The sequence below is a fragment of the Wenzhouxiangella sp. 15190 genome, from assembly GCF_003417465.1.
Classification (GTDB): domain Bacteria; phylum Pseudomonadota; class Gammaproteobacteria; order Xanthomonadales; family Wenzhouxiangellaceae; genus Wenzhouxiangella.
In genome coordinates this window covers 57,672-111,072 of the sequence record NZ_QVMV01000008.1, presented here as the reverse complement: position 1 = coordinate 111,072, position 53,401 = coordinate 57,672, and the positions used below count along the sequence as shown (strand labels likewise).

The window sequence follows — 53,401 nt, the reverse complement described above, 5'->3', positions numbered from 1 at the left end:
GTCTGCGTCTGCGTCAGCGTCTGCGTCGGCATCGGCATCGGCATCCGCGTCGGCGTCAGCGTCGGCGTCCGCGTCACCATCCCCGTCGTCGGGGATCGGCACGCCGCCTTCATCCTCGAAATCTGGCAGATCGAGGATCTCGAAATCGAGCGAGGGATCAAAGTTGAACGCGATCGGGTCTACTTCTTCCGCGATACGGCCAATAACAACGAAATCGTGGCCGCCACCACCACCGGCGCCACCAGGGCCGGCTGCGGCTGCTTCCAATTCTTCCAGCAAATCGCCGTCACCCTGCAACAGCGAAAGGACATCGGCAATACTTGATTCGTTGACCAAGGCTTCGGGAACAGGCTCAGGATCGTTATCCTCGATGCTTTCACTCAGCTCCAGTATCTGGTTAGCCAGCAGCTCCAGCACGCCGCCGTCGAATTCTTCGAATACGAGATCGACACTGCCATCCTCACCGGTGATAATCACTTCATCCGCCTGAAGCTGATCGCCATCCTGCAACTGCCGGAGAGATCCGTCTTCCGCTCGGGCCCAAACTTCACCAGTTACGTTCTGTACAACTGCTACCGTCATGTCCTTCTCGCTGATTGGTCGTGCGTCACCGCACTGAACTTGCTGACTTTCGAGAATAGTCCAGATCTTCAGCGCTTCCAATTGGACCCTGGTACGGTTTTTCTCTAATCCCCGGATCGGCATTTCGCCAGGTGGCCGAGGGGATCGCGGTTGTAACGGCGCCAGAGATCACTGTCCAGCCGCCGATCAAGCGCTTAAACGAAGGGGTTCTGGATCATCCGGGCATCGGCATGGAAGAAACCACCGTCCAGACGCTCGATGAACTGGACAGCCGGCGCGAGCTAAGAGTTAGACGCAAGAGATGGGACGGGAACGCGGGGACAGCGTCTGTTGGTCTTTCACTACGAAGTAAGTCGATTTGGCTATTTGCCACAGGATGGCTTGAAGGGTTCATCAGCCCGAACGACCCTAAGCACCGGAACTATCTGGAGGAACAGACCGCAGCATTCCTGTTCAGCGGAGAAATCGATAAAGGCCGAGGACTACGTGCCGTCGGAAGACTGAGCTTCGGTTTCGACGCTCACCTCGCCCTGCTTATCGGGCACGGACTCGCCCTCGGCTTCCAGCTCGGCCTGGACCGCCTCGTAGTCGAGCCGGCGAATCGAACGAATCTGGCAGGTCCGGCCGCTCACGACCACATTATCGAACTCGCTGAGCACGTTGCGCCGGCTGGTGTGCAGTCGCAGCGTTACGGCGCTGCCGAGATCGAGATCACAGGCGCCGATCAGTTCGACCAAATAATGCCGGGAACGATTGACCTCGAAGACCACCGAGTGATGTCCGACCGACCACCAATTGCGGATACTTGTGTAGTTCACCCAGCTTTCGGCGGCCCCGGCATGACGTTCATAGACCGCCATTTCCTCGAAACGATCGCGTCCGTGCTGTTCCCCGGAAGCCGCACACGCGCCGATGAGCGTGACCATCAGAATAATCATGAACTTACGCATGGGCTCAACTCACAATTCCTGTTCATCCATATAGACGCCGCAGCGCGGAAAAAGTGCCGACGAATCCAAGTCCGGTTGACTTCGGCAGTCGAAAACGGTTTAATGTGCGGCTTCCCGGCCACGAGTCGGGAGCGGCCAGAAACGGCGAGGCCAGGTAGCTCAGTCGGTAGAGCAGGGGATTGAAAATCCCCGTGTCGGCGGTTCGATTCCGTCCCTGGCCACCATTCAGCCTTTCTGCTGCTTCGGCTTCCTTTCAGGGGTTCCACCGAGTCAGCCGGCCAGCTTCGCAAGGCCGCTGGATTTCGGCTTCATCCCTGGCGAACAAATCCCGTAGTGCGCTGCGTCATTCGATGATAGACCTTGCATCCGAAGCAATCTATGTCCTGGCCATTCCCCTCTGGCTAGTGGTTTGGCATGCAGTGGACGGCTACCGGCTACTGAAGTCCACACGACTGCTCTGGATTCCTCTCGCCCTCTGCCTGGCCTACCTGATCGGCAACGCACTGATGGTTGGTCTGCTCGGCGCCAACATGGGGGATGCGCATTACGAGGAAAGCCGCTTTGTCTTCATCGGGGAGCGTGCCATGATCGCCGTCCAGGCCACGGCCTCAGTGCTGATCGTCGCCACGCTGGTGTACGGCTTGACCATTCGCAAGGTGCCGCTGGACTTCATTCGCTTCATGGTCTATTCCTTCGTCGCCCTGCTCGGGCTCATGGCGCCCATACTCTGGATTCCGGAAGGTTCCGCATCCGGGCTATTCCTGCTGCGCCATTTCCAGACCGTGGCTCTAACCTACGGACTCTTCCTCTGCGTTGGCGGCATTGTGGTGCTGCTGCGAGACTTGCTCGAGCACGGCGAAGCACATGTCAGTTTCGATGCGCCCGTCGGCTATGGCCCGAGAACGAGTGTAACCACGGCTCATCACACCGGGGACGAAACGGACGCACCAGAAGACCGGACGGGCAAGACTGATCCGCTACGGTGACGTGGCGACCACGGATAGCCTGCAAGAAGGGCGTATCATGCCGAGAGTGTGGCTTCCACAGATCCGCCTGAAAAGTGCCGCGATGGAGCAGCCAGATGCCTCCCGAATCCAGTAGCGGCAGCCCCATCGCACAAACCGTCAGCGAGGCGTTGCAGCATGCCAGAAATCGGCTATCGGACCGTCTGGAGACCGACCTGCTGGCGTGCAAGGCCCTCGGCTGCAATAGAAGCTGGCTCTACGCTCACGGCAAGGACCTGATCGATACCCGGGCGCTCGAGCGTTTCGAGAACCTTGTTGCCGCCCGAATCCAGGGAAAGCCCGTGGCCCAGTTGCTCGGCTCGCGCGAATTCTACGGCCGCGACTTTCGGGTCGACGAGTGTGTTCTCGTCCCGCGCCCGGAAACCGAACTGCTGATCGATATCACCCTGAATCTGCTCTTGCCGGAATCGGCTCGGGTCGTCGATGTCGGCGCCGGCTCCGGCTGCATCGCCCTGACGCTGGCGGCCGAACGCCCCGGCTGGCAGATTACGGCCACCGACATCTCGGCCGAGGCGCTGGCAGTTGCCACCGAAAACCGCGATCGGCTTGGTCTCGATCGCGTCGAAATGGTCTGCGGTGACCTCCTCGAGCCAGTCGGCGAATGCCGCTTCGACCTCATCGTGTCCAACCCGCCATACGTTGCCGACGAAGATCCGCATCTGGAGCTCGGGGACGTTCGATTCGAGCCGCGCCGGGCACTGGCCGCCGGACCGGACGGCCTGGAAGTCATCCGCCGGCTCGTGCCCGATTCATGGGATCGGCTGCAACGGGGCGGCTGGTTGCTGATCGAGCACGGTCACGACCAGGCCGCTAGCGTGCGCGCCTTGCTCGAACGGGCCGGCTTTGCGGATGTATTGTCACATCACGATCTCGCCGGTATCGAGCGTGTAACCAGCGGCATGAAACCTGAGTAGAACCCCTTATGGGGGTGACGACACTGCCACGGTTATGCTGGCCCAATGATTTTCCGAACGGATCATCCCGAATGAATTCCAGACTCGTCTTGCGCATTGCGGTCGCGGCGGCCTTTCTCGTCGCCCTAGTCGCCTTTTTCGCGCTCGATCTCCAGCAGCATCTCAATCTCGACACACTGCGTCAGCAGCGCGACTCTCTGCTCGCCTGGACACAGGACCATCTCCTGCTGGCGCTGGGCGTCTATATGGTGGTCTACATCGTCATGGCCGCCCTGTCCGTGCCCGGCGCCGCCGTGCTCACCCTTGCCGGCGGCGCCCTGTTCGGCGTGCTTGCAGGCACCATCGCGGTTTCTTTCGCAAGCACCATCGGCGCCACACTGGTCTTCCTGGCGGCGCGCTTCTTGTTCAAGGACGCCATCCAGAAACGATTCAGCAAGCGGCTGGCCAAGATCAACGAAGGTGTCAAGAAAGACGGTGCTTTCTACCTGCTGGCGCTCCGGCTGGTGCCCGTGTTTCCGTTCTGGGTCATCAACCTGGTCATGGCGCTCACGCCGATCCGCACCTGGACGTACTACTGGGTCAGCCAACTCGGCATGCTTCCGGCCACGGTCGTCTACGTGAACGCCGGCACCCAGCTCGCACAGGTCGACTCCGTCGGTGACGTGCTCTCGCCGGGCCTGATTGGCGCCTTCGTCCTGCTGGGCCTGTTGCCGCTGATCCTGCGCCTGCTTCTGCGATTCCTCCAGGCGCGCAAGGTCTACGCCGGATATCGCAAGCCGAAGCACTACGACTACAACCTCATCGTCATCGGTGCCGGCTCGGCCGGCCTGGTATCGGCCTACATCGGCGCCGCTGTGAAGGCCAGGGTGGCGCTGATCGAGAAAGACCGCATGGGCGGGGACTGCCTCAACACCGGTTGCGTACCCTCCAAGGCCCTGATCCGCACGGCACGGGGCATGGCCGAGGCGCGCGACAGCCAGCGCTACGGTATTCGGCGCATGCAGGCCGAGCTCGACTTCGGAGAGGTGATGGCGCGCATCCGTGAGGTAATCCGCAAGATCGAGCCGCACGACTCCCCGGAACGCTACCGGGCCATGGGCGTGGACGTCATCGAGGCGGAGGCGAAGCTGGTCTCACCCTGGGAAGTGGAGGCCGACGGCAGACGCATCAGCGCGAAGTCGATCGTGCTGGCCACCGGTGCCGAGCCGATGGTGCCGCCGATCGAGGGTCTCGACCAGGTTGGCTACCTGACCAGCGATACGTTGTGGGATCTCGAGCAGTTGCCCGAGCGCCTGGTGGTGCTCGGCGGCGGCCCGATCGGCTCGGAGCTGACCCAGGCCTTCGCCCGGCTGGGTTCGAAGGTCACGGTCGTGGAAATGGCCGACCGCCTGCTGCCGCGGGAAGACGCCGAGGCCGGTGAACTACTGGCCGAACACCTCGAATACGACGGCGTGACCGTCGCTACCGGCCACAAGGCGCTGCGCGTCGAGACCGATGACAATGGCGGCAGGCAGCTGGTCTGCGAACACGACGGCGATGAGGTCACCTTCGACTTCTCCCATCTGCTGGTCGCCCTCGGACGAAAGACACGCACGGCCGGCTACGGCCTAGAGGATATCGGCGTTCGCCTGGATGACGGCGGGCGCATCAATGTTGACGGCTTCCAGCGCACCAACTTCCCCAACATCTACGTCTGTGGCGATGCCGCTGGCCCCTACCAGTTCACGCACGTGGCATCCCACCAGGCCTGGTCGGCGGCGGTGAATGCATTGATCAGTCCGCTGTGGTCATTCAAAACCGATTACCGCGTGATTCCCTGGGTCACTTTCACCGACCCGGAAGTCGCCCGCGTGGGATTGAGCGAAGACGAGGCCCGCGAGCAGGACGTCGATTTCGAAGTCACCAGCTACGGCCTCGACGACCTCGACCGGGCCATCGCCGACAGCGCCGACTACGGCTACGTCAAGGTGCTGACCGAACCGGACAAGGATCGCATCCTCGGCGCGACCATCGTCGGCGCCCATGCCGGCGAGATGCTGCCGGAGTTCGTGCTCGCCATGAAACACGGCCTGGGCCTGAACAAGCTGCTCGGCACCATTCACGTCTACCCCACCTTCAGCGAGGCGAACAAGTTCGCCGCCGGCAATTGGAAAAAAGCCCACCAGCCGGAAGCCGCGTTGCGCTGGGCCGAGCGCTTCTTCACCTGGCGGCGCGGGCACTGATCCCTTTCGCATCTGGAAAGGGTTACACTTGGGTCAGTGATGGGCCGGTGGCCGTCGATTCGGCGGGTACTGGCCCTTTGTGCATACGAATGACCTTCAGGAACTGCCATGACAGCCAGACCGCCCATCGTCATATCCTCCATGGATCTGCACCGGTTGGAGAAATTGCTCGACGACCTGCCGCCGGGCGCCTTTCCCGGGCGCGACGAGCTGGAGGACGAACTGGCCCGCGGCAAGCTGGTCGAACCGGCCGACATGCCCGAGGACGTGGTCAGCATGAACTCGACCGTACGGTTTTCAGTGGACGATCACAGCTACACCAAGACCCTTGTCTATCCTCCGAGCCTGCAAGACTCGGACGAGCAAATCTCGGTGATGGCGCCGGTCGGCAGCGCACTGCTGGGCATGCGCGAGGGCAACAGTATCGACTGGCCGCGCCCCGGTGGCGGCAGGATGCAGGTCAAGGTCGAGGAGATCGTCTTCCAGCCCGAGCGCGAGGGCGAACTGCATCGCTGAAGTGGTGACCAGGCCAATCCTGAGCATTGTTGTACCACTGGCGCCGGGTGAATGGCCGGACCCCGAACTCCTGGCCTTCCTCAATGCTACCTCGACAGACACCGAGCTGATTCTCTCCCTGGCCGACGATGACACGGCGAAAGCATTGCCCGCTGGCTTGCAGATCGTCCAAGGTTCGCCCGGACGCGGCCGACAGCTTAACCGCGGGGCCGAGCAGGCCGAAGGCGAGTGGCTGTGGTTTGTTCATGCCGACTGCCGTCTTGAGCCGGGCTCCGTCGAGCGCGTGCTGGCTTTCGCCCACAGTCACGCTCGGGCGGTCGGCTATGCCCGGCTTCGCTTTCTTGACGACGGTCCTGCCCTGACGCGGCTCAACGCTCTCGGCGCCAACCTGCGCTCGCGCCTGCTTGGTCTCCCCTACGGCGACCAGGGTCTATGCGTTCCCGCCGGGTGGTTCGGTCAACTAGGTGGCTTCCGTGAAGACCTCATGCGCGGAGAAGACCTTGATTTTGTGGTACGCGCCCGGACTGCCGGCCTGAAAACACAGCCCATCGATATGACCATCGGGACAAGTGCCCGCCGCTATCGCAAGGACGGCTGGTTTTCCACCACTTTCGGGCACCAGGTCGCGGCCTGGCGCCTGATCCGCAATGCTCGCCGGAATTCGGGATCGAAAGGGAAATGAGCGCCATTGCCATTTTCGTCAAGACCCCGGGAATATCACCGGTCAAGACTCGACTGGCCAGCACCATCGGCCCGAAACGCGCCGAAGCGCTCTACCGACGCTGCGCGGCAACGGTGGGCGAGGTTGCCGGCAATGTCTCCGAGCACGTTTACTGGGCACTGGCCGAACGACCCGGGGATGTCGCTTCCGAATGGCCGGGTTTCGAACATCTTGGGCAGGGCGGGGGCAGCCTTGGCGAACGCATGCACCGCGTGCTTTCCGAACTGGTATCCAGGCACGGCAGCGGCCTTCTGCTCGGTGCCGACGCCCCGCAGATCGATCCGGCTGAACTGGTCCGTGCGTCCGCCTGGCTGGACACCGCTCGACCGCGCCATGTGATCGCCCCGGCTCATGATGGCGGCTTCTGGACCATCGGTGGCAATCACGTCACGGCCATGGAGAGATGGACACGTGTCCTTTACAGCCGTGCTGATACGCTATCCGAGTTCAGGCGATCATTGGGTAACGAATCCGAATGGCTGGAGTTGCCGGCCCTGACCGACCTGGATACGCAAGAAGACATGGTACGAGTCGCCGCGGAACTACGGAACCTGAACCAGCCCCTGCCCTCGCAAATGGCGCTGGCGGAAGCACTCGAGGCCCGGTAGTCATTGATCCGTTGTCGGTGGTCCGTTACCTGAACCCTGAATCCTTACCCTGTGCCCGATTCCGAACCCATCATCCGCCTCACCATCTTCCTGGCCCCTGCTAGAGCAATGCGACTTTCCGGCCATCGCCCGTGAAGGGTCCCGACCAGTTCGGTGCAGACGGCTCTGGACGAGCTGTGCAGTTTCAGCTGCATTCACTCCGTCGTTGACGCCGACCTAGGAAAGCAGCCGGCCACCCACCTCGACGACCCGGGAACACCCTATTAGCCCGGCGGGAATGTAGCTCGGGTTCCCGCCAAGTCAATCATTGAATGAAAGGGGGAAGGTAAGCTGCCAACTCATTCCACCAGCCTCATTGCGCTCGGAAACCAGTGCGCCGCCGTACTGGTTCACGACCATGTGGACAATCGCCAACCCCAACCCATGGCTTTCCGGGCTGCGGCACCCCGAATCGGAACTGTCCGGGACTCCACGGTCTCGAACGGTCACGCGCAACTGCGACCCGCCGGCTGTAACCTCGAAGGCCGAACAGTCCAACAGAAGATCACATGTGCCGATCGAGTATTTCAGGGCATTGTCCAGGAGGTTGCGCAACACCACGACCACCAGCGCCCGCGGCACTGCCACCCGGCCTTCCTTGCATCGATTCTCCACCCGTACACGCTCGCGTGCGGGCAGGTCCTCCAGGGCATCTTCGATGGCCTGAGCAACCAAGCATCCTTCACTCGCAACTTCGCTCTTGCGATTCATCCGAGACAGCAAGAGCAGTTGTTCCGTGACCGACTGCAGCTGTGCGACACCTTTCTCCGCATTGGCCAACGCCTGCTGCTGGCGTTCGCCCGATACCCGGCCGGCCACATGCAGATGAGTCTTGATGCCGGTCAGGGGCGTACGGAACTCATGAGCGGCGCTGTTCGCGAAACGCTGTTCCCAGGCCAGGGTACTGGCGACGCGATTGAATAACTTGTTGAGCGTTTCAACGACGGGAACAAGTTCCGACGGTGCCCGGTTGACCTTGACCGGGTCCAGGTTTTCCGGGGTACGGCGACGCAGTTGGTCACGCAGGACCTCTAGTGGCTTGAGACCGCTGCGAATCCCCCACCAGAGCACGACTAATCCGCCCACCAAGGCCAGCGCAAAAGGAACCACCATGACCAGAATGATGCCGTTAGCCAGCACTGCGCGCTCGGACATGCGGTCTGCAGTAGTTATCAAAGTGCCGCTCTGCTCCAGGGTATAAAGCCGCCACTGTTGATCACCGATCTCCCGAGTGCTGAATCCCGGACGGGCATCGTTGAGAACCGCACCCTCCACGCCACTCGTCTGCAGCAACACTTCCCCGCTGGCACCCCGGATCTGGCAGGCGACCCCTTCGGCTTCCGGCGAAACCAGCAACGGGCTGGTGCGCGAAGACACCAGCATTTCCGGCTGCCCCGCGATGAGACCAGCGACCATGGTGGCCGAAGCCGCCAGTCGCTTATCCAGGGTTCGTGATACCTGCCGATCAAGGTGGAAATACATCAGTGCCGCAACCGAGAGCCAGAGCAACAGAAAAGCACTGCCCAGCGACCACAAAAGGCGGCGTTGGAGACTCAAGACCCGTCCTCATCCGGATCAACCGGCGGCGGGCCGAGACGGTAGCCAAGGCCTCGTTCGGTAATCACGACGTTTCGGTAGAGTTTACGGCGCAGGTGGTAAATGTGCACATTCATGGCGTTGCTCTCGACGCTGGCATCCATGCCATAGAGACCATCCTTGAGCTGCTCTTCCGACAAGACCGCTCCACGGGCGTTCATCAGTTTCTCCAGCAAGGCGAGCTCCCGGCGCGACAGGTGCACCCGCTCACCATGGAGCGTCACCTTTCCCGAACGCGGCTGAACGCACAGTTCGCCATGCCTCATTTCCGATACCGTTCGCCCGGCGGCACGACGCACCAGGGCATGCAGCCGCGCCGTCAATTCGTCCAGGTCGAAGGGCTTGAGCATATAGTCATCCGCTCCCGCCTCGAGCCCCTTGACCCGGTCCTCGACCGCATCGCGGGCTGTCAGAATCAGGATAGGAGTGGCCACATTCCGTTGCCGCCACTCTGAAAGTAGCACCATGCCGTCACCATCCGGCAGACCGAGGTCGAGAACGACCACATCGCAACCGAACTGGTCCATGGCTGCCCTGGCCTCGCGCGCGGTACGCACGCGGTCGACGGTGCAGTGGTTCAGCGCCAACCCGGCCTCCAGCCCGGAGGCTACGAGATCATCGTCTTCAATCACCAGGACATGCATAACGCTCGAACTCCTGCGTTGCGCTCTACCACACCGCGTTAATGCTGACTTAATCCAGCCGCTCCAGACTACAACATCAGAAACAGACGAAACATCCCAGGAACCCTCAGGAGCAACACGTGCCGACTTTCCGACTCTGGATTTTGATCTTATCCGGTCTCATGGCATTCGCAAGCAGCGGAATGGCCAAGAGCCAGTCTGCATTAATCGGCAATGACGACTTCCTGCAGGCTCAACAGGCATTCCAGTACGAACTTCGGGACAACGGCGACGGAACGCTGACTCTGGCCTGGGACATTGCGCCCGACTATTACCTGTACCGCAAACGCATGAGCATCGAAGGCGCAGACGGAAAGTTGGGCGATGTCCAGTTTCCCGTCGGCACCGTCATTCACGACGAATTCTTCGGCGAGTCGGAAGTGTTTTACAACAACGCCGAGATCCTGATCGACAGTGGAACCGCAAGTAGCCTGAAACTCACCTGGCAGGGTTGCGCCGAAGCAGGTCTTTGCTATCCCCCCGAATCGGCTACTGAGGCATTCAACGCAAGCCCGGCCGGCACCGGCAATCCTGACTCAACCCCTCCGACCACCCATACGAGAACAGCCACCAGCTCGTCTTCGGATACGAAAGTCGCCGCGGATCAGTCACTCACCCGGCAACTGGATGAAGACGGTCTGTCCTGGAATCTGGCGATCTTCTTCGGCCTCGGGCTTTTGCTGGTCTTCACTCCTTGCGTACTGCCGATGATTCCGATCCTGTCGACAGTGATCGTCGGCAACGAGGCCAGTCCCGGCCGGGCCTTCGCATTGTCCAGCGTATACGTGATCAGCATGGCAGTGACCTACGCCCTGCTCGGCGTCGGTGCCGCGCTGGCTGGCTCCAACCTGCAGGCTGTGTTGCAGGCCCCGTTCTTCATTATCGCCATCGCGTCGATCTTCGTACTGCTGGCACTGTCAATGTTCGGGCTGCACCAATTGCAGTTGCCGGCCTTTGTGCGGGACCGGCTGAGCCGGGTCAGCCAGCGGCAGCAGGGCGGCAGCCTGGCCAGCGCCAGCGCCATGGGCGTTGTCGCGGCGCTGTTGGCCAGCCCCTGCATGACCGCTCCGCTGGCCGGTGCCCTGATCTACATCGCCGATACGGGGAATACCACGCTGGGCGGGCTTGCATTGCTGGCGCTGGGCCTGGGCATGGGAGCACCGCTGATCGCCCTGGCCACGTTCGGAGCCGGCTTCCTGCCAAGGCCCGGAGCCTGGATGAATGGCGTAAAGGCGGTTTTCGGATTCATCCTGCTCGGCACCACGATCTACTTCCTTGAACGCATTCTGGACGACACCCTGGTGCTGGCACTCTGGGGCGGATTGACCATTGCAGCCGGTCTTTCGCTGTGGCAGGTCGTACGCTCCGTCTCCCGAACCCCGGCACTTCGAACTTTGACGGCCGGCACAAGCGCGGTCATGACGTTCTGGGGTGGATTGATGCTGATCGGTGCGGCTGCCGGTGGCGACCGGCCCTTGCAGCCGCTGAAGGAACTCTCGACCACTGCACGCGCCGGCATCGCAAGTGAACAACCGCATGCGGTTTTCGAGGACTTCAAGTCGGTGATCAACCTGGACCGTGCAGTCGCCGAGGCCGGCGAACAAGGTCAGTGGACCCTGGTCGAGTTCTACGCCGACTGGTGTGTATCCTGCAAAGTCATTGAACAGGAAGTTTTTGCTGACGCCACCGTGGTTTCATCGTTATCGGACATGCAACTGTTGCGTGCCGATGTCACTGCCAATGATGCTCTCGACCAGGAGTTGATGCGCGAACTGAATGTGGTCGGTCCACCCACTATTCTGATCGTCGGCCCGGATGGGCAGGAACGACGATCTCAGCGCACTACAGGCGAAGTGTCGGCGGAAGTGTTTCTCGATCGTCTGATACAGGCACGAGAATCCTGAAGGAGATTTGAATGGCAACCCTTGATATCGGACCGCTCGCACTTCCGATGAGTCGGGCGCTGATTTTGGCGGCTGGCATCGTCGCACTGCTGGTCGGCGCGGTCCTGGGCCAAAACAAGCAGGAATCGGTGACGGACTCCGTGTTCTTCGTGCTCTTTGCGGGCATTCTGTCGGCACGCGCCGCGTTTGTGCTCAGCTATTGGGAACAGTACCGAAGCGACCTCATTGGCATCATCGATATCCGTGACGGTGGATTCGATCCAATTATCGGCCTCATCGGTGCATTGGTTCTGCTGGGGTGGCAACTCTGGCACCAGCCTGCCATTCGGCGCGCGCTGAGCGGCGCAGCGGCCGCGGGGCTCCTGACCTGGTTCGCAGGAGCGCTGCTCACCGGACTTATCCAGCCCCCGGCTCCGACAATTCCGGATACCGCACTGACCCGGCTGGACACCCGCATGACCACGCTACCGCAGCTTGCCGACGGCAAACCGACGGTCGTGAACCTCTGGGCAAGCTGGTGCCCACCCTGCGTTCGCGAGATGCCGGTGCTGGAGAAAGCCCAGCAAGAGAACCCGGACATCACCTTTGTCTTCGTCAATCAGGGTGAACAACCAGAGACGATTCAGAGATTTTTGGCCCGGCATGGCCTGTCGCTGGGCAACGTGGTGACCGACACCGGCGCCAGTATTGGGCGCAGTACCGGCAACCGAGCCTTGCCGACGACACTTTTCTACAACAGCCAGGGCAAGCAAGTGAATACCCACCTGGGCGAACTGTCCGCCGCCTCCCTGACCCATAACCTCGAACGATTCAACTAAGCTGGAGAAAATTGCATGAAAATCGCCAACATACTGATCATATCCCTGCTGCCTGGCGTGATCCTCGCGGGAGTCGGCCTCAGCGCCTCGGCGATAGCCCAGAACCACCCATCCGTCGTACAGAGCCTGATTGATCGCGGTGTCACCATAAACGCTACATTCGATGCCCCAGGTGACCTCACCGGCTACGTCGGCAACAAGGACGGTCAAGCCGTTGCCTTCTATCTGACACCCGACCGGGAGCATGTCGTGGTCGGATCCATGCTTGACGCTGAAGGGCAAAACCTGACCGAGCCGAAGCTCCAGGAGTTGGTCCGGGGACCGCAGAACGAGCAAGCCTGGCGCCAACTCGAAGAGGCCGACTGGGTCATTGACGGCGACCCCGAAGCCCCGGTTGTCGTTTACACCTTCACCGACCCGAACTGCCCGTATTGCCATCGCTTCCGGCAGGCAGGAAAGCCCTGGATCGAGTCTGGCCGGGTTCAGCTGCGCCATATCCTGGTGGGCATCCTGAAGGAGGACAGCCTGCCAAAGGCGGCGACGATCATGGGTGCGGAAAGCCCGAGTGCGGCCTTGAGCGAGAATCAGGATCGTTATCGTGATGGCGGCATCAATGTCAATCACCAGCTCGTTGGCGACAATACCTCCCGGGTGCGGGCCAACAATCAGTTGATGAGCAGTCTGGGTCTGGGCGCTACACCAAGCACCTATTACCTCGACGACAGTGGCAACGTACAGACGAAACAGGGCGCGCCCCGACCGGATGAATTGGAAGCAATCATGGGAAGCGAAAGGCCCGATTGATTCCGGTTGTCCTTAGCCCCTGCAGTGGCACACAGCCAGTCCTGTACCTGCGCATCCACCCATTAGAGACAACCGCTTTGATGGGCATCAAACCAGGACTCGTCTGGCAGCTTGCTTGATCGTGAGGATACTTCTACACCGATTCCCGGTGCCGGCACAGATCGCTCGCGCGGCGAAGATTGACCATCACGAAAATGAACATGCCGGCGGCAAGCGCCAGTTCGGCGGGCTCCTGGTCGCGAAACGTGATGAAATGACCTATGACCAGGTGATGGCCGAACAGGGTCGGCTGCACCCACTGCGCCAGCTCGATCAGGCCATAGACCAGGAACAGAAAGCCGAACCAGCTGCTCACGTACCATTCGGGAATGACGAATCGCCAGATACTGCAAGGGGTCTTGACCAGCAACATTCGCGGCAGCCAGGCAAACGCCCCGTAAGCGCCCACCAGCAAGTAGGCAACATGCAGGTAGATCATCACCGGCCGCAGGTTGTGAATGGTCAACTCATCCTGCAGATTGACCGCTTGCAAACTCTCCGGCGTCTTGATGCCCAACAGACGCTGCCCCCAGCTGATCTCATCCATGGCCACGACCACCAGCGCAATCGCCAGTAACCAGTAGAGCCATCGGTGGACGGCAAGACCGGCCCGCGCCAATCGTACGGCCGTTACACCGGCCAGTATTCCCGAGACGAAGAAAAGGAGAAACTGCAAATTCTCGACCGGGCCGTCCTCGGCCACGAGCACTTGATAGAGGCCTTGGGAGGCGACTTTCGTGCTGGCAAACAACACCAACAGCAAAAATGGCGTGAGGAATGACAACCAGCGCAACGTTTCGCTCCTGCTCGACATCAGCTCTCTACTTCGAACGGATGCCGGCCGGGGACCGGCATCCGTTCAATCCGACGCCATTACTCAGTCGCGCGGCTGTTTCGGGCCGCCGCCTTCGTAGGCACCCGGTTCGTCCTCACGCACCAGGTCGTCAGCCGGCTGATCGAGTGCCGCCATTTTCTTGAGGAAAGGCGTCGCGATCAGGAAGCCGACAGTCACCACACCGCAGAAGATGACGACATTGCGATAGAGCTCGGGGAACTCGGAGACGCGGTCACCACTGAACGAACCGGCCAGAATGCCGGCCAGCAGGTTGCCCAGTGCGGCACCAAAGAACCACATGCCCATCATCTGGCTGTAATACTGGCGCGGTGCCAGCTTGGAGGTGGCCGACAGGCCGATCGGGCTGACGCACAGCTCGCCGGTGGTATGGAACAGGTAAGTCAGCAACAGCCAGGTCGGCAATACCTGGTCGCCGTCCTGGATCAGCGAGGCGGCGATCCACATGAAGCCAAAGCCGAGACCCAGCTGCGCGAAACCAAGCGCGAACTTCATCGGAATCGATGGATCGAGATTGCGCCGGCCCAGGTTGATCCACAGCGCCGAGAAGAACGGCGCGAAGATCAGGATATAGACCGGGTTGAGCGACTGGAACGCTTCGGCCGGAATCAGGATGCCCAGCATCTCGCGTGCCGTATAGCGCTCGGCGAACAGGTTGAGCGAGGAGCCGGCCTGCTCGAAGCCGGCCCAGAACAGCGCCGCGCCGATAAACAGTGCCACCAGCACAACGGTACGACGTCGCTCCAGTCCAGTGAGATCCTTGTCGAGCAGTACACGGGCGAAGAACAGCACGGCGACGCCCACGATCACGTAGACGCTGTACTCGGCCAGCATCTGGGCATTTACCTCTACCGCACCGCCGAGCGCCAGGAAAGCGACCAGGAACAGCACGGCCGTGCCAGCATAGATCGCCCAGGACATGTATTTGGTCTGCGCCTGCTTGTGGGCCGGCGTGGGATGCGGCTCCTTACCGAACTCGCCCAGGTGCTTCTGAGTGATGCGGTAGACGATCAAGCCCGCGATCATGCCCACGGCGGCGGCGGCAAAACCCCAGTGCCAGCCCATGTTGATGCGAAGCAGGCCGCAGATGAACGGGCCGAGCGCGGCACCGACATTGATGCCCATGTAGTAGATCACGTAGCCGGCATCGCGGCGCGCGCCGCCTTCCGGATACAGCTCGCCCACGCAGGAGGAGATGTTGGGCTTGAGCAGACCGGTACCGACCACGATCAGGATCAGGCCTAAATAGAAGCCGTAGCTCTCCTCCATCAAGCCGAAACCCGGCAGTGACAACACGATGTGGCCGGCGGCGATGATAATGCCGCCGTACCAGATGGCGTTCTGCTGGCCGAAGATGCGGTCGGCCAGCCACCCGCCCGGCAGCGCTGCCAGGTAGACGCCGGCGGTATAGAGGCCATAGATGGCCGCAGCGGTCGGATCGTCCATACCCAGGCCGCCTTCGACGACGGCCGCGGTCATGAACAGCACCAGCAATGCGCGCATGCCGTAGTAGCTGAAGCGCTCCCACAGCTCGGTGAAGAACAGCGTGCCGAGACCGGCCGGATGGCCGAAGAACTGGCGCTGGCCCGGCACGGCCGGGCTCCCCTCGTTATTCTGGGACATCAATGAAATCCTCTTTTATGGGTCTGGTTGGGCTCTGATTGACCCGGGGAGTTGACCAGAAATCCCCGGGGGAATCAAGGCGCGGTCCCTTCTCGACCGCGCCGGACCCGTCTACATGTTCCTTCGGTATTCGCCGCCGACTGCGTACAGGGCATGTGAAATCTGGCCCAGCGAACAACACTTGACCGCCTCCATCAAGGCCTCGAACGTGTTGCCGCGCTCACGTGCAACGGCCTGGAGTTGACGCAACGCCTCTTGCGAGCGCGCTTCATTGCGCCGGTTGAAGGCCTGGACATTGCCCACCTGCTGCTGCTTCTCTTCGGTCGTCGAGCGTGCCAGCTCGATCTCGCCACCTTCCTGTTCACCGCCCTCGGCCGGCAGGAAAGTGTTGACACCGACCAGCGGCAATGAGCCGTCGTGTTTCTTGTGCTCGTAGTAGAGCGACTCTTCCTGGATCTTGCCGCGCTGGTACATGGTGTCCATCGCCCCGAGCACACCGCCGCGCTCTGAGAGGCGCTCGAACTCGGCGTAGACGGCATCCTCGACCAGGTCGGTGAGCTGATCGATGATGTAGCTGCCCTGGAAGGGGTTCTCGTTGTAATTGAGCCCCAGTTCCTTGTTAATGATCATCTGGATGGCCACCGCCCGCCGCACCGACTCCTCGGTCGGCGTGGTGATCGCCTCGTCGTAGGCGTTGGTGTGCAGGCTGTTGCAGTTGTCGAAGATGGCGTAGAGCGCCTGCAGGGTGGTCCGGATGTCATTGAACTGGATTTCCTGGGCGTGCAGCGAGCGGCCAGAAGTCTGGATGTGGTACTTGAGCATCTGCGAGCGCTTGTTGGCGCCGTAGCGCTCGCGCATGGCGCGCGCCCAGATGCGTCGTGCCACCCGGCCGATGACCGAATACTCGGGGTCCATGCCGTTGGAGAAGAAAAACGACAGGTTCGGAGCGAATTCGTTGATATCCATGCCGCGGGCCAGGTAATACTCGACGATCGTGAAGCCGTTCGAGAGCGTGAAGGCGAGCTGGCTGATCGGGTTCGCCCCGGCCTCGGCGATGTGGTAGCCCGAGATCGATACCGAGTAGAAGTTCCTGACGCCCTTGTCGATGAAGTACTGCTGGATGTCGCCCATCATGTGCAGGGCGAACTCGGTCGAGAAGATGCAGGTGTTCTGGGCCTGGTCTTCCTTGAGGATGTCGGCCTGGACGGTGCCACGCACGACCTTGAGCGTTTCGGCCTTGATCTTCTCGTAGGTCTCCGTATCGACGAGCTGGTCGCCGGTCACGCCGAGCGTACCCAGCCCCAGGCCGTCATTGCTCTTCGGCAACTCACCGGTATACTCCGGCGCGTCGTCGCCGAGCAGTTCGGCGCGCTTTTTCTGCGCGGCGTCCCACTCACCGGTCTCCTTCAGATGCTTTTCGACCTGCTGGTCGACGGCGGTATTCATGAACATCGCCATGATCATCGGTGCCGGGCCGTTGATGGTCATCGATACCGAGGTGGCCGGGTCGGCCAGGTCGAAGCCCGAATAGAGTTTCTTCATGTCATCGAGGGTAGCGATCGACACGCCCGAATTGCCCACCTTGCCGTAGATGTCGGGCCGCTCGGCCGGGTCCTCGCCGTAGAGCGTGACCGAGTCGAAGGCGGTCGACAGGCGTTTGGCCGGCTGCCCCTCCGAGACATAGTGAAATCGACGATTGGTTCGCTCCGGCGTGCCCTCGCCGGCGAACATCCGGATCGGATCCTCGTTGGCACGCCGGTAGGGATAGACGCCGCCCGTATAGGGATAATGCCCGGGCAGGTGTTCCTTCATCAGGAAAACGAGCTGTTCGCCCCAGTCGGAGGTCTGGGGCGGGGCAATCTTGGGAATCTGCAGCCTGGAGAGCGACTCGCGGTAGTTGGAACCGGTGATCTCCTTGCCGCGCACTTGGTAACTGAATTCCTCGGCCTCGACGGCGGCTTTCAGGTCCGGCCATTGCCGCAGTAGTTCACGTCCATCTTCCGGGATCGATTTCAGTGCCTCGTTGTAGCGACTCCGTAAATCGTGAATCGTGAATCGTGAATCCTCATCTACATCGGAGTCGCCAGCCGATTTACGATTTACCATTAACGATTCACGAATCTCGCCATCCGGATAAAGCAACACGGGCTCCGGGCGATGCGAATCTCCCAACTCTCCCAGCACCTCGTAATAGTGCTGGGCCCTGCGCGCTTCCTCGGCCCAGGACAGAATCTTTTCGTTGAGCGTCCTTCCCTGCTCGGCGATTTCGGCCAGGTAACGAACCCGCTTGCCCGGAATCAAGACGGAAGGCCTCGGCTCCTTCTCGGCCAGCTCCACCTCGGGCTCGAAGTCGCATCTTTCAGTACCGAATACCGCCTTCCCTTCTTCGCCCTCTGTTTCACCGCTCTGCCGCAAGAGACGGCAGAGGTTCACGAACATCCAGGTTACCCCGGGATCATTGAACTGGCTTGCAATCGTCGGGTACACCGGCACGTCCTCGTCGGCCAGGTCGAACGCCAGGCGATTGCGCTTCCACTGCTTGCGCACATCCCTGAGCGCGTCCTGCGAGCCCTGGCGGTCGAACTTGTTGAGCACCACCAGCTCGGCGAAGTCGAGCATGTCGATCTTCTCGAGCTGACTGGCCGCCCCGAAATCGGAGGTCATGACATAGGCCGGAAAATCCACCAGGTCGACGACCTCGGAGTCCGACTGACCGATCCCGGCCGTCTCCAGAATGACCAGGTCGAAATCGCTGGTACGCAGCAGCGCCAGCGAGTCGGCCACGACCTCGGACGTCGCCAGGTGCTGCCGGCGCGTGGCCATCGAACGCATGAACACCCGCTCGGAGCGAAGCGAATTCATGCGGATGCGGTCCCCCAGCAGCGCCCCGCCCGTTCGCCGACGAGTGGGGTCGACGGCCAGCACGGCGATGCGCATGTCGGGAAAATACTGCAGAAAGCGATTGAGCAGTTCGTCGGTAACCGAGGACTTGCCGGCCCCGCCGGTACCCGTCAGACCGACGATGGGCACGCCGTTGGGCGATTCGGCCGACTTGCGCAATTGCGCCAGTTCATGCTCGGAAACGGTCCCGTTCTCGATCGCCGACAGCTTCTCGGCAACGTCGGCGTCACGACTTTCCGACTTCTGCCTTCCGTCCTCCGACGTCCGCGACGCGCGAGCCTGCCGGGTCCGCTCCACCAGGTCGGCGATCATGTCCTTGAGCCCCATCTTCATCCCGTGCTCGGGGTGGTAGATGCGGGTGACCCCGTAGTCCTCCAGCTCGCGAATCTCATCGAGCGTGATGGTGCCGCCCCCACCGCCGAAAACCTTGATATGGCCGGCGCCGAGTTCGTCGAACATGTCGACCATGTACTTGAAGTATTCCATGTGGCCGCCCTGGTAGGAACTCACCGCGACGGCGTCGGCGTCTTCGCAGAGTGCCGCGCGCACGATATCGGCGACCGAGCGGTTATGCCCCAGGTGAACGACCTCGCAGCCCTCGGCCTGGATCAGGCGGCGCATCAGGTTGATGGCGGCATCGTGTCCGTCGAACAGGCTGGCTGCCGTGACCACTCGCAACGGCAGGTCGGAGTCGGTGCTGGGCGTGCTCGAAAGGGATTCGGCAGTCTGGCTCATGGCGTGAATTCACGGTTGAACGGGAACTACCCATTGTAGCCGGTCGCCGCGCGACGGACCAAAGGGTGGGCATGAGGGCGATCTCCGCGGGTGTCCGTGGCGCCCCCGGGCGCCGGGTCGGTTGGTGCCACAGGTCGCTGTGCGGGTGCGGACTACGCCCCATCCCTGCCGAAGACGCCACCCAATCCGACCGAGCAGAAACGAAGGCACAGGCAGCATTCCGTTAAGCCCCAAGAATATTTACTCCTGCGGACCTGCCGCGTCCTTTAAGCGCGCTTTTGGTTACTTTTTTCGCGCAAGAAAAAAGTGACTCGCCGAAAGAGCCTGCGAAGCAGGCCGGGCGAAACAGATTTTGACATGTCGAGACCCGCACCGCGTGCGGCGGCATCAAGCAGCCCACCAACCGGGCGCCAAAGCGCCCCGTGGCGCCAAGCCACCGAAGGCGCCCGCATCCTCAAATAGCCGCCAGTTCGCGGCAGAATCAAAATCCTTTTGCGAAAGGACCCATTTTTGGGCAATAATTACCCGCTATGGCTACCGCTACCACACTTCAGACCAGCCAGTCCTCGCGGTTCGAGATGCCCTCGCCGCAGGAGATGGCGCAGCATGCCGAGCACGCGGCAGGCTTTCTCAAACTGATGGCCAACCCGCACCGGCTGATGATTCTTTGCCATCTGCTCGATTCGGAGCTTTCGGTCAGTGAGCTGAACAGTCACCTGCCCCTGAGCCAGTCGGCCCTGTCGCAGCACCTGGCGGTACTGCGCAACGCCGGTCTGGTCCAGACCCGGCGGGATCAGCAGGTGATCTACTATTCCCTGGCAAGCGGCGAGGTCCGGGCCCTGATGGCCACGCTCTACGAGCAGTTCTGCCGACCAGCCTGATTACGCCGTAGCCACAGCGTGCTGACTACGATCGGGTAAATGCCGATAATCGGCAACAATATTCACGCGAACCACCAACTCACCGGGACCCCTCACCCGACCGGTCACCGCCGCGCTGCACGCCGGCCAGTGCGATGGCCAGGGCAATGAACAACGGCACCAGGCGCTCGATAGCATTGCCGGGCGCCTGCGGAAAGAAGCTGATTGTGACCGTCATGGCAAACCCGATCAGCATGGCCGCCAGGCGATAACCCGGCCGGACATAGCCGGCGAAAAGCATCACCACCAACAGCGGACCGAAGGCATTGCCCAGCGCCTGCCAGGCGAACAGCACCCGATCGAAGATCGAGTCCGGAAACCAGAGAGCCAGCGCCACGGCCGCCAAGCCCAGGATGACGATGACGACGCGATCCACGGCCAGCGAAACCGAACCACGCCGCAGGTCATGGCTGACCGCGGAGCCGGCCACCAGAAGCTGGCTGTCGGAGGTCGACATGATCGCGGCCAGAACCCCGCCGGCCACCAGGCCACCGAGGACCGCCGGCAACAAGTCCACCGCCAGCTCCAGCAGGACCGACTCACCGTCGGCCAACTCCGGCATCAACACACGGCCGGACCAGCCCAATACCACCATGCCGATGTAGATCACCGCCGCCCAGCCCAGGGCGATGTTACGGGCGAAACGAATCTCGGTGCCGGAGCGCAGGGCCATGAAACGATTGACCACGTGCGGCTGCCCCGGATAGCCGAGCCCGATTCCGAACAGCCCGGCGACGAATACCATCGACAGCAACAGCCCGGGCTGGTCGACCAGGCGCGTGAGTGACGGGTCGTCGAGCGCCTGCAGCCCCGCATGCAAACCAGCGGGACCACCGACGGCCACCAGCGCCACGACCGGCAGCACGAGCGCGACGAAGAACATCATCAGCCCCTGCAGGGCGTCGGTCACGCTCGCCGCCCAGAAGCCGCCCAGAAACACATAGGCGATCACGATGGCCGCGCCCGAGAGAATGGCCACGGCGGTATCGACGTTCAGGGCGGTGCTTATGGCCGCACCCGCCGCCTGGAACTGAGATGCGACGTAGAAGGTAAAGCAGAACAGGATGATGGCGGCGCCGAAAGCGCGAATGCGGCGCTCGCTGCCCGAGCCCGCGCCCTGACCGAGAAACTGGACCAGGGTCAGGGCACCGTTGTCGCGGCTGGCCGGTTGCAGCCTCGGCGCGATGAAAACCCAGTTGATGAAAAAACCCGACCAGATGGCCGGAATCAGCCACAGCGCCTGCACCCCCCAGGCATAGGCTGCGCCGCTGACGCCGAGGAGGGTCCAGGCCGACGATGAACTGGCCGAAGCGCTGAGCGATGCGATGATCGGGCCCATGCGGCGACCGGCCAGATGAAAATCGGCCGTATCCCCCACCCTGCGCTGGGCCCATACGCCAATGGTCAATAGCAGGACGAGATAGACGACGAGCGTGGCGGCGACCATTGATTTCTCACTTCGTGAATCAGGCGCCGCTCAATTTAGCAGATGGTTGCCCGGCGTATCGGCCGGGCAACTATGCGCAAGTTCGAAAACTCAGAGCTTATAGGTAAACCGGACGTAGAGGTCCCGGTCCTCCTGAAGCTGCGAGGCAGCGATACGTTGTTCGATTTCTTCGCGGATTCGGAAGCGGATATCGACGCGCAGCTGCTGGTTGAAATGGTGCTGATATCGAATCTCGTAGAGATCGTTGTTGTTGCGGAAATCATTGGAAATCAACCAGCCGGATTCCACGTGGCCGTAGACCACGCCCAGGTTGTGGCCGGGACGGATGTCGAACAGGTTGGCACTGAGTTGGTAGCCATCACCATCCACGTCGTCGCCAGGGGTACCGATCAGCATCACGCTCTCCTTCGGCGTATCAAAGGCGTGGCCATACTCGCCCGCCAGCACGAAACGTGTTCCCGCTTCGCCCACGGGCCATTCGGCCGCCGCCTTGGCCGTCATCGTCAGGTAATCGTCGCGCCGCGGATCGGCCACGCCGTGGGTGGCCAGGGCATCGGGAATCCAGTTCAGCGTGAGCATGCGCATCGAAACCGGCCCCCAGGATTCAGTCGAGCGCAACCCGAGATAAGCACCGAGGCGGCTTCCGCTGTCGGAGAAGTCGATCGGACCGCGGAAGGTGTTGCCCGTACCCCGACGATGATTCAGCTGGGCGATGACATGACTTTCCCAGCCGCCGCCGAGCTCACTGATCCAGTGCACGCCGTCGGTCCAGCCGATACCCACATTGGAGGCGTCGTTGCGATCGAGACTCTTGTCGGGCACGACCGGCAGCTTGAATCCGGTCTGGAAACGGCCGATGCGGACCGTGTTCCGGTCGGCATCATCGGCCCACTGGAAAAAGAACTCGTCGAGGTGGACTTCACCCGGTCGCGTCCCCGTGCCAGAGGCCCGGTAGCGATCGAATTCCAGCGAGTAGTCGTTGCCGTCCGTCGTGACCCAGGTCGCCACACGACCCCGGAAAAGCCAGTTGTCGGAAAGTTCGCGCTGGGCGAACAGCCTGAAGCGGCCACGCAGACTCTCGTCGCTGCTTTCAAAGCCGGAGCGTGAGTCACGTTCACTGGCGTAGAAGCCACCGCGAAGATCGCCGCCGAATTCCCATCCGGCTTCCTGGGCATGCGCCGCGCCGGTGGACACCATGGCCACCAACACCAAGCACCATCGAACAGCACCGCTCGCTTTGGCGGGTATGCAATAAAAAGAAGTCATCCGGGTCATTGTTAAGTTCCTGCCTTGAGTGTAGCGCTGATGACAAAGCACAGCATCGACAGCGCGATAGTGTGTGGCAGAAATATGACAGAACGATTAAAAGGTCACACCATTGCAGCGTGTCTGTCACATTTCGTTCAATCGCCGGACGAATCGAACTCGGCGAGCTTGCGCTCGACTTCGGCCAGCTCCGCCTCGGCGATCCGGGCGATCTCCATCAACGCTTCCTGGTTTTCGAGTTGCTGAGCCTGTTCTTCCAGGTCACGATCAAGCCCACCGCCGAGGTCCCGACGTATGGCATCCAGACGCTGAATCAGTTCGTCCCGGCGCTCGAGCAGTTGCTTGCGGTCCATGATGAAGCCTCCAGCCATACGATGTCAGTCAGTGTAGGCGAGAGCGCCCACAAACGGCTTGACGTGGATCAACCGGCTTACGGCTCGCGGGACCTCAATCGGATTCAGCCTGCCCTTCCCGGACGCCTCGCGCGGGAAGCTCACCGGCACTGACCAGCCGCTCGATGCGCGAGAACACCTCGTAGCGTCCGAACGGCTTCTTCATGAACCCGTCGGCACCAATCTTCTTGAGATAGAACTCTTCGACAGCTTGTGGATTGCCGCTGATCATGATGACTGGCACGGACTCGGTGGCGGGATGACGGCGCAGCTTACGCAAGGCGGTAAACCCGCTCATGCCCGGCAGCACGATATCGAGAAAGATCAGGTCGGGCGGATCTTCGGCAGCCAGCTTCAACGCCGTTTCGGCATCGCCGGCGTCCCGCGTTTCGTAACCGTTCTGATTCAACATGTGGCCCAACGCGGCCACGATGGTGCGGGAATCGTCGACGACAAGTACTCGCATACCGCGTCGTGCGTGCAGGCGCCGCCCCTGGCGGCGATCGTCGGGCTGACGCATTCCCAGCAGCCGTCGAAATCGGTCCAACTGACTCATCCAGGCTCCCTCTGAATTCGGATGGCGTGGTCGATGTGTCGATTATCTACCGGAAGAAACGATCAAGCCAAGTCCGGAGAGGAATCGAAAGCTCTCGACAGTTCGCGGATATTCACATCCTCGGTGCCATCGGGAAGGACTTCGGCAATGCGAACCGGCGCATCTCCGACCTCTGGCCGCTGGCTGGCCAAATCGAGCGTGTCTCCGAGCCTGTGGCCGGCATCAGTGATCTCGAGCAACCGGACCATCGGAAGAAGACCGCGTCCTTCACCGGTCTGCAGGACCAATGCGAGACGCCCGTTACTCAAGCGCACCAGTGTACCCGGTGTCACCCAACCGAGGTAGTGGGTAAACGCCTCGACCATCGGCCCGTCGAACTGCTGATTGCGCTGTTTCCAGAGCACACTGAAGGCGTCGTGATGCGAACGTGCCGGATCGTATACGCGCCGGGACGTGATCGCATCATAGGCATCGACGATGCCAACCAGCCGCGCCAGTTGAGGTATTGCACCGCCGGCAAGGCCTTGCGGATATCCCCGGCCGTCGGGGCGCTCATGGTGGTGTAAAACGGCCTGGACCACGGCATCCGGCAGTCCTCCTTCTTCCTGGAGAAGCTGGTATCCGATGGTCGTATGCGTCTTTATGATCTCGTACTCTTCAGCCGTGAGGGGACCCGGCTTGTTGAGGATTTCCGATTCGATTCGCAGCTTGCCCAGGTCGTGAAGCAACCCCGCCAGCCCGGCGTATTCGATCTTTTTCTCCTCCCAATCCAGTGCATGAGCGAGGCCCAATGACAGGATCGAGGCATTGATGCAGTGCTGGGCCGTGTAGTCATCACGAGTCTTGATTCGCGTCAGCCAGACCAATGCCGCAGCATGCTCTTCCAGCACACTCGCCAGTTCGGACACCACCGATTGGGCCGAATCCACGTCGACCTCACTACCTGCCCGGAACTGCTCCGCCAGGTCTCGAATACGACTGTCCAGGGAATTGTGGATCTCGAGCGCTCGATTCAGGGTTTCAGCATTGACCTCACCCTCGAGTATTTTTCCTTTCCCTGAGCGAGAGGCCCGTAGCCGCCGGGGGCTGCTCGAATCGGGCGCAGCCGGCAATCGACTCGTGGGCATCCACTGGTTGGGGCTGTGCTCGCGGGAAATGACCACCCACGCGCAGTTTTCCTGCATCCAGCGCTTCTTGTCCGCTGAGTCGATCAGAACGCCCTGCAGGGGAAATTGTGTCTCCGACCACGGGATGTCCAGACGCGTCACGAAGTGTCCGAACTGCAACTCGGACGGATCGACGCGGCTTTCGAAAGCCCACCCGCTTGGACGCTCGGGCATGCCTGTCCCCTCGGTTCGGTCATTGGCCCTACCGGAGAAAACTATAACGCCGCGAAGAAGACGCTGTCCAGCAGCTCACTCCAGCACGGAGACCAGCATGGCCTTGACGTTGACGCCGGGCAATCCGTCGGGCAGTACCTCCTCGATGTGGATCATCGGATTGCCGTCGTCGTCGCGCAACTCCGCCAGGTCGACACGCTCACCGGGCCGATAGCCCGTTCCGCCGTGAATGAGCTTGCGTACGACCGGATAGAAACCGTGGACGATATTGGTCTCCTCCACGATCGCCAGATCACCGTTCGACAGGCGCACCAAAGTGCCCGGCGCCACCCATCCGAGGAAGTGAATGAAGGTTTCAACCATCTTCCGGTCGAATTTGTGCGAACGGGCGCGCCAGAGCACACCGAGGGCATCGTGGTGGGAACGCGCCGGCCGATAGCTTCGCTGTGATGTCACGGCATCGTAGACGTCAACGATCGACACCAGACGCGAAACCTGCTTGATGTCGCCTGACTGCTTGCCGTGGGGATAACCCTTGCCGTCGCTTCGTTCGTGGTGCTCCAGGGCGGCCATGGCGATGGCCTCGTCGACGTCGTCGCGCCGTGCAAGCAGCTCGTACCCGTGCTCGGTATGCGTCTTGACGTGCCGGTACTCCTCTTCGTTGAGGAGATCGGGTTTGTTGAGAATCGAGGAGTCGATATCGACATTACCGACGTCGTGCAGCAAAGCGGCCATGCCCGCTCGCTCGACCTGGTCCGGCGACCAATCGAGCGCGTGCGCCAGTCCCAGCGCCAGGATGGCGGAATTGATGGAGTGCTGCGCCGTATAGTCGTCGCGCTCCTTGATTCGGGTCAGCCAGACCATGGCCGCGAGATTCTGCTGCAGATAGCCGGCCAGCTCGGCCACCACGCGTTCGGCCGTCTTGATTTCCACGGTCCCTTTCTGGGCGAACCCCCGAATGAGTTGCCTCGCCTGGCTGTCGAGAATGTTGTAGGCGCGAAGCGCCACGCCCACACTTTCCTTGTCGATGCGATCGCCCCGCAACGCATTGATGGGATCGCGAAGATCGGTGGAAGGTCTTATGGGTTCTTCTTTCTTGGGCTTTCCACCTAGCGGAATCGGTCGAGGAGACGGCGGAGGCGTATCGCTGCGCTCGAAGTCGATGACAACCCACTCGCAGTGATCCTCGAACCATTCTTTCCTTTCTTCCGAATCGATCAGGACGCCCTGTAGCGGAAAAGGCGTATCAATCCAGGGAATATCCAGACGCACGACAAAGTTGCCCACCTCCAGATCGGAGGGGTGGACGATCATCTCGCGTGTCCAGATCGAGTCGGGCTGTCCCTTTTCCTGCGCCATATCCAGAAACTCAGGAATCCATTGGAGCATTATGCCAGCAATGCACTGAGACGCCAGTCACACAATGCAAAATTGATCTCCAGGCAGGGCCATGATGATTGCTTCACGAAGCTGTTACAATTTCTTCCTTATATGAATTATCCTGTTATCCAGGGAAAATCCCAATGAATCCAACCGGTTACATTTCCCGCGTATTTGGCCAGTCGCCGGTGCGCCCGCTTCAGCAGCACTTCGAGAAAGCGGCCGGCTGCGCCTTCAAACTGCCCGATTTCGTGCGTGCCGCACAGTCCGGGGACTGGGAAAAGGCCGCCGAGGTTCGCAAGAGCATCGTCAACCTCGAACACGAAGCCGATGATCTCAAGCGCGAGCTGAGGCTGAATCTGCCGCGCAGCCTTTTCATGCCGGTGGCCCGAACGGACGTGCTCGAGATGCTCTCGGTGCAGGACCGCATTGCCAACAAGGCGCGCGATATTTCCGGCCTGATGCTCGGCCGTCGAATGGTCATCCCCGAACCTCTGCAGGAGCTGTATCTCAGCTTCGTCGACCGCTGCCTCGAAGCCGTGGGCCAGGCGCACAAGACGGTCAACGAACTCGACGAATTGTTCGAGACGGGGTTCAGCGGTAGCGAGATCGACCTGGTCATGGGGATGATCAAGAAGCTCGACGAAATCGAAAACGACAGCGACAGCCTGCAGGTCCGGATTCGCGCCGAGCTTCTGGAAGTCGAAAAGGATTTGCCGCCCATCGATGTCATGTTTCTCTACAAGATCATCGATCGGACCGGGGACCTGGGCGATCTGGCCCAGCGTGTCGGCAGCCGCCTCCACCTGATGATCGCTCGCTAGACCGAATCAGATAAGCTCGAGAGACCCGTTTCATGGAACAGGCGATTTTCTACATCCTCCTGGCGGCTTTGTTCGGCCTGTTCATGGCCTGGGGCATCGGCGCCAACGACGTAGCCAATGCCATGGCGCCGTCGGTCGGCTCGCGCGCGATCACGATCAAGCAGGCAATCCTGATCGCGGCCATCTTCGAATTTTCCGGCGCCGTGCTGGCCGGCGGCGGTGTCACCAGCACGATCCGCAAAGGCATCGTTGACGCTTCGCTGCTTCAGGGTCAGCCCGAACTGCTGATCTACGGCATGCTCGCCGCATTGCTTGCCGCCGGGACGTGGCTCATGGTTGCCTCTGCCCGGGGATGGCCGGTGTCCACCACCCATACGATCATTGGTGCGGTAGTCGGCTTCGCCGCCATCGGCATTGGAACTTCCGCCGTTCACTGGGACCAGGTCGGACAGATCGTGCTGAGCTGGATCGTCAGCCCGCTGCTGGCCGGTTTCATCGCCTGGTTGCTGTTCACCAGCGTCCAGCGCCTGGTACTGGAGCGGCCCGATCCACTCAAGGCTGCGCGGCGCTACGTGCCCGGCTATATCTTCCTGGCCGGCTTCTTCATGACGCTAGTCACCGTCTTCAAGGGCCTCAAGCACATCGGCATCGACCTCGATCCGGTTCATTCCTACGGGCTGGCGGTGGCCATCGGCGGAATCATTGCCGGTATCGGCATGATCTTCATCATGCGCATTCCTGATATCGACCTGCAGGATACCGATTTCCATTACTACACCGTCGAACGCATCTTCGGCGTATTGATGGTGGTAACCGCCTGCTCCATGGCTTTCGCACACGGCTCCAACGACGTTGCCAACGCCATCGGTCCGGTGGCCGCGGTGGTAAGCGTGGCCGGCAGCGGCAGCGTGAACCAGGAAGCGATCGTCCCGGTCTGGATCCTGATTCTCGGTGGGGCGGGCATCGTCATCGGACTGGCCACTTATGGCCATCGGGTCATCGCCACGGTGGGCAGCAACATCACCACGCTAACCCCCAGCCGCGGCTTTGCCGCCGGACTGGCCGCCGCGGCGACCATCGTCATGGCTTCGGGCACCGGGCTGCCGATTTCCACCACACACACGGTCGTGGGAGCCATCCTCGGTGTCGGGATGGCACGCGGAATCGCTGCCATCAACCTGCAGACGGTGGGCTCGATCTTCATGTCCTGGATCATCACGATTCCGGCCGGCGCCCTGCTTTCCGTTTTCTTCTACCTGATCATCCGCACCCTGGCAGGCTGACACCTCGTCGCTGCGTAGCTGCTTGACCCATTCCCGCTACCCTTTTATATTAGATATATCTTAATTAAGCCTTGAGGGCCGACATTGTAGGTCTCGCTCAGGCAGACGCCAGGTGATTGATCATGCGCGAAGAACTTCACGGTGGACTCCCGATGCTGGCCGATCTCGACCCGGAACAGGCCGGCAATGCCGCTTCTCTGCTACGTGCGCTCGCCAATCCGACCCGGTTGATGCTGCTGTGCTCATTGGTCGAGGGCGAACATTCCGTCAGCGAACTCAACCAGCGCATTCCCCTGAGCCAGTCGGCGCTGAGCCAGCATCTGGCACGGTTGAGAGAAGAACATCTCGTCGCTACGCGGCGCGAATCCCAGACCATCTACTACCGCATCGCCGATCCGGTGGTGCTGGAACTGATCGCACCACTTCACCGGCGTTTCTGTACACCCGGCGATGGCCCAAACCGATCTTGACTTTATATTAGTTTATTCTTATATTTAGACTGTACACGCTCGGAAGGAAACGCATCATGAACATCGATAGACTGGTTTTTGCGATCGCCGGCTGCATGATTCTTCTCAGCCTCGTCCTGTCACAGATTCACAGCGTCTGGTGGCTGCTCCTGACGGCCTTCGTCGGCCTCAACATGCTGCAGGCAGCCTTCACGGGCTTCTGTCCCCTGGCGAAAATTCTCCGGTCCATGGGCAAGCAACCCGGACGGGCATTCAACTGATGCGCCGCGGCGCCCTGGCACTGAGCGCCGTATTGTTGGTTTCCCCCGGCCTGGCCGATGACGGGCCTGCTCCGACCTGGGTCGAGCAGGCCCGCTCCGGAGCCGGCGCACTGGGCAGTCAGCTCAAGCAGGCGCTGCAGACGGCGATGGCCGACGGTGGGCCGGTGGCGGCAATCGACGTCTGCCGGATTCAGGCGCCGGAAATCGCCGCTGATGTCTCCAGCCGGCGTCTCCAGGTGGGTCGCACCGCACTGAAGGTGCGCAATCCCGACAATACGCCCGACCACTGGGAAACCCGCATGCTGGAAGCGTTCGAACAGCGCCTGGCCAATGGCGAGGATCCCGCGCAGATCGAAATCTTTGCCATCCGCAACGAGGCGGGACGCCGCTACGGGCACTGGATGAAAGCCATTCCCACCCAGGGGTTGTGCACGGCCTGCCACGGAACCGAACTGAAGCCCGAAGTCGCCGAGGCGATCGACACGGCTTACCCGCAAGACCAGGCCCGCGGCTTCTCCGTTGGCGACTTGCGCGGCGCGTTCAGTGTGGAAATCGATCTCGACTCGGATTGACGCGGCAGCTCCTGGCCCGCAGACCACTCCTCCTCCATCAACTGGCACGACCCGCCCGTTCAGTCTAAAATAGGCGGCTGCCTCGCTTGCCGCCCATCCAGGGTCAGGCGGGCTATCGCGGCCCGGCTCTCACCGGGCGTGTCAACCAAAAATCAAACCCGGCCGATTCATCGGGGGATCGGCGCAATCGCTTGCGACATCGTTGGCGCAAGCCCTGGAGGATCGTTAATGAATCTGTTTGAAACCATCCACACGACCGAGCATGAGCAGGTCATCTTCTGCCATCACAAGGATGCTGGCCTGAAGGCCATCATCGCCATTCACAACACCACGCTCGGACCGGCCCTGGGTGGCATGCGCATGTGGCCCTACGCCACCGAGCAGGACGCCCTCGACGACGTACTGCGCCTGTCCCGCGGCATGACCTACAAGGCCGCGGTCGCCGGCCTCAATCTCGGCGGCGGCAAGTCCGTCATCATCGGCGACCCGCGCAAGGACAAGTCCGAAGCCCTGTTCCGCGCGGTGGGGCGCTTCATCGACTCGCTGCATGGTCGCTATATCACGGCCGAGGACGTCGGCATCGACGTCAACGACATGGAATACGTCTTCCAGGAAACCGACAACGTCGTTGGCGTCCACCAGGTCCACGGCGGTTCCGGCGATCCCTCGCCGTTTACGGCTTTCGGTACCCTTCAGGGCATTCGCGCCAGCCTGCAGCGCCAGTTCGGTGACGAAGACATCGGCAAGTACAGCTACGCTGTCCAGGGCGTCGGCCACGTCGGCATGGAGCTTGTCAAGCTGCTGCGCAAGGAGAACGCCAAGGTCTTCGTTACCGACATCAATGAAGAGGCCGTCCAGGCCGCCGTCGACATGGGCTGTGAAGCGGTCGGCACCGACGATATCTACGATGTGGATGCCGAAGTTTATTCCCCGACAGCCCTGGGGGCCACGGTCAATGAACAGACCATTCCGCGCTTCAAGTTCAAGATTGTCTGTGGTGCGGCCAACAACCAGCTCGCTACCGAGGAATGCGGCGACGAACTCGAGCGCCGCGGCATCATTTACGCCCCCGACTACGCCGTCAACGCCGGCGGACTGATGAACGTCTCGATCGAGTTCGAGGGCTATAACCGCGAGCGCGCCAAGCGCATGACCCGCGCCATCTACTACAACGTCTCGAAGATCTTCCAGATCGCCGAGCGCGACGGCATCCCCACCTGGAAGGCCGCAGACCGGATGGCCGCCGAACGCATCGCCATGGTCGGCAAGCTCAAACTTCCCTTCATGGGCCGCGCCCACCGCTTCCCGGGCCGCGAGCGGGGGAATCATTGATTGAGTGGGGCTTCGACACCCGCGGCGCCAGCGGCAGGTGTCGAAGCCCCCGATCCGATTTTTGGAAAATAGTGAATAGAAAATAGAAAATAGAAAATTCATTGGCAGCAGTAGTTTGGCTACAAAGTTATTGCGACGGCACCACCTCTATTTACTTTTTTCTATTTACTATTTACTGGTATTTCCTCGAAACCCAAAGGCCGAATGCGGCCTCCGACCCCAGCCGAGGATCAGGGTGCCAAAATGAAACTTCAAGAAGACATCGAAATGCTGCGCGAAAGCGTCCGCCGTTTCGCCGAGGAATCGATCGCGCCGCGTGCCGAGGAAATCGACCAGTCGAACGAGTTTCCGCAGGAACTCTGGCGGGAACTGGGCGAGATGGGCCTTCTGGGTATCACCATCCCCGAGCAATACGGTGGATCGGACATGGGCTACCTTGCCCACCTGGTGGCGATGGAAGAAATTTCCCGTGCCTCGGCTTCCATCGGGCTGTCCTACGGCGCCCACTCGAACCTGTGCCTCGACAACCTGTATCGAAACGGCAGCGATGCCCAGCGCGAGAAGTACGTGCCCAGGCTGGTTTCCGGCGAATGGGTCGGCGCCCTGGCCATGTCCGAACCGGGCGCCGGATCGGATGTGGTTGGCTCCATGAGCTGCCGGGCCGAGAAGAAGGGCGATACCTGGGTGGCCAACGGCTCCAAGATGTGGATTACCAACGGCCCTGAATGTGACCTCGCCCTGGTCTACATGCGCACCGCCGGCCAGGATGCCGGCAGCAAATGCATGACGGCCTTCCTGGTTGAAAAGGACTTCGAGGGCTTCGAGAAAGCGCAGAAACTCGACAAGCTCGGCATGCGCGGATCCAACACCTGCGAACTGGTCTTCGAGGACTGCGAGATTCCGGAAGAGAACGTGCTCGGCGAGGTCAATGAAGGCGTCAGGATCCTGATGTCGGGACTGAACTCCGAGCGCCTGGTACTCTCCGGCGGTCCCATCGGTATCATGCAGGCAGCGATGGACAACGTGCTGCCCTATGTCAACGACCGCAAGCAATTCGACCGCCCCCTGTCCGATTTCGGCCTCATGCAGGCCAAGATCGGCGACATGTACGCCGCCCTGCAATCCTCACGCGGCTTCGCCTACCAGGTGGCCGCCGACTACGACCACGGCGAGCGCTCGCGCATCGACGCGGCCGCCTGCCTGCTGCATGCCTCGACCAGTGCCGTCAACGTCGCACTCGAAGCCATCCAGGCGCTGGGCGGCAACGGCTACATCAATGAATACCCCACCGGCCGGCTGCTGCGCGACGCCAAGCTCTACGACATCGGCGCCGGAACCAACGAAATCCGCCGCATGCTCATCGGCCGCGAACTCGCCGCCGGCCGAACCTGAGACGGAAAATCTTTAAATCGCAAAGACGCAAAGCAGCGAAGGACGAGAAGAAAGAAGAAAGAAGAAAAGACACAAAAAAGCATCGGACCCACGGAAGACACGGAGCACACGGAAATTGAAGATTTAAAGGATCTTCTTCTACCTTTAGTATTGTCCGTGCTCGTGGTTTTATTTTATAGGGTTTTCTTTGCGTTCTTTGCTGCTTCGCGTCTTTGCGTTAAAAAGGTTTTGATTTTTATTGCTCCGGCTGGATCCTAAATGACCGTCGAGATTGCGCTGGTTTTCATCATTATCGGCATCGCGCTGTACCTGTTTGCCAGCGAGAAGCTGCCGCTCGACGTCACCGCCTTCCTGATCCTGATCACGGTCATTGCGATTCCGCAGTTGTTCCACTCCGAATGGCTGCTCGAACGCGGCATCGATCTCGAGTCGGCCTTTCCGAACGTTCGGGAGGGCCTGTCGGGTTTTTCGAATCCGGCAACCATCACCGTGCTCGCGATGTTCATTCTCTCATCGGGCATTCAGCGCTCCGGCCTGATCCATACCGTCGGCAAGGTGCTCAGCCCCTTGATGGGCGGCTCGGAAACGCGGCAACTGGTCATCATCGCGCTGCTGGTCGGCCCGGTCTCCGGTCTGATCAACAACACGGCAGCGGTCGCGGTGGCCATTCCGCTCGTACTCGACATGGCGCGCCGCTCCGGCGCGAAGGCCTCGCGTCTGCTGATGCCGTTGAGCTTCTTCGGCATGCTCGGCGGCACACTCACCCTGATCGGCACCTCGACCAACCTGCTTGCCTCGAGCCTTCTGGCCGATGATCCCGCCTTCGGTCGCCAGATCGGCATGTTCGAGTTCCTTCCGGTCGGTCTCGTGGTTCTCGCAACAGGACTGGTCTATTTCCTCACGCTCGGGCGCTGGCTGATGCCGACGAGCGACCGGGTCAATGTGCATAACGAGGCCGAGAGCAAGTTCATCTTCGAAGCCCGTGTGGCCTCCGGCAGCAACCTGGTCGGCAAGAGCCTCAGCGAAGCCGATTTCGAGAATCGCCACGATGTCGACGCCCTCAAACTGGTTCGCGGCCGCGAAGCGTGGGTCAAGAAGGCCGCCACCACGCGACTCAAGGTCGACGACATCGTGCACCTGCGCGGCACCCGCCGCCAGGTCATGGACCTGATCAAGAGCGACGAAGTCCAGGTGCTGTCCGAGTTCGGCGAGCGGCGCAGCGTCCGCCGGGACGGCAAGCTCGCCCGCATCCTGCTTCGCAACGAGACGGTTTTCGGCGACTCCACCGGCCAGAGCGTCGGCTTCTGGCGTCGCTACAAGGCGCGCCTGGTCGGCCTGGAAACCGATTCGGTGCGATCGCGCCGCCTGGCCGACGAGCGCCTGCGGGTCGGCGAGATCGTACTGGTCGAGGTCTCGGCCACTGCGCTGGTGCACCTTCGCCGCCATCCCGACCTGATCGTTCTCGATGTCTTCGAAGATCGCTTCGACAACCGTCGCAAGTGGACGGCCGGACTGATCGTCGCCGGCGTGGTTCTGGGCGCCACGCTGACGCCCCTGCCCATCGTGGTCACCGCCCTGATGGGCGTCATGGCCATGTTCTTCACCGGCCTGCTGGCACGTGAGGACCTCTATTCGGGCGTGAGCTGGAACGTCATCTTCCTGCTCGCCGGCGTCATCCCGCTCGGCATCGCCATGTCAAAGTCGGGCGGGGCCGACTGGCTGGGCGGCCTGCTTGCCGTCCACGCCGACACCTGGCACCCGATGGTCGTCCTCATGGCGCTTTACCTGCTGACGACCCTGCTGACTTCCATCGTTTCGAACAACGCCGCGGTCGTCGTCCTCGTACCGGTCGCAATCTCGCTTGCCCAGGCGCTCGACATGGCCGTTTTCCCGCTCGCCCTGGTGGTGATGTTCGGTGCCTCCTCGAGCTTCCTTTCCCCGGTGGGCTACCAGACCAACGCCATGATCTACGGCACCGGCCTGTACCGCTTTACCGACTTCATGCGCGTGGGCGCACCGCTGAATCTGGTGCTGATGGTGGTCACCAGCGCCTCTATCTACTGGCTGTGGTCCGTCTAGACCGGCACGGGGGATCCAGTCCGAGCATGACCGAAAACGGCCACGCTTAGAAGAGCGGAGATCCCTCAGCGCGGGAAGGAATCGCCGGACGGCGCTTGGACCGGTCGCCGCAAACTAACGGGTCCCTCATGCGATAATGAGCGGCTCAGTCCCACAAACACGGATAGACCTTCATGAGCGATTCCATCGTCATTGTTTCCGCCCGTCGTACCGCCATCGGCTCCTTCCAGGGTCAGTTCGCCCCGGTCAAGTCACCCGACCTGGGCGCGGCCGCCATCGGTGCCGCCTTGAGCGATGCCGGTCTCAAGGGCGAAGACGTTTCCGAAGTCATCATGGGCTGCGTATTGCCGGCCGGCGTCGGCCAGGCGCCGGCCCGCCAGGCATCCCTGGGTGCCGGCATACCGGTCAGTGTCGGCTGCACCACCATCAACAAGGTCTGCGGCTCGGGCATGAAGGCGGTCATGCAGGGTCATGACGCCCTCCTGGCTGGCTCGGCGGATATCGTGGTTGCCGGCGGCATGGAGTCGATGACCAACGCCCCGTACATGGCCGAACGAGGCCTCCGCATGGGCCACGCCAAGTTCCTCGACCACATGTTCTTCGACGGCCTGCAGAACCCCTACGACGGTCAGATGATGGGGCAGTTCGGCGAACAGTGCGTGGCCAAGTACGGCTTCACGCGCGACGAGCAGGACGCGTTCTCGAAGGCCTCGGTCGAACGGGCCCTGAAGGCGATCGAAACGGATGCCTTCGCTGCCGAAATCGCGCCGGTGACCGTCAAGACCCGCAAGGGTGAAGTCGAGGTGAGCACCGACGAGGAGCCGGCCAACTGTCCCGTCGACAAGATGCCCAAGCTGCGTCCGGCCTTCGCCAAGGACGGCACGATCACCGCCGCCAGTTCCTCGAAGATCTCCGACGGCGGGGCCGCCACCGTGCTGATGCGCGCCTCCGAGGCCGAGTCCCGCGGCCTGGCACCGCTAGCGCGCATCATCGCCCATGCCACGCATTCGCAGGAACCGGAATGGTTCACCACCGCCCCGGTCGGCGCGATTTCCAGGGTGCTCGACAAGGCCGGCTGGAAAGCCAGTGAGGTCGACCTGTTCGAGATCAACGAGGCCTTCGCCACCGTCACCATGGCGGCCATGAAGGAACTCGACCTGCCGCACGACAAGGTCAACGTCAACGGCGGCGCCTGTGCCCTCGGCCACCCCATCGGTGCCAGCGGCGCGCGCATCCTGGTCACCCTGATTCACGCCCTGAAAAACCGCGGCGGCAAGCGGGGTATCGCCAGCCTGTGCATCGGCGGCGGCGAGGCGACCGCGATTGCCGTCGAACTCGACTGAAGCGATGACCGACCGAGTCACCATCGTCGAGGTCGGACCACGCGATGGGCTGCAGAACGAGCCCTACACGATCCCGACACAGGTCAAGATCGAGTTGATCGAGCGGCTGGCCGACACCGGCCTGGGCGTCGTCGAGGCGACCAGCTTCGTCGCCGCCCCGGCCATTCCGCAGCTCGCCGATGCCGATGAGGTCTTTGGCCGCATCGAGCGCAAGCCTGGCGTACGCTACCCGGTGCTGGTGCCCAACGAAAAGGGCTATGAGCGGGCCCGGGGCGTGGGGGCCGAGGAAATCGCGGTGTTCACGGCCGCCTCCGAGGCCTTCAACCAGAAGAATATCAACTGCTCGATTTCCGAGTCACTGGAGCGCTTCGCGCCCGTGCTCGCCCGTGCCCGAGAGGACGGCGTACGGGTCAGGGGGTATGTCTCGACCGTTCTCGGCTGCCCTTACCAGGGTGACGTTCCCGTCGGCGAAGTCGTACGTGTGGCCGAAGCCTTGTTCGATGCCGGCTGCGCCGAGATCTCGCTCGGCGACACCATCGGTGTCGGCACGCCGAGGAAGGCGCGTGAAATGCTCGAGACGGTCGCCCGTTCGGTGCCGATGGAACGATTGGCCGTACATTTCCACGACACCTACGGCCAGGCCCTGGCCAATATCCACACCTGCCTGGATGCAGGCGTACGCGTGGTCGATTCCTCCGTCGCCGGCCTCGGTGGCTGCCCCTATGCGCGCGGCGCGACCGGCAACGTCGCGACCGAGGATGTCGTCTACATGCTGCACGGCCTGGGGATGGAAACCGGCGTCGACCTGATGCAACTCGCCCGCGTCGGCGACTGGATCGCCGGCGAACTCAACCGCCCGCGCTCGAGAACGGGCCAGGCGATTCTCAAGCGCAGCTAAAAAGCACGAAAAGCTTAAACCGCGAAGACGCAAAGAGCGCAAAGCGAAGGACAAGATAGGAAACGAAATCAAAGAATCGGAATGAATAGGGTCAGGTCTGAAATCGAGGAAACAGCCAGTGGCGTCATCGACGCGATCGTGCATGTGCACCGATCGCTGGGACCGGGCCTGCTCGAATCCGCATATCAGGCCTGTCTCTATCACGAACTCGCCAAGCGAGGATTTCAGCTACAAGTCGAGCAGCCGATACCAATTGAGTACGACGGGATCAAGATCGATAACGGTTTTAGAGCCGACATGATCGTCAATGGCCACCTGCTTATCGAAAACAAAGCAGTCAGTTCTCTGAATGAAGTGCATCAAGCACAGGTAATAACCTACCTGAAGCTGGCTGAACTCAAACTTGGGCTCCTGGTGAACTGGAACGTCCGCCTGATCAAGGAAGGAATCAGGCGGATCGCGCATGGCTTGCGCTAAGGGTCCAATTTCAATTCTTTTTTCTTCGCGTTCTTCGCGTCTTCGCGGTTAACGCTTTTAATGTTTTAGAACACACAGGAGAACTCACATGGACACCAAGAATATCAAGGCCGTCATTACCGGCGGTGTTTCAGGCCTGGGCCTTGCCGTGGCCGAGCATTTCGTTTCGCTCGGCGGCAAGGTGGCGCTGCTTGACGTCAACGAGGACAAGGCCGGCGAGGCCGTCGGGAAGCTCGGCGAAGACAATGCCAGGTTCTTCAAGACCGATGTCACCAGCGAGTCCGAGGTCGAACGCGTGCTCGGCGAAGCGAAGGGCTGGCTCGGCGAGATCAACGTCGCGGTCAATTGCGCCGGCATCCTCGGCGCCGGCCGTGTACTCGGCCGCGAAGCACCGATGCCGCTCGAAACCTTTTCGCAGACGGTCATGGTCAACCTGGTCGGCAGCTTCAACGTCGGCAAGGGTGCCGCCAATCTCATGCAGAACAACGAGCCCAACGACGACGGTGAGCGCGGTGTGATCATCAATACAGCCTCCGTCGCAGCCTACGAAGGTCAGATCGGCCAGGCCGCCTACTCCGCCTCCAAGGGTGGCGTGGTCGGCATGACCCTGCCGATGGCGCGCGAATTCACCCGTTTCGGCGTACGCGTGATGACCATTGCCCCCGGGGTCTTCCATACGCCGATGGTCGACGTCATGCCCGAGAAGGTGCAACAGGCCCTGGGCGAGTCCATCCCCTTTCCCAAGCGGCTGGGCAAGCCCGAGGAGTACGCCCGCCTGGCCGTGCACATCGTTGAAAACGCTTACTTCAACGGCACCACCCTGCGCCTCGACGGCGCCGTGCGGCTCGAGCCCAAGTAAATCTAAAGTCAAAACCCATAATCCACGGAAATCACGGAATACACGGACTCTAATAAGGTAAGTCAGATCTTCCGTGCCTTTCCGTGTTTTCCGTGGTTACACGGTTTTGGATCCGTTGCACCCGGCATTGACACCCCGGCGACATTCTTGACGTAGCCTGATGCGGAGATCATGATTCCCGCATAAAACGCACGACACACAGGGAGACCCGCATGGAAAGCTTGCAAGAGTGGTATGCCAACATCGAAACGGCGCAGGTCATGGCCGTTGCCTGGAAGGTCATCGGCGCGCTGCTGATCTTCATCATCGGCCGCTGGGTCGCCAAGGCCGTCGCTGCCCTGGCGCGCAAGACCCTGAGCAGGCGCCAGCTCGATGCCATGCTGATCACCTTCCTCGGCACCATTCTCTACGCACTATTGCTGCTGTGCGTCATTCTCGCCTCCATCAGCTATCTGGGCGTCTCCGTCACGCCGCTGATCGCCGTCCTTGGTGGCGCCGCCCTGGCCGTCGGCCTGGCCTTGCAAGGCAGTCTGTCGAACTTCGCTTCCGGCGTGATGCTGGTCGGATACAGGCCCTTCACCAAGGGGCACTTCGTCGAGGCCGGCGGTGTTTCCGGTACGGTCGATCACGTCGGCCTGTTCTATACCAAGCTGATCACCCCCGACAACCGCAGCGTGATCGTCCCCAACAACGAGATCACCACCAGTCCGATCACCAATTACTCGGCCTTCGAAACACGCCGCTGCGACCTGCTGATCGGAGTCGACTACGGCGACAATCTCAAGCTCGCCCGCGATACCATCTGGAAAGTTATCACCGGCCACGAGAAAGTTCTGAAGGACCCCGGGCCGGCCGTCCTGGTCATGGACCTGGCCGACTCCAGCGTCAACTTCGCTGTCAGGCCGTGGGTGAAAGCCGACGACTACTGGGTGGTGCGCAGCGAGTTGCTCGAGCAGATCAAGGCCGAACTAGAAGCCGCCGGCTGCTCGATCCCGTTCCCCCAGCGAACGATCCACCACGTCAACGTCGAAGCGACTGGCGCCGGCTAATCCTCCGCCTTGATCGACTGGATGATGTAACCGCCTGACTTCTCGTCAGGCTTGATGTCCAGAAGCCCTGCCTTCTGGGCTTCCTCGAGCAGGCCATTGAAGCTCTTGAAGCCATGATACGACTCGCTGAAGCCCGGTTTGCGCCGTTTCAGGGCCTGCTTGACCATCGAACCCCACACCTTGTCTTCGGCATCGCGGTCTGCAAACAACGCCTCGGCGGTGTCGAGCACCAGGTCGAACGCCTCCTGCTTCTTGTCGTCCACCGGCTTGGCTGCCGACTTCTTCTTTTTCCTGGAAGTCTTCTTCTTCGAGGCCTTTGACGGCTTCTTGCGGATCAGGTCGTCATAGAAGATGAACTCGTCGCAGTTCGCCATCAGCAGATCCGACGTAGAACTCTTCACACCCACGCCGATGACCGTCTTGTTGTTTTCCCGAAGTTTCGATACCAGCGGTGAAAAGTCCGAGTCGCCGCTGAGCAGCACGAACGTGTCCACATGCCCTTTCGTGTAGCACAAGTCCAGCGCATCGACGACCATGCGGATATCGGCCGAATTCTTGCCCGACATGCGAACATGCGGGATATCGATCAACTCGAACGCCGCCTCGTGCATCGGCGGCTTGAACTCCTTGTACCGTCCCCAGTCGCAATAAGCCTTCTTGACCACGATATTGCCCTTGAGCAGCAGCCGTTCGAGCACCTTCTGGATATCGAAGGCCTCGTAACGCATGTCGCGCACGCCCAGGGCGATGTTTTCGAAGTCGCAGAACACCGCCAGGTTGCGGGTCGGGTTGGATGTCATACCATCACCTGTTCGGTTGGACGAATAAACTTGGAACCACGGAAATCACGGAACACACGGAAACAGCAACAACCTGGAAAGCCCGAGAGAGTGAGCTGGGCTTGAGCAAGGTTCCAAAATAATGCTCTGACTACACGATGAGAACTCACACACTCTGAAGGCACCGCCAAAGCTGACCCGTGATCCGTCATTCTTGCATTTTTTGGTTCTTCCGTGGATTCCGTGCCTTCCGTGGTTCCAACAAACAGGGGATCTACCAGCCCCCACCTCCGCCACCGCCGCCTCCGCCGCCGGAGAATCCACCTCCCCCGCCGCCGGAGCTCGACCCTGGCGCGGTCGAAGCCGACGCGGTGGCGCTGGCCAGGCTCGAGCCCAGGGCCGTACCGAGGCCAGCGGCAGTGAAGCGCCCGTCGCTGAGAGTCGCCGGGTACCAGGAGCGCGACTGCGCCGTGCCGGCCTGTGCGGCCGCCTCGATTTCGGAGGCGAACCGTTCGGCCCAGGTATCGGCCGCATCCAGGGCCACGGCATAGGGCAGAAGCCGCTCGAATTCCTCGAAGGTTTGCGGAGGCGCATCGCCGTGGCGGCGTTCGATATCCTCGCGCTCGGCCACGGTCAAGTACAGTCGCAGGCCCTCGACCTCGTCCAGCAGCTGGCGTCCACGCATCGTCGGTGCGCGCATCCAGCTCCAGAACAGGCCGTTGACGATCCCGATGATGACCACGATCAGGGCCGGCAGCCATCCGATCATCTGGCCGAAGATTCCCAGCACCACGATGCTGGCGATCAGGAACGGCAGGCTGAAAGCCGTAAGCAGTATCGCGCCAATCACCCCGGTCACGTCCTTGAGGTCACGCCAGGTCCGGTAGACACGCATCATCAGCACCGCTGTGCCGATGTTCCAGATCGTCTGGTGCAGTGCGAGGAACCCGGCGACGAACTTGTCCTCCCCGGGCAGACTGAGCACCATCGCCACCAGTGTGGCCACCGAGATCAGGATGCCGGGGATCACCCACCAGCGATTGAGCTGGAAATAGCGCCCCTCCATGCGGCCCGAAAGGGCCTTCTCGTGCGCCTTCAAGGCGGCTCTGATCTCGGCGTGGTTGCTCTGCTTGAATGTAATCTTCTCCCCTTCTTGATCCAGCAGCTTGCCGAGCAGCTTGCGCTCGGTGGCGGATTCGGTCTCGCCGTCGAGCCGCTCGGCCACGTAGTCGTCGTCCTTCTTGTCGAGCCTGATCGCGCCCTTAACCGCCAGGCTGACCAGCGCGGCAGCCAGGCAGGTCCTGTCGTAGCCCATTTTCCAGACGTAGCGCAACATTCCAGGCGAATAGCCCTCAGGCGGGTCATAGCGCGGGTAGATCGCCCCACCTTCGGGATCGCGTCCTACCCGTGTCCAGGCAAACAGGTACCACAACACGGCGATCAGAGTGCCGAGCGCGCCAATGACCGCCAGGCGATGATCCTGCAGGTCCATCTCGAGTTCTTCCGCGGCCGTGGGCTCACGCACCAGGCCCTTGGGAAAACCGACGGAAATGGTCAGGCCCTCGCGCGGGGCGAGACGCCGAGTCGTCTCGAAACGTACCCGGCTTCCGCTGACCACCTCACCGACCGCCTCATCTCCCTGCTCGCCCTGACGGCCGGTATAGGCATCCAGTCTCAGCTCGTCCGGCGCAGCGCCGGAGGGCAGGTTCACAACCACGGTGGCCCGCTCGATGGGAAAGTCCCAGGCATGGCCGGTGACGTTCCAGTAGAGTTCGTCGAAGTCCTCGAAGAATCCGATCTGGCGTTCGGTGCGGTAGGTCAGTTCATAACGATGCTCACCATGATCGAGCATCCGCTTGGCACTGCCAAAATACAAACGCACGCCGTTGCTGATCGACTCGGTATGCCAGTCCTCGCGCTGGCCATTGCGGCGCACGCTCACCACATCGAAGGGGACGGTCACACGCTTGCCGTTGCGATCCTCGTAGCGTGTGGGGAAGTCGCGGTAGATGCCGCGGCGGATATCGCGGCCCTCGGCGACTATCGTGATGTTTTCTGTCACCGCCAGCTCGCGCGATGGTTTCACCTCGATCTCGCTGGCGAACTCGACGATTCGCTCCTCGGACACCGCCGTCAGCGGCAACAGGAGGAGCGCACAAAGGATCCGCTTCATCGGATGGTCCCTCAGTCCTTGTTTCGAGTACCCAGCAATCCCGCGACCCGCGGCGCCGACCGTGCCTCGATCTCCGCACTGAAGAATGTCGCCTCTTCGAAACCGGTCAGCCGCGCGATAAGCAAGTCGGGAAATTGCTGGATGCGGGTATTGAGATCGCGAACCGCACCATTGTAGAAACGTCGTGCGTGCGAAAGCAGGTCCTCGGTTTCCACCAGTTCGTCGGTCAGCTGCTGGAAATTTTCGGTCGCCTTGAGCTCGGGATAGTCCTCGGCCAGCAGGAGGAGACGCCCGAGCCCGGCAGCCAGTGCTACCTCCGCTCCCGCCATCGCCTGCGCCTGCTTTTTGCCCTCGGCCTCCTGCGCACGCGAACGCAGCGCGGTTACTTCCTGGAGCACATGCTGCTCGTGCCCGCTGTAGGCTTTTACCGTCTCGACCAACTGGGGCACCAGGTCATGGCGCCTTTGCAGTTGCACGTCGATATCGGCAAAGCCGTTACGCACCAGGTTCCGCGCACGCACCAGGCGATTGAAGATGACAACGCCCCAGACCAGCAGGACGAGAACAATAGCAATCAGGATTCCCTCGATCATGTGTTGATTCTAAGCCAAACGCCCGGATTCCGTAGCCTCGAAGAAAACCCTTGAACCGCAAAGACGCAAAGAGCGCCAAGTTAAAGAAAAGAAAGAAATCGGTTTTCCGTATTCTCCGTATTTTCCTTGTTACTTTCTTTATCTCGCCTTTGCGTTCTTCGCGTCTTTGCGGTTAACGCTTTTTATGGTCGAAGCTCGCACCACTCGACCACCCCTTGGCAGCACACCTCGGCAATGCAACAATCCCGGACCGAACGAAAGAACAAAACAACGAATGAACGAACCAACGCGTACGGTCATCTTCAGCCACGGCCACCTCTCGAGCCCGCAGAGCCTGAAGATCATCGAACTCGAACCCGTGGCGAAGGAAACCGGTTTCGATACCCTGGCCATCGATTACCGCGACCTGCAGGACGATCCCGTCGCACGGGCCGACAGGCTTGTCCAAACGATCCGCCAGCAGCGTGAAAAACCCATCCTGGTCGGCTCGTCGCTGGGCGGCTGGGTCTCCATCCGCGCCGCCGAGACACTACCCGTAGCCGGGCTGTTCCTGATGGCGCCCGCCCTGTTCCTGGAAGACCGCGTCCCCGACGGCGTCGTACCCGAAAGCTACGAGCCCCACTGCGACCGCATCACCATCGTTCACGGCTGGCACGACGACATCATCCCCTGGGAAAACAGCCTGCGCTATGCCGAAGCATCCAGGGCCAGCCTGCACCTGCTCGACAGCGACCACCGCCTCGAGTCCGCCCTGCCCGAACTCAAATCCATCTTCGAGCGCTTCCTCTGGCAGCTGACGTAGGAACAGCTTCAGGGCCTTGTAATTCAAAATCTTTAAAACGCAAAGCCGCGAAGCAGCAAAGAACGCAAAGAAAGTACAAAAGAAAAAAAGCAAAAACAATGCAACCACGGGATGCACTGAATACACGGAAACTTGAAGACAAAGAATGTTTTCTTCCGTGGCTTACGTGTTTTCCGTGGTTTCAGATTTTGTCTTTTCAGGTTTTCTTCGCGTTCTTCGCTGCTTCGCGGCTTAGCGTTATAAAGATTTCGCCCGCCCTGACTCAACCACCAATCATGATTTCAGCTCCTCCAGGTCGCGGTAGTGCTCCAGTGCCTCGGGGTTGGCCAGCGCCGAGGTGTTCTTGACCTCGCGCCCGTGGATGACGTCGCGCACGGCCAGTTCGACGATCTTGCCGGAGACCGTGCGCGGAATATCGGGCACGGCGATGATTTTTGCCGGCACGTGGCGCGGGGTGGCGTTGGCGCGCACGGTCTTTCTGATACGGTCGCGAAGCTCGTCGTCGAGTTCGACACCCTCGCGGAGCCGGACAAACAACACCACACGCACATCCCCTTCCCAGTCCTGGCCGACGCAGATCGATTCGAGGATCTCGTCGAGCTTCTCGACCTGACGGTAGATCTCGGCGGTGCCGATGCGAACACCGCCCGGATTGAGCGTGGCATCCGAACGACCATAGATCACCACCCCACCGCGCGGCGTCAGGCGAGCGTAATCGCCGTGTGACCACACACCCTCGAATTTCTCGAAGTAGGCCTTGTGGTAACGCTTGCCGTCGGGATCGTTCCAGAACTTCACCGGCATGCACGGGAACGGCATCGAGCAGGTAAGCTCGCCCGTCTCGTCTTCGACCACGCGCCCGTCGTCGGCGCGAATCTCGACCTTCATGCCCAGCCCGCGGCACTGCAATTCACCGCGGTAGACCGGCAGCAGCGGGTTGCCGAGCGCGAAGCAGGAAACGATATCGGTGCCGCCCGAGATCGAGCTGAGCTGAACATCGTCGGCCACGTCGCGGTAGACGTAGTCGAAGGACTCCGGCAGCAGCGGCGAGCCGGTTGAAAGGATCGCCTTGAGGTTCTCCAGCCGGTGCGACTCACGCGGCTTGACGCCGGCCTTCTCGCAGGCGGCGATCCACTTCGCGCTGGTTCCCAGCACCGAGATGCCGACCTCGTCGACCAAATCCCAGAGCACATTGCCGCTCGGATGAAAGGGCGAGCCGTCGTAGAGCACCACGGTCGAGCCCACGGCCAGGCCGGAGACCAGCCAGTTCCACATCATCCAGCCGCAGGTGGTGAAGTAGAACAGCCTGTCGTCGCGCCGCAGATCGGTGTGCAGCTGCAGTTCCTTGAGGTGCTGCAGGAGTGTGCCGCCGGCCCCGTGGACGATGCACTTGGGCACGCCGGTGGTGCCCGAGGAGTAGAGAATGTAGACCGGGTGATCGAATGGCAGCTGTGCGAATTCGATCTCTTCGGCACCGTTGTCGGCAAACTCGTCCCACGTCACGGCCCGCTCGAGGCCGGACAGGTCGGGATTGTCGTTCATGTAGCCGGTTACCACGATGCGCTCGATGGAGGGCATCTTTTCGGCAAGCTCGGCCACCCGGCCCAGGCAATCGAACACCTTGCCGTTGTACTTGTAGGCAGCGGCGACAAACAGCACTTTCGGCTCGATCTGGCCGAAGCGGTCCATCACGCCCTGCACCCCGAAATCGGGCGAGCAGGACGAAAACACAGCGCCGATGGAAGTTGCTGCCAGCATGGCGATGACCGTCTCGGGCAGGTTAGGCAGGTAGGCCGCCACGCGATCGCCCTCTTCCACGCCCATTTCGCGCAAGGCGGCAGCCACGCGCGCCACCTCGGCATGGAGCTCGGCGTAGCTGATATGCCGATGTACGCCGTCCTCGTTGGCAAACACCAACGCGGCTCGGTCGTCACGATGCCTGAGCAGGTTCTCGGCAAAATTCAGCCGCGCCTGCGGGAACCAGCGCGTTCCCGGCATCGCCGGCCAGTTCTCGACCGCGTCGTGGCCACGGGTCTCGGCGACAACGTCGCCGAACTCCCACATCGCCTTCCAGAAGTCCTGCGGGTTGTCCACGGACCACCGGTAAAGCGTTTCCCAGTCGTGCACGTGCGGGTCGAGCTGCTGATTGATCAGCTGGATGAACCGCGACAGGTTGGCGCGGGAGCGACGCTCGGCCGAAGGCCGCCAGAGTGGTTCGGTCATGACGTTTAGGTGCAATCCGGTGGAAATCCAGCCCCAAAGGGTAACCAAATCCGCCCGACGAAGTCACCTGTACTTTGGTGCGTTGTCGACACCGCACCCCGACGCTGGCGTAGAATTCGGGCTTTCCCGACCGACCGATGAGTATCATGAGACAAATCGCGATCCTGATTCTGCTGGCCACCTGCTCCCTCCCTGCGCAGGCCCAGAACCCCCACGTGTGGCTGGACACCGACATGGGCCCCATCATCCTCGAACTCGACGAAGCAGCCGCACCGGTCACCGTCGAGAATTTCCTGCGCTACGTCGACGACGGCTTCTACGACGGACTGGTCTTCCACCGTATCGCCGAAGAATTCGTCATACAGGGCGGCGGCTTCGATTCAAACCGCCAACGACGCGATCCCACGTACGAGCCGATCGTCAACGAGGCCGACAACGGCCTGAGCAATCTCCCCGGCACGATCGCGATGGCGCGCACGTCCGAGCCTGACTCGGCCACCTCGCAGTTCTTCATCAACCTGGAAGACAACTCTGACCTCGACCCGGACAATGAATCGGCCGGCTACGCGGTCTTCGGCGAGGTCGTTATCGGCATGGAGACGGTCGAGGCCATCGGCGCGCTCAATGCCATCAATGCCCAGGGGAGCGCACTCCACCAGTGGCCCTTCAATCCGCCCGTCATCGAGCGCGCGGTTCGCACCGACGGCTTCCCCTTGATGGCCGACCACAGCGGCTCCTGGTTCGATCCCGCCAACGACGGCGTCGGCTTCAACGTCGAAATCGCCAACAGGGTCGGCGGCGAGGGTCCAATCGCCCTGGTCTACTGGTACAACTTCGAGGAGCAGCGCCAGTTCTGGCTGCTCGGCCAGTCATCGTTCAACTGGGGCGACAGCGAGGTCACCGTCGATCTGCTGAGCAACCCCGGGGACGAGGGAGGTACGGGCTTCCAGAGCCCACCGGAGTCGGAATTCACGAACTTCGGCACACTGACCCTGCGCTTCGACGACTGTGCCAACGGCACTTTCAGCTACGACATGCCCGGCTACGGCACTGGCGACATCGATATAACTCGCCTCAGCCGGCCCGAAGGCTTCGATTGCCGAGCGGAGTGATATTCATCGAATCGATCACGACATGACCGCACTGCTGAGCATCGAAAATCTCGACAAACGCTACGCGGGCGGACTGCACGCGCTCAAGTCGGTGGACCTGGATATCGAGCGGGGCGAGATCTTCGCCCTGCTCGGCCCCAACGGTGCCGGCAAGACCACGTTGATCAATATCGTCTGCGGTATCGTCACGCCCACCTCGGGACACGTCACCGTCGACGGCCGGGACACGGTCCGGGAATTTCGCTGGACCCGGCGCCACACCGGCCTGGTGCCGCAGGAGCTCTTCACCGACATGTTCGAGACCGTGCACGACACGGTCAGCTTCAGCCGCGGCCTGTTCGGGCTCGCCCCCGATCCGGACCACATCGAACGCGTGCTGCGCGACCTGTCGCTGTGGGACAAGCGCGACAGCCCCATCATGACGCTCTCGGGCGGCATGAAGCGGCGCGTGCTCATCGCCAAGGCCCTGGCCCACGAGCCGAAACTGCTGTTCCTCGACGAACCCACCGCCGGAGTCGACGTGGAACTGCGGCGCGACATGTGGCGGATGATCGAGAAACTGCGCGGTACCGGTGTGACCATCGTGCTCACCACCCACTACATCGAGGAAGCCGAACGCATGGCCGACCGCGTCGGCGTCATCCGCCGTGGGGAAATCATCCTGGTCGAGGAAACCGACTCGCTGATGAAGAAACTCGGCCGCAAGCACCTGAGCCTGCATCTCGAGCATCCCATGAGCGAACTGCCCGCCTCACTGAACGACTGGACGCTGACCCTCGCCGACCGCGGCCGGCGGCTCGACTACAGTTTCGCCGCCGACGAGGAACACAGCTGCGTACCCGTCCTGCTCAAGCGCCTGCAGGCCGAAGGCATCGAATTCACCAACCTGAATACACGCCAGAGCACGCTGGAGGAAATCTTCGTCGATCTCGTTCACGAAGATGATGATGTGCATGAGGAAGCGGGATGACTGCGCCGATGCTCAACCTGCGCGGCACCTGGGCCATCTACAAGTTCGAGATGGCGCGCTTCAAGCGCACGCTCTGGCAGAGCCTGGCCACGCCCATACTGACTACGGTGCTTTACTTCATCGTCTTCGGCTCGGCCATCGGCTCGAGGATCGGCGACATCGACCAGGTCAATTACGGCGCCTTCATTGTGCCGGGGCTGATCCTGCTGACCGTGTTCACGCAGAGTCTCAACAACGCCTCGTTCGGCATCTACATGCCGCGCTTTTCCGGCACCATCTACGAAATTCTCTCCGCCCCCGTATCAACCACGGAGCTGGTCCTGGCCTATGTCGGTGCGGCCGCCACCAAGTCGGTGCTGCTGGGCCTGATCATCCTGGCCACGGCCCAGCTGTTCGTCGACCTACATATCGGTCAGCCGGTGTGGATGCTGGCCTATCTGGTGATGGTGGCGTTTGCCTTCAGCCTGGCCGGCTTCATCATCGGCATCTGGGCCGAGGGCTTCGAGGCGTTGCAGTTCATCCCCATGCTGGTGGTCACGCCGCTGACCTTCCTGGGCGGGGTGTTCTATTCCATCGACATGCTGCCGGAAATCTGGCAGACGATCAGCCTGTTCAACCCCATCATCTATATCGTCTCGGGCTTTCGCTACTTCTTCTTCGGCAGCGGCGACGTCAGCGTCTGGGTCAGCCTGGCCTCGCTTATCGGCTTTATCGTCATATGCCTGGGCATCGTTTCCTGGATCGTAAGGACCGGCCACCGGCTCAAGACGTAAGGGCTGGCCGCTGCCGCGACGTTTTACGGGTTACGGGTTACGGGTTACGGGTTACGGGTTACGGGTTACGGACAAGATTGTAGGTCGGCGTTGCCTTCGATCCACCAACGCGGCGAAGCCGCCCAGCAACGCCCGGACGATGCCGCCGGAAACCGGAAACCGGAAACCGGAAACCGGAAACCGGAAACCGGAAACCAAAGGATCCTACCGCCGTTCTTCATCACCGTCGCCACGCCCGCCGCGCCGCGAATCACCGCCGCGCGATCGGCTCTGGGTCGCACTGCGCGATGAGCGCGAACTCGCACTGCGGCTGCTGCGCGAGGGCGCCGAAGACTTCGAGGATCGGCTCGGAGCCGAAGACCGGCTGTCGCGACTCGGCGCCGAGGCTTTCGAGCTGCGACTGGGCGCGGACGATCGAACGCTTGGCGTCGAGCGCGACGAGGCCGAACTACGGCTGCTCGAGCGGCTTCGACTCGGTGCCGACTCCCGGCTCGGAGCCGAACTGCGCCCGATGCTGGCCCCGCGTGACGGCGCCGGGGAACGGGTGCTTCGCGACGGTGCCGAGCTGCGATCCCGTCCCTTGCTGGAGCGGACGGTCAGATCACGCGGAATCGACACGGACGAGCGCTTCTTGTCCGACTTGTCCGACCGGCTCGTTCGCCCGGAAGCGGAACGTCCCGACGATCGGCTGCTGGACAGGCCGGACGAGCGCTCAGTGCTGCGCGACCGGCTGCTCGTCGAACCCGACGACCTCGAGCTGCTGCGCAGCGACTCGGCGGTGCGGCTCGCCCGACTTGCCGACGATCGCGTCGAGTCGGATGCCCGGCTGCTGCTCGAGTCCTTGCGGGCAGGTGCCCGGCCCGTGACCGAACGATCACGCCCGCTGCTGAGCGTTGCACGATCGGAACGGCGGCCGGCCAGGCGCTCCTCGGTCTTGCCGCGGGACGCGGCACGAGATCCGCTCCGGTTCTGACTGCGCGATTCGGAAACACGATCCGATCGTGAAGTGGCGCTCGAACGCGACTGAGCCTGGCGATCGAACTTCATGCCGGATCGGCGCTCTGCCGCCCATTCACGCCGATCGGAACGCGCCGCCGAGCGTGACACGCTCGCATTCTGGCGCGCCGAGACCGGGCGATTGCTATCGACGAAACGAGCCTTCTCAACCCGGCCGCGATAGCTCACGCCGCGACGGTGCGTGGGATCGTGCTTCCAGTGACGCGCTTGCTTGAAGCGGGCGACATCGCGGCCGGAACGGAAACCGTGGTCACGATAGTAGTGATGATGGTGATTGACCACCACGACCCGGCGCTGCGCCCAGTGGAAGGAACTGAAGTAGAAGTTCGGCCGAATGTGGTACGGACGGCCCCAGTGGAAGTTCATGCTCACGCTGAAACCGCTGGGACGGTGCCAATACCTCGGCGGATGGCTCGACCAGCGCCAGCTGGAATAGATCACGCGCGGGTCGTAGTACGGCACGTAGACCACGCGGGTGCGCGCCGGCTCGATGTAGATGTATTCCTTCTCCCGCACCACCTTGACGCGGTCGTTGCTCTTGAGATGGCCCTGCGAGTAGGCCTCCGAGCGCAAGTACTGGATCGAGGCAATCACGTCCTCTTCCTGCACCAGGAAGGCGTCGCCCAGATTCTGGGTCCAGTCCAGGTCCTCGTCCATGCGCCCGAGGAGCTCGGGAAAGGCGACCAGCGCCTTCACGCTGGGATCCCAATTCCGGCGCTCGACAGCGGCCACGGCATCCTCGCCGCGCAAGCCCGGATGCTCGCGCGACCAGCGGGCCGCCTGGATCACTTCCAGCGGATAGGTCGCCGCGATCAGCACGTGCGAGAGCACGCTGTCGGGGTACAGCGCCACGGGTGCGAGCATCGAATCGAGCTCGGCCTGGCTGAAGTAGTCGTCTTCGGCCTGGACCTGGCCGGTCATGCTGCAACCGATGGTCAACAGGGCGGAAAGAACCAGCGTCGTCAGGGTTTTCATGTCGTTGCCTCCTTGCGGCACATCTCGCCGCTACGGGCCCTTTGTACCCCGACCTGGCTGAAGTCAGGCTGAACGACAACCTGAACGAGGCTCGGCCTGAGCGTCAATATGGAACCACGGAATTCACGGAAAACACGGAAAAGAGAAGCTCAGGATCTTTCCGTGTTTTCCGTGTTTTCCGTGGTTCATTTCTGGTTTTTAGGGCGACGTGGGAGGGTCTGTAGACGCATGAGCTACGCGTGGTGTGGTCCGAAATGTCGTCCGTCGGGGACGTGGCCCCGACCTACGGCTGCAGATCCTGCTGGCGTATTTCCTCCCTCCAGACTTCCTCGCCGTCGCTGTCGTGCAGGGTCAGGGTGGCCACCCGCTCATTGCGCGGCCCGGTCACCTCGATCATGCCGAAATTGCGCTCGGTGTAGAGGCTGCCGTCGACGTCATACTGCATCGCCTCGTCGCCCGGGTCGTGCGAGCCGGCGGTCAGCGGCGATACCGTCCACTCGTGCAGCGGATAGGTACGGTAGCGGTCCATCTTCAGCAACACCGAGTGGTGCCGGTCGCCGGTCAGGAAGACCACGCCGGGAATGCGCTCGGCCTCGATGCGATCGAGCAGCTCGCGCCGTTCGCCGGGGGCAAGGTTGATGTAGGTCTCGCCATTCTCGGCCGAGTTGAGGAACTGCCCGCCCATGACCACGAACTTGAAGCTGGCGTTGCTGGTCTGGAGCGCATCGATCAGCCAGTCGATCTGTTCATCACCCAGGATCGTGCGCTCGCCGGTGACGCGGTAGTTGGCCTGGCGGAAATAGCGGTTGTCGAGCAGGAAGAAGCCGACGTCGTGCCACTCGAAGTAATTGGTGACGCCGCCCGTTCCGGCAGCCGAAAAATCCGGGTTGGGCCAGAAGGCTTCGAACACTTCCAGCGCGGTCTCGCGCATGGCGTAGCCGCGGTCGGAGTTGTTGGGACCGTAGTCGTGGTCGTCCCAGGTGGCGTAGTGATGCGTGCCGGTCACCAGCCGCGACAGGGCATCGTGCCCGCGCGTGTGGCTGAAGCGCGCGTACATGCCCGACTTCGAGTTCCAGTCGGCCTCGCGGTAGTAGGCGTTGTCGCCCAGCCAGAGCATGAAAGCCGGCTCGGCGTCGGCAATGGCATCGAAGATGCGGTAATCGCCGCCATAGGGCTCGCCGGGCCGGTCGTACTCGGTCTGGTTGATATACGCACAGGAGCCCAGCGCAAAGCGGAAGTCGGGCGGGTCCTCACGCCACTGCCACAACGGCTGGGTGACGAAACGCTGTGTGTGTTCGGCCGGCTGCGCCTCGTCCTCGACCAGGATTTCGTAGCGATACGTCTGCCCCGGTTCCAGCCCGGTGGCCCGCAGCGTGGCCGTGTTGGCCTTTTCCGGATCGGTGGCCTCGGGTGGGCTCGTCCGCCACTCGCCGCTGTCGTCCGAACGATAGCGAAGCTGCACGACGGCCGGTTCGTCAGTCTGCACCCAGACCTTGACCTGGCGCATGGTCGAATGACCGGGCATCGGCCCGGCGACGATCTCGGCGGCGGAAACCGACAGGGAAGCGGCCGCCAGCAAAACGGCAAGAAATAAACGCATTCTGGTACTCCGGTGATCAGGATTTATCGGTGCCGACTATACCCGCTTGGAGTTTGCCGCGGCGTGACAAAGTAGGTCGGGGCCACGTCCCCGACGGACGACATTTCGGACCAGATCACACGTCAGCTACACGTGTCGAGGCCCTCTAACCTCGTCCGTCGGCGATGTAACGCCGACCTACGCAATCTTCGACGCGCGGTGGCCCACCTCCCTGGCACCCGTCAATTCAAATAGAGCGGCAATCGTCTCGAACGCTGCCTCACCCTCGACCTTCCGACGCGCCTCGACCAGCCACTGCCAGACCGCGCCGCGGTCGCTCGGCAATGCATCCTGCGGAAATGCGCCCGGCGGCGGGTGCGGCTGCCAGCGCCCGTCCAGCGACAGAAACCAGTCCAGCCGGCACGTGGCAATCCACAACCGCTGCCCATTCTCCGGATTGACCAGCGCCAGCGCCCTGCCCTCGCGCACGAGCTTCGAGAACCAACGTGTCCAGCCGCCGGCCGGCACCGGCTGCGCCAGGCCCAGGCCCGACTCGCCCTCGCGCTGGGTCATGAATCCTGCCTGTTCCAGCAGCCGTTCCAGCGCCGTGGTGGAGGGTGTTCGAGACGCCAGCTCGCCGGCAGAGGCCACCGCGGGTGCCACGCCCGGACCGCGCGCCGGCGGCTTCGACGTATTGCCCCCGCTTCCGGCCGGGGGCCGCGGCCCGGACCGG

47 protein-coding genes and 1 tRNA gene (1 of these 48 running past the window's edge) are annotated in these 53,401 nt (G+C 61.8%); 28 read left to right on the top strand and 20 right to left on the bottom strand.

The features are described from left to right. Together DZK26_RS02745 and DZK26_RS02740 are read right to left on the bottom strand one after the other, a co-directional pair. The coding region (locus DZK26_RS02745; protein ID WP_181918365.1) for a retention module-containing protein at positions 1 to 663 on the bottom strand (663 nt) is incomplete at its 3' end. 401 nt (positions 664 to 1,064) lie between these two features. After that, positions 1,065 to 1,532 (bottom strand): DUF6491 family protein, encoded by a 468-nt coding sequence (locus DZK26_RS02740; protein ID WP_116897999.1) that lies wholly within the window; start codon positions 1,530 to 1,532, stop codon positions 1,065 to 1,067. 148 nt (positions 1,533 to 1,680) lie between these two features. Here DZK26_RS02740 and DZK26_RS02735 point away from each other — a divergent pair. The 7 genes from DZK26_RS02735 to DZK26_RS02705 all read left to right on the top strand — a co-directional run bounded on the left by DZK26_RS02735 (position 1,681) and on the right by DZK26_RS02705 (position 7,538). Then, positions 1,681 to 1,756, top strand: a tRNA-Phe gene (locus DZK26_RS02735). A gap of 126 nt (positions 1,757 to 1,882) precedes the next feature. Further along, complete coding sequence (locus DZK26_RS02730; RefSeq protein ID WP_181918364.1) at positions 1,883 to 2,518, top strand: hypothetical protein; 636 nt, start codon at positions 1,883 to 1,885, stop codon at positions 2,516 to 2,518. A gap of 95 nt (positions 2,519 to 2,613) precedes the next feature. Then, entirely contained in the window at positions 2,614 to 3,471 is an 858-nt protein-coding gene (gene prmC, locus DZK26_RS02725) for a peptide chain release factor N(5)-glutamine methyltransferase (protein WP_116897998.1), read from the top strand. Between the two features lie 71 nt (positions 3,472 to 3,542). Beyond that, positions 3,543 to 5,693 carry an FAD-dependent oxidoreductase gene (locus DZK26_RS02720; RefSeq protein WP_116897997.1) on the top strand — a complete coding sequence of 717 codons (2,151 nt, stop codon included), beginning with the start codon at positions 3,543 to 3,545 and terminating at the stop codon, positions 5,691 to 5,693. Positions 5,694 to 5,801: 108 nt separating this feature from the next. Beyond that, on the top strand, positions 5,802 to 6,209 hold the full coding sequence (gene rnk / locus DZK26_RS02715; protein WP_116897996.1) for a nucleoside diphosphate kinase regulator: 408 nt from the start codon (positions 5,802 to 5,804) through the stop codon (positions 6,207 to 6,209). 4 nt (positions 6,210 to 6,213) lie between these two features. Next, the gene (locus DZK26_RS02710) at positions 6,214 to 6,891 is read left to right on the top strand and encodes a glycosyltransferase (protein ID WP_181918363.1); all 678 of its coding nucleotides are present in this window, start codon (positions 6,214 to 6,216) and stop codon (positions 6,889 to 6,891) included. Beyond that, a complete protein-coding gene (locus DZK26_RS02705) occupies positions 6,888 to 7,538 on the top strand; it encodes a DUF2064 domain-containing protein (RefSeq protein WP_116897994.1) in 651 nt (216 codons plus the stop codon). The genes DZK26_RS02710 and DZK26_RS02705 overlap by 4 nt, the downstream gene beginning before the upstream one ends. Positions 7,539 to 7,838: 300 nt before the next feature. On the opposite strand, the gene DZK26_RS02700 is transcribed toward DZK26_RS02705, so the two are convergent. Together DZK26_RS02700 and DZK26_RS02695 are read right to left on the bottom strand one after the other, a co-directional pair. Next, positions 7,839 to 9,113, bottom strand: coding sequence for a sensor histidine kinase (locus DZK26_RS02700; protein WP_116897993.1), 1,275 nt, complete (start codon positions 9,111 to 9,113; stop codon positions 7,839 to 7,841). Between the two features lie 17 nt (positions 9,114 to 9,130). Next, positions 9,131 to 9,817: a response regulator transcription factor gene (locus DZK26_RS02695; protein ID WP_116897992.1), complete on the bottom strand. Its 687-nt coding sequence runs from the start codon at positions 9,815 to 9,817 to the stop codon at positions 9,131 to 9,133. 119 nt (positions 9,818 to 9,936) lie between these two features. Here DZK26_RS02695 and dsbD point away from each other — a divergent pair, with 119 nt between their 5' ends. From dsbD to dsbG, 3 genes are read left to right on the top strand one after another with little or no spacing between them, the layout of a single operon-like run. Then, a complete protein-coding gene (gene dsbD, locus DZK26_RS02690) occupies positions 9,937 to 11,760 on the top strand; it encodes a protein-disulfide reductase DsbD (protein WP_258870854.1) in 1,824 nt (607 codons plus the stop codon). Between the two features lie 11 nt (positions 11,761 to 11,771). Beyond that, positions 11,772 to 12,578, top strand: coding sequence for a TlpA disulfide reductase family protein (locus DZK26_RS02685; RefSeq protein WP_116897990.1), 807 nt, complete (start codon positions 11,772 to 11,774; stop codon positions 12,576 to 12,578). Positions 12,579 to 12,593: 15 nt separating this feature from the next. Continuing rightward, entirely contained in the window at positions 12,594 to 13,382 is a 789-nt protein-coding gene (dsbG, locus tag DZK26_RS02680; protein ID WP_116897989.1) for a thiol:disulfide interchange protein DsbG, read from the top strand. Between the two features lie 133 nt (positions 13,383 to 13,515). On the opposite strand, the gene DZK26_RS02675 is transcribed toward dsbG, so the two are convergent. From DZK26_RS02675 to DZK26_RS02665, 3 genes are all read right to left on the bottom strand, one after another. Then, entirely contained in the window at positions 13,516 to 14,235 is a 720-nt protein-coding gene (locus DZK26_RS02675) for a hypothetical protein (protein ID WP_147306644.1), read from the bottom strand. A gap of 63 nt (positions 14,236 to 14,298) precedes the next feature. After that, entirely contained in the window at positions 14,299 to 15,897 is a 1,599-nt protein-coding gene (locus DZK26_RS02670) for a peptide MFS transporter (RefSeq protein WP_220337113.1), read from the bottom strand. A gap of 111 nt (positions 15,898 to 16,008) precedes the next feature. Next, positions 16,009 to 19,533 carry a methylmalonyl-CoA mutase family protein gene (locus DZK26_RS02665; RefSeq protein WP_116897987.1) on the bottom strand — a complete coding sequence of 1,175 codons (3,525 nt, stop codon included), beginning with the start codon at positions 19,531 to 19,533 and terminating at the stop codon, positions 16,009 to 16,011. 530 nt (positions 19,534 to 20,063) lie between these two features. Here DZK26_RS02665 and DZK26_RS02660 point away from each other — a divergent pair. Next, complete coding sequence (locus DZK26_RS02660) at positions 20,064 to 20,414, top strand: helix-turn-helix transcriptional regulator (protein ID WP_116897986.1); 351 nt, start codon at positions 20,064 to 20,066, stop codon at positions 20,412 to 20,414. A gap of 79 nt (positions 20,415 to 20,493) precedes the next feature. On the opposite strand, the gene DZK26_RS02655 is transcribed toward DZK26_RS02660, so the two are convergent. The 6 genes from DZK26_RS02655 to DZK26_RS02630 all read right to left on the bottom strand — a co-directional run bounded on the left by DZK26_RS02655 (position 20,494) and on the right by DZK26_RS02630 (position 26,813). Further along, positions 20,494 to 21,900 (bottom strand): sodium/proline symporter, encoded by a 1,407-nt coding sequence (locus DZK26_RS02655; protein ID WP_116897985.1) that lies wholly within the window; start codon positions 21,898 to 21,900, stop codon positions 20,494 to 20,496. 90 nt (positions 21,901 to 21,990) lie between these two features. Then, a complete protein-coding gene (locus DZK26_RS02650) occupies positions 21,991 to 23,103 on the bottom strand; it encodes a hypothetical protein (protein WP_147306643.1) in 1,113 nt (370 codons plus the stop codon). Between the two features lie 200 nt (positions 23,104 to 23,303). Next, positions 23,304 to 23,519 (bottom strand): hypothetical protein, encoded by a 216-nt coding sequence (locus DZK26_RS02645; RefSeq protein ID WP_116897983.1) that lies wholly within the window; start codon positions 23,517 to 23,519, stop codon positions 23,304 to 23,306. A gap of 94 nt (positions 23,520 to 23,613) precedes the next feature. Further along, positions 23,614 to 24,114 carry a PleD family two-component system response regulator gene (locus DZK26_RS02640; RefSeq protein ID WP_116897982.1) on the bottom strand — a complete coding sequence of 167 codons (501 nt, stop codon included), beginning with the start codon at positions 24,112 to 24,114 and terminating at the stop codon, positions 23,614 to 23,616. A gap of 62 nt (positions 24,115 to 24,176) precedes the next feature. Beyond that, complete coding sequence (locus DZK26_RS02635; RefSeq protein ID WP_116897981.1) at positions 24,177 to 25,454, bottom strand: HD-GYP domain-containing protein; 1,278 nt, start codon at positions 25,452 to 25,454, stop codon at positions 24,177 to 24,179. Positions 25,455 to 25,529: 75 nt separating this feature from the next. Then, a complete protein-coding gene (locus DZK26_RS02630; protein ID WP_181918362.1) occupies positions 25,530 to 26,813 on the bottom strand; it encodes an HD-GYP domain-containing protein in 1,284 nt (427 codons plus the stop codon). A 164-nt stretch (positions 26,814 to 26,977) separates the two neighbouring features. Here DZK26_RS02630 and DZK26_RS02625 point away from each other — a divergent pair, with 164 nt between their 5' ends. The 13 genes from DZK26_RS02625 to DZK26_RS02565 all read left to right on the top strand — a co-directional run bounded on the left by DZK26_RS02625 (position 26,978) and on the right by DZK26_RS02565 (position 39,672). Further along, entirely contained in the window at positions 26,978 to 27,658 is a 681-nt protein-coding gene (locus DZK26_RS02625; RefSeq protein WP_116897979.1) for a TIGR00153 family protein, read from the top strand. A 32-nt stretch (positions 27,659 to 27,690) separates the two neighbouring features. Beyond that, positions 27,691 to 28,941, top strand: coding sequence for an inorganic phosphate transporter (locus DZK26_RS02620; protein WP_116897978.1), 1,251 nt, complete (start codon positions 27,691 to 27,693; stop codon positions 28,939 to 28,941). Positions 28,942 to 29,063: 122 nt separating this feature from the next. Beyond that, positions 29,064 to 29,411, top strand: coding sequence for a metalloregulator ArsR/SmtB family transcription factor (locus DZK26_RS02615; protein WP_258870853.1), 348 nt, complete (start codon positions 29,064 to 29,066; stop codon positions 29,409 to 29,411). Positions 29,412 to 29,467: 56 nt separating this feature from the next. Then, positions 29,468 to 29,671 carry a DUF2892 domain-containing protein gene (locus tag DZK26_RS02610; RefSeq protein ID WP_116897977.1) on the top strand — a complete coding sequence of 68 codons (204 nt, stop codon included), beginning with the start codon at positions 29,468 to 29,470 and terminating at the stop codon, positions 29,669 to 29,671. After that, positions 29,671 to 30,243 (top strand): DUF3365 domain-containing protein, encoded by a 573-nt coding sequence (locus DZK26_RS02605; RefSeq protein ID WP_116897976.1) that lies wholly within the window; start codon positions 29,671 to 29,673, stop codon positions 30,241 to 30,243. Before DZK26_RS02610 ends, DZK26_RS02605 begins: the two co-directional genes overlap by 1 nt. A gap of 228 nt (positions 30,244 to 30,471) precedes the next feature. Beyond that, on the top strand, positions 30,472 to 31,575 hold the full coding sequence (locus tag DZK26_RS02600) for a Glu/Leu/Phe/Val dehydrogenase dimerization domain-containing protein (protein ID WP_116897975.1): 1,104 nt from the start codon (positions 30,472 to 30,474) through the stop codon (positions 31,573 to 31,575). Between the two features lie 243 nt (positions 31,576 to 31,818). Beyond that, complete coding sequence (locus tag DZK26_RS02595; RefSeq protein ID WP_116898005.1) at positions 31,819 to 32,967, top strand: isovaleryl-CoA dehydrogenase; 1,149 nt, start codon at positions 31,819 to 31,821, stop codon at positions 32,965 to 32,967. A gap of 258 nt (positions 32,968 to 33,225) precedes the next feature. Next, positions 33,226 to 35,046: an SLC13 family permease gene (locus DZK26_RS02590; RefSeq protein ID WP_116897974.1), complete on the top strand. Its 1,821-nt coding sequence runs from the start codon at positions 33,226 to 33,228 to the stop codon at positions 35,044 to 35,046. A gap of 173 nt (positions 35,047 to 35,219) precedes the next feature. Further along, positions 35,220 to 36,389, top strand: a complete 1,170-nt coding sequence (locus DZK26_RS02585) for an acetyl-CoA C-acyltransferase (protein ID WP_116897973.1) — start codon at positions 35,220 to 35,222, stop codon at positions 36,387 to 36,389. Between the two features lie 4 nt (positions 36,390 to 36,393). Further along, complete coding sequence (locus tag DZK26_RS02580) at positions 36,394 to 37,287, top strand: hydroxymethylglutaryl-CoA lyase (protein ID WP_116897972.1); 894 nt, start codon at positions 36,394 to 36,396, stop codon at positions 37,285 to 37,287. Positions 37,288 to 37,368: 81 nt separating this feature from the next. Then, positions 37,369 to 37,764, top strand: coding sequence for a GxxExxY protein (locus DZK26_RS02575; RefSeq protein WP_116897971.1), 396 nt, complete (start codon positions 37,369 to 37,371; stop codon positions 37,762 to 37,764). A gap of 88 nt (positions 37,765 to 37,852) precedes the next feature. Next, the gene (locus DZK26_RS02570; protein ID WP_116897970.1) at positions 37,853 to 38,623 is read left to right on the top strand and encodes an SDR family NAD(P)-dependent oxidoreductase; all 771 of its coding nucleotides are present in this window, start codon (positions 37,853 to 37,855) and stop codon (positions 38,621 to 38,623) included. A 212-nt stretch (positions 38,624 to 38,835) separates the two neighbouring features. Then, positions 38,836 to 39,672, top strand: a complete 837-nt coding sequence (locus DZK26_RS02565) for a mechanosensitive ion channel family protein (protein WP_220337111.1) — start codon at positions 38,836 to 38,838, stop codon at positions 39,670 to 39,672. Here the strand turns inward: DZK26_RS02565 and DZK26_RS02560 are convergent. From DZK26_RS02560 to DZK26_RS02550, 3 genes are all read right to left on the bottom strand, one after another. Further along, positions 39,669 to 40,472 (bottom strand): NYN domain-containing protein, encoded by an 804-nt coding sequence (locus DZK26_RS02560; protein ID WP_116897969.1) that lies wholly within the window; start codon positions 40,470 to 40,472, stop codon positions 39,669 to 39,671. The two genes, DZK26_RS02565 and DZK26_RS02560, sit on opposite strands and share 4 nt — an antisense overlap. A gap of 253 nt (positions 40,473 to 40,725) precedes the next feature. Further along, positions 40,726 to 42,624 (bottom strand): DUF2207 domain-containing protein, encoded by a 1,899-nt coding sequence (locus DZK26_RS02555; RefSeq protein ID WP_116897968.1) that lies wholly within the window; start codon positions 42,622 to 42,624, stop codon positions 40,726 to 40,728. A gap of 11 nt (positions 42,625 to 42,635) precedes the next feature. Then, the gene (locus tag DZK26_RS02550) at positions 42,636 to 43,217 is read right to left on the bottom strand and encodes a LemA family protein (RefSeq protein WP_116897967.1); all 582 of its coding nucleotides are present in this window, start codon (positions 43,215 to 43,217) and stop codon (positions 42,636 to 42,638) included. A 274-nt stretch (positions 43,218 to 43,491) separates the two neighbouring features. Between DZK26_RS02550 and DZK26_RS02545 the strand changes: the two genes are divergently transcribed. After that, positions 43,492 to 44,019 carry an alpha/beta hydrolase gene (locus tag DZK26_RS02545; RefSeq protein ID WP_181918361.1) on the top strand — a complete coding sequence of 176 codons (528 nt, stop codon included), beginning with the start codon at positions 43,492 to 43,494 and terminating at the stop codon, positions 44,017 to 44,019. A 273-nt stretch (positions 44,020 to 44,292) separates the two neighbouring features. Here the strand turns inward: DZK26_RS02545 and DZK26_RS02540 are convergent, their stop codons facing one another. After that, entirely contained in the window at positions 44,293 to 46,242 is a 1,950-nt protein-coding gene (locus tag DZK26_RS02540; RefSeq protein WP_116897965.1) for an acetoacetate--CoA ligase, read from the bottom strand. Between the two features lie 146 nt (positions 46,243 to 46,388). Here DZK26_RS02540 and DZK26_RS02535 point away from each other — a divergent pair, with 146 nt between their 5' ends. From DZK26_RS02535 to DZK26_RS02525, 3 genes are read left to right on the top strand one after another with little or no spacing between them, the layout of a single operon-like run. After that, complete coding sequence (locus DZK26_RS02535) at positions 46,389 to 47,354, top strand: peptidylprolyl isomerase (RefSeq protein ID WP_220337110.1); 966 nt, start codon at positions 46,389 to 46,391, stop codon at positions 47,352 to 47,354. A gap of 22 nt (positions 47,355 to 47,376) precedes the next feature. Then, entirely contained in the window at positions 47,377 to 48,324 is a 948-nt protein-coding gene (locus DZK26_RS02530; RefSeq protein WP_116897963.1) for an ABC transporter ATP-binding protein, read from the top strand. After that, a complete protein-coding gene (locus tag DZK26_RS02525; protein WP_258870852.1) occupies positions 48,321 to 49,097 on the top strand; it encodes an ABC transporter permease in 777 nt (258 codons plus the stop codon). Before DZK26_RS02530 ends, DZK26_RS02525 begins: the two co-directional genes overlap by 4 nt. Positions 49,098 to 49,301: 204 nt before the next feature. Here the strand turns inward: DZK26_RS02525 and DZK26_RS02520 are convergent, their stop codons facing one another. The 3 genes from DZK26_RS02520 to DZK26_RS02510 all read right to left on the bottom strand — a co-directional run. After that, positions 49,302 to 51,089, bottom strand: a complete 1,788-nt coding sequence (locus tag DZK26_RS02520) for a DUF3300 domain-containing protein (protein ID WP_116897962.1) — start codon at positions 51,087 to 51,089, stop codon at positions 49,302 to 49,304. Positions 51,090 to 51,372: 283 nt separating this feature from the next. After that, positions 51,373 to 52,689, bottom strand: a complete 1,317-nt coding sequence (locus DZK26_RS02515) for an alkaline phosphatase (RefSeq protein ID WP_116897961.1) — start codon at positions 52,687 to 52,689, stop codon at positions 51,373 to 51,375. A gap of 177 nt (positions 52,690 to 52,866) precedes the next feature. Continuing rightward, positions 52,867 to 53,401, bottom strand: the 3' portion of a protein-coding gene (locus DZK26_RS02510) for a DEAD/DEAH box helicase (RefSeq protein ID WP_116897960.1). 2,504 nt of this gene lie beyond the right edge of the window; the window shows 535 of its 3,039 coding nt (coding positions 2,505-3,039); its start codon lies beyond the right edge, outside the window; the stop codon is at positions 52,867 to 52,869.

Excerpts from the sequence above, each read along its gene's own strand:
- DZK26_RS02740 (WP_116897999.1), bottom strand. The coding sequence starts at position 1,532 with ATGCGTAAGTTCATGATTATTCTGATGGTCACGCTCATCGGCGCGTGT.
- DZK26_RS02730 (WP_181918364.1), top strand. The coding sequence starts at position 1,883 with ATGATAGACCTTGCATCCGAAGCAATCTATGTCCTGGCCATTCCCCTC.
- prmC (WP_116897998.1), top strand. The coding sequence starts at position 2,614 with ATGCCTCCCGAATCCAGTAGCGGCAGCCCCATCGCACAAACCGTCAGC.
- DZK26_RS02720 (WP_116897997.1), top strand. The coding sequence starts at position 3,543 with ATGAATTCCAGACTCGTCTTGCGCATTGCGGTCGCGGCGGCCTTTCTC.
- rnk (WP_116897996.1), top strand. The coding sequence starts at position 5,802 with ATGACAGCCAGACCGCCCATCGTCATATCCTCCATGGATCTGCACCGG.
- DZK26_RS02705 (WP_116897994.1), top strand. The coding sequence starts at position 6,888 with ATGAGCGCCATTGCCATTTTCGTCAAGACCCCGGGAATATCACCGGTC.
- DZK26_RS02695 (WP_116897992.1), bottom strand. The coding sequence starts at position 9,817 with ATGCATGTCCTGGTGATTGAAGACGATGATCTCGTAGCCTCCGGGCTG.
- DZK26_RS02685 (WP_116897990.1), top strand. The coding sequence starts at position 11,772 with ATGGCAACCCTTGATATCGGACCGCTCGCACTTCCGATGAGTCGGGCG.
- dsbG (WP_116897989.1), top strand. The coding sequence starts at position 12,594 with ATGAAAATCGCCAACATACTGATCATATCCCTGCTGCCTGGCGTGATC.
- DZK26_RS02675 (WP_147306644.1), bottom strand. The coding sequence starts at position 14,235 with ATGTCGAGCAGGAGCGAAACGTTGCGCTGGTTGTCATTCCTCACGCCA.
- DZK26_RS02670 (WP_220337113.1), bottom strand. The coding sequence starts at position 15,897 with ATGTCCCAGAATAACGAGGGGAGCCCGGCCGTGCCGGGCCAGCGCCAG.
- DZK26_RS02665 (WP_116897987.1), bottom strand. The coding sequence starts at position 19,533 with ATGAGCCAGACTGCCGAATCCCTTTCGAGCACGCCCAGCACCGACTCC.
- DZK26_RS02660 (WP_116897986.1), top strand. The coding sequence starts at position 20,064 with ATGGCTACCGCTACCACACTTCAGACCAGCCAGTCCTCGCGGTTCGAG.
- DZK26_RS02655 (WP_116897985.1), bottom strand. The coding sequence starts at position 21,900 with ATGGTCGCCGCCACGCTCGTCGTCTATCTCGTCCTGCTATTGACCATT.
- DZK26_RS02645 (WP_116897983.1), bottom strand. The coding sequence starts at position 23,519 with ATGGACCGCAAGCAACTGCTCGAGCGCCGGGACGAACTGATTCAGCGT.
- DZK26_RS02640 (WP_116897982.1), bottom strand. The coding sequence starts at position 24,114 with ATGAGTCAGTTGGACCGATTTCGACGGCTGCTGGGAATGCGTCAGCCC.
- DZK26_RS02635 (WP_116897981.1), bottom strand. The coding sequence starts at position 25,454 with ATGCCCGAGCGTCCAAGCGGGTGGGCTTTCGAAAGCCGCGTCGATCCG.
- DZK26_RS02630 (WP_181918362.1), bottom strand. The coding sequence starts at position 26,813 with ATGGCGCAGGAAAAGGGACAGCCCGACTCGATCTGGACACGCGAGATG.
- DZK26_RS02625 (WP_116897979.1), top strand. The coding sequence starts at position 26,978 with ATGAATCCAACCGGTTACATTTCCCGCGTATTTGGCCAGTCGCCGGTG.
- DZK26_RS02620 (WP_116897978.1), top strand. The coding sequence starts at position 27,691 with ATGGAACAGGCGATTTTCTACATCCTCCTGGCGGCTTTGTTCGGCCTG.
- DZK26_RS02615 (WP_258870853.1), top strand. The coding sequence starts at position 29,064 with ATGCGCGAAGAACTTCACGGTGGACTCCCGATGCTGGCCGATCTCGAC.
- DZK26_RS02610 (WP_116897977.1), top strand. The coding sequence starts at position 29,468 with ATGAACATCGATAGACTGGTTTTTGCGATCGCCGGCTGCATGATTCTT.
- DZK26_RS02605 (WP_116897976.1), top strand. The coding sequence starts at position 29,671 with ATGCGCCGCGGCGCCCTGGCACTGAGCGCCGTATTGTTGGTTTCCCCC.
- DZK26_RS02600 (WP_116897975.1), top strand. The coding sequence starts at position 30,472 with ATGAATCTGTTTGAAACCATCCACACGACCGAGCATGAGCAGGTCATC.
- DZK26_RS02595 (WP_116898005.1), top strand. The coding sequence starts at position 31,819 with ATGAAACTTCAAGAAGACATCGAAATGCTGCGCGAAAGCGTCCGCCGT.
- DZK26_RS02590 (WP_116897974.1), top strand. The coding sequence starts at position 33,226 with ATGACCGTCGAGATTGCGCTGGTTTTCATCATTATCGGCATCGCGCTG.
- DZK26_RS02585 (WP_116897973.1), top strand. The coding sequence starts at position 35,220 with ATGAGCGATTCCATCGTCATTGTTTCCGCCCGTCGTACCGCCATCGGC.
- DZK26_RS02580 (WP_116897972.1), top strand. The coding sequence starts at position 36,394 with ATGACCGACCGAGTCACCATCGTCGAGGTCGGACCACGCGATGGGCTG.
- DZK26_RS02575 (WP_116897971.1), top strand. The coding sequence starts at position 37,369 with ATGAATAGGGTCAGGTCTGAAATCGAGGAAACAGCCAGTGGCGTCATC.
- DZK26_RS02570 (WP_116897970.1), top strand. The coding sequence starts at position 37,853 with ATGGACACCAAGAATATCAAGGCCGTCATTACCGGCGGTGTTTCAGGC.
- DZK26_RS02565 (WP_220337111.1), top strand. The coding sequence starts at position 38,836 with ATGGAAAGCTTGCAAGAGTGGTATGCCAACATCGAAACGGCGCAGGTC.
- DZK26_RS02560 (WP_116897969.1), bottom strand. The coding sequence starts at position 40,472 with ATGACATCCAACCCGACCCGCAACCTGGCGGTGTTCTGCGACTTCGAA.
- DZK26_RS02555 (WP_116897968.1), bottom strand. The coding sequence starts at position 42,624 with ATGAAGCGGATCCTTTGTGCGCTCCTCCTGTTGCCGCTGACGGCGGTG.
- DZK26_RS02550 (WP_116897967.1), bottom strand. The coding sequence starts at position 43,217 with ATGATCGAGGGAATCCTGATTGCTATTGTTCTCGTCCTGCTGGTCTGG.
- DZK26_RS02545 (WP_181918361.1), top strand. The coding sequence starts at position 43,492 with ATGAACGAACCAACGCGTACGGTCATCTTCAGCCACGGCCACCTCTCG.
- DZK26_RS02540 (WP_116897965.1), bottom strand. The coding sequence starts at position 46,242 with ATGACCGAACCACTCTGGCGGCCTTCGGCCGAGCGTCGCTCCCGCGCC.
- DZK26_RS02535 (WP_220337110.1), top strand. The coding sequence starts at position 46,389 with ATGAGACAAATCGCGATCCTGATTCTGCTGGCCACCTGCTCCCTCCCT.
- DZK26_RS02530 (WP_116897963.1), top strand. The coding sequence starts at position 47,377 with ATGACCGCACTGCTGAGCATCGAAAATCTCGACAAACGCTACGCGGGC.
- DZK26_RS02525 (WP_258870852.1), top strand. The coding sequence starts at position 48,321 with ATGACTGCGCCGATGCTCAACCTGCGCGGCACCTGGGCCATCTACAAG.
- DZK26_RS02520 (WP_116897962.1), bottom strand. The coding sequence starts at position 51,089 with ATGAAAACCCTGACGACGCTGGTTCTTTCCGCCCTGTTGACCATCGGT.
- DZK26_RS02515 (WP_116897961.1), bottom strand. The coding sequence starts at position 52,689 with ATGCGTTTATTTCTTGCCGTTTTGCTGGCGGCCGCTTCCCTGTCGGTT.